This window comes from Stenotrophomonas mexicanensis, assembly GCF_032911605.1.
GTDB classification, from domain to species: Bacteria; Pseudomonadota; Gammaproteobacteria; order Xanthomonadales; family Xanthomonadaceae; genus Stenotrophomonas; species Stenotrophomonas maltophilia_A.
This window is the reverse complement of the sequence record NZ_JAWJTG010000012.1, coordinates 1-57,339: the sequence shown is the minus strand read 5'-3', so window position 1 is coordinate 57,339 and position 57,339 is coordinate 1. Positions and strand designations below refer to the sequence as shown.

General features: G+C 66.0%; 48 protein-coding genes, 4 tRNA genes and 1 other RNA gene (1 of these 53 only partly in view). 15 read left to right on the top strand and 38 right to left on the bottom strand.

Features of this window, described 5'->3' with window-relative positions:
* A protein-coding gene (locus tag R1L06_RS07510; RefSeq protein WP_317217321.1) for an MFS transporter crosses the window boundary here: on the top strand, positions 1–153 show its final stretch. It extends 981 nt beyond the left edge of the window; the window shows 153 of its 1,134 coding nt (coding positions 982–1,134); its start codon lies beyond the left edge, outside the window; it ends in the stop codon at positions 151–153.
* Between the two features lie 9 nt (positions 154–162).
* Here R1L06_RS07510 and R1L06_RS07505 read toward each other — a convergent pair whose 3' ends face one another.
* From R1L06_RS07505 to R1L06_RS07490, 4 genes are all read right to left on the bottom strand, one after another.
* Positions 163–1,668, bottom strand: coding sequence for a PepSY domain-containing protein (locus R1L06_RS07505; protein ID WP_317217320.1), 1,506 nt, complete (start codon positions 1,666–1,668; stop codon positions 163–165).
* A gap of 11 nt (positions 1,669–1,679) precedes the next feature.
* Complete coding sequence (locus R1L06_RS07500; protein ID WP_317217319.1) at positions 1,680–3,818, bottom strand: TonB-dependent receptor; 2,139 nt, start codon at positions 3,816–3,818, stop codon at positions 1,680–1,682.
* A 130-nt stretch (positions 3,819–3,948) separates the two neighbouring features.
* Positions 3,949–4,341 carry a DUF2946 family protein gene (locus R1L06_RS07495; RefSeq protein ID WP_317217335.1) on the bottom strand — a complete coding sequence of 131 codons (393 nt, stop codon included), beginning with the start codon at positions 4,339–4,341 and terminating at the stop codon, positions 3,949–3,951.
* A gap of 216 nt (positions 4,342–4,557) precedes the next feature.
* Complete coding sequence (locus R1L06_RS07490; protein ID WP_049400651.1) at positions 4,558–4,938, bottom strand: tautomerase family protein; 381 nt, start codon at positions 4,936–4,938, stop codon at positions 4,558–4,560.
* Between the two features lie 288 nt (positions 4,939–5,226).
* Here R1L06_RS07490 and R1L06_RS07485 point away from each other — a divergent pair, with 288 nt between their 5' ends.
* Positions 5,227–5,790 carry a hypothetical protein gene (locus R1L06_RS07485; protein WP_164079933.1) on the top strand — a complete coding sequence of 188 codons (564 nt, stop codon included), beginning with the start codon at positions 5,227–5,229 and terminating at the stop codon, positions 5,788–5,790.
* Between the two features lie 84 nt (positions 5,791–5,874).
* Here the strand turns inward: R1L06_RS07485 and R1L06_RS07480 are convergent.
* The 14 genes from R1L06_RS07480 to R1L06_RS07415 form a co-directional block, all read right to left on the bottom strand.
* Positions 5,875–5,949 (bottom strand) — tRNA-Val (locus tag R1L06_RS07480).
* A 132-nt stretch (positions 5,950–6,081) separates the two neighbouring features.
* Positions 6,082–6,435 carry a PilZ domain-containing protein gene (locus tag R1L06_RS07475; RefSeq protein WP_005412452.1) on the bottom strand — a complete coding sequence of 118 codons (354 nt, stop codon included), beginning with the start codon at positions 6,433–6,435 and terminating at the stop codon, positions 6,082–6,084.
* Entirely contained in the window at positions 6,432–7,388 is a 957-nt protein-coding gene (locus R1L06_RS07470; protein ID WP_164079917.1) for a DNA polymerase III subunit delta', read from the bottom strand. The genes R1L06_RS07475 and R1L06_RS07470 overlap by 4 nt, the downstream gene beginning before the upstream one ends.
* Positions 7,385–8,050 (bottom strand): dTMP kinase, encoded by a 666-nt coding sequence (gene tmk, locus R1L06_RS07465; protein WP_049400648.1) that lies wholly within the window; start codon positions 8,048–8,050, stop codon positions 7,385–7,387. Before tmk ends, R1L06_RS07470 begins: the two co-directional genes overlap by 4 nt.
* Positions 8,047–9,108: an endolytic transglycosylase MltG gene (gene mltG, locus R1L06_RS07460; RefSeq protein WP_317217318.1), complete on the bottom strand. Its 1,062-nt coding sequence runs from the start codon at positions 9,106–9,108 to the stop codon at positions 8,047–8,049. Before mltG ends, tmk begins: the two co-directional genes overlap by 4 nt.
* A gap of 211 nt (positions 9,109–9,319) precedes the next feature.
* Positions 9,320–10,684, bottom strand: a complete 1,365-nt coding sequence (locus R1L06_RS07455; RefSeq protein WP_317217334.1) for an aminodeoxychorismate synthase component I — start codon at positions 10,682–10,684, stop codon at positions 9,320–9,322.
* Between the two features lie 122 nt (positions 10,685–10,806).
* Complete coding sequence (fabF, locus tag R1L06_RS07450; RefSeq protein WP_049463472.1) at positions 10,807–12,069, bottom strand: beta-ketoacyl-ACP synthase II; 1,263 nt, start codon at positions 12,067–12,069, stop codon at positions 10,807–10,809.
* Between the two features lie 143 nt (positions 12,070–12,212).
* Positions 12,213–12,452 carry an acyl carrier protein gene (gene acpP / locus R1L06_RS07445; protein ID WP_005415509.1) on the bottom strand — a complete coding sequence of 80 codons (240 nt, stop codon included), beginning with the start codon at positions 12,450–12,452 and terminating at the stop codon, positions 12,213–12,215.
* Positions 12,453–12,604: 152 nt separating this feature from the next.
* A complete protein-coding gene (fabG, locus tag R1L06_RS07440) occupies positions 12,605–13,348 on the bottom strand; it encodes a 3-oxoacyl-ACP reductase FabG (RefSeq protein WP_004146899.1) in 744 nt (247 codons plus the stop codon).
* Between the two features lie 82 nt (positions 13,349–13,430).
* A complete protein-coding gene (gene fabD / locus R1L06_RS07435) occupies positions 13,431–14,375 on the bottom strand; it encodes an ACP S-malonyltransferase (RefSeq protein WP_032127764.1) in 945 nt (314 codons plus the stop codon).
* Positions 14,376–14,510: 135 nt separating this feature from the next.
* Positions 14,511–15,293, bottom strand: coding sequence for a BUD32 family EKC/KEOPS complex subunit (locus R1L06_RS07430; RefSeq protein ID WP_317217317.1), 783 nt, complete (start codon positions 15,291–15,293; stop codon positions 14,511–14,513).
* Between the two features lie 77 nt (positions 15,294–15,370).
* Positions 15,371–16,348, bottom strand: a complete 978-nt coding sequence (locus R1L06_RS07425; protein WP_032127766.1) for a beta-ketoacyl-ACP synthase III — start codon at positions 16,346–16,348, stop codon at positions 15,371–15,373.
* Positions 16,349–16,439: 91 nt separating this feature from the next.
* Positions 16,440–16,634 carry a 50S ribosomal protein L32 gene (gene rpmF, locus R1L06_RS07420; RefSeq protein WP_004154640.1) on the bottom strand — a complete coding sequence of 65 codons (195 nt, stop codon included), beginning with the start codon at positions 16,632–16,634 and terminating at the stop codon, positions 16,440–16,442.
* A gap of 107 nt (positions 16,635–16,741) precedes the next feature.
* Positions 16,742–17,251, bottom strand: a complete 510-nt coding sequence (locus R1L06_RS07415) for a YceD family protein (RefSeq protein WP_032127767.1) — start codon at positions 17,249–17,251, stop codon at positions 16,742–16,744.
* A 113-nt stretch (positions 17,252–17,364) separates the two neighbouring features.
* On the opposite strand from R1L06_RS07415, the gene R1L06_RS07410 reads away from it, so the two are divergent.
* A complete protein-coding gene (locus R1L06_RS07410; protein ID WP_049400644.1) occupies positions 17,365–17,934 on the top strand; it encodes a Maf family protein in 570 nt (189 codons plus the stop codon).
* Between the two features lie 98 nt (positions 17,935–18,032).
* Here R1L06_RS07410 and R1L06_RS07405 read toward each other — a convergent pair whose 3' ends face one another.
* Positions 18,033–19,868 (bottom strand): glycosyltransferase family 39 protein, encoded by a 1,836-nt coding sequence (locus tag R1L06_RS07405; protein ID WP_032127769.1) that lies wholly within the window; start codon positions 19,866–19,868, stop codon positions 18,033–18,035.
* A gap of 42 nt (positions 19,869–19,910) precedes the next feature.
* Here R1L06_RS07405 and R1L06_RS07400 point away from each other — a divergent pair, with 42 nt between their 5' ends.
* The 4 genes from R1L06_RS07400 to R1L06_RS07385 are packed head-to-tail and all read left to right on the top strand — an operon-like array spanning position 19,911 to position 24,277.
* The gene (locus R1L06_RS07400; protein ID WP_317217316.1) at positions 19,911–20,864 is read left to right on the top strand and encodes an AAA family ATPase; all 954 of its coding nucleotides are present in this window, start codon (positions 19,911–19,913) and stop codon (positions 20,862–20,864) included.
* 23 nt (positions 20,865–20,887) lie between these two features.
* A complete protein-coding gene (locus tag R1L06_RS07395; RefSeq protein ID WP_185749964.1) occupies positions 20,888–21,811 on the top strand; it encodes a DUF58 domain-containing protein in 924 nt (307 codons plus the stop codon).
* A complete protein-coding gene (locus tag R1L06_RS07390) occupies positions 21,804–23,753 on the top strand; it encodes a transglutaminase TgpA family protein (RefSeq protein WP_071228018.1) in 1,950 nt (649 codons plus the stop codon). Before R1L06_RS07395 ends, R1L06_RS07390 begins: the two co-directional genes overlap by 8 nt.
* Positions 23,750–24,277: a Slp family lipoprotein gene (locus R1L06_RS07385; RefSeq protein ID WP_032127773.1), complete on the top strand. Its 528-nt coding sequence runs from the start codon at positions 23,750–23,752 to the stop codon at positions 24,275–24,277. Before R1L06_RS07390 ends, R1L06_RS07385 begins: the two co-directional genes overlap by 4 nt.
* A 98-nt stretch (positions 24,278–24,375) precedes the next feature.
* On the opposite strand, the gene R1L06_RS07380 is transcribed toward R1L06_RS07385, so the two are convergent.
* The 4 genes from R1L06_RS07380 to dnaX form a co-directional block, all read right to left on the bottom strand.
* Positions 24,376–24,735, bottom strand: coding sequence for a histidine triad nucleotide-binding protein (locus R1L06_RS07380; RefSeq protein ID WP_014646179.1), 360 nt, complete (start codon positions 24,733–24,735; stop codon positions 24,376–24,378).
* A 66-nt stretch (positions 24,736–24,801) separates the two neighbouring features.
* Positions 24,802–25,401: a recombination mediator RecR gene (recR, locus tag R1L06_RS07375; protein ID WP_317217315.1), complete on the bottom strand. Its 600-nt coding sequence runs from the start codon at positions 25,399–25,401 to the stop codon at positions 24,802–24,804.
* A gap of 141 nt (positions 25,402–25,542) precedes the next feature.
* A complete protein-coding gene (locus R1L06_RS07370; RefSeq protein ID WP_004154630.1) occupies positions 25,543–25,863 on the bottom strand; it encodes a YbaB/EbfC family nucleoid-associated protein in 321 nt (106 codons plus the stop codon).
* A 6-nt stretch (positions 25,864–25,869) separates the two neighbouring features.
* Entirely contained in the window at positions 25,870–27,906 is a 2,037-nt protein-coding gene (gene dnaX / locus R1L06_RS07365; RefSeq protein WP_317217313.1) for a DNA polymerase III subunit gamma/tau, read from the bottom strand.
* Between the two features lie 162 nt (positions 27,907–28,068).
* On the opposite strand from dnaX, the gene R1L06_RS07360 reads away from it, so the two are divergent.
* A tRNA-Ser gene (locus R1L06_RS07360) sits at positions 28,069–28,161 on the top strand.
* A gap of 959 nt (positions 28,162–29,120) precedes the next feature.
* Here the strand turns inward: R1L06_RS07360 and R1L06_RS07355 are convergent.
* The 3 genes from R1L06_RS07355 to R1L06_RS07345 all read right to left on the bottom strand — a co-directional run bounded on the left by R1L06_RS07355 (position 29,121) and on the right by R1L06_RS07345 (position 31,541).
* A complete protein-coding gene (locus tag R1L06_RS07355) occupies positions 29,121–29,459 on the bottom strand; it encodes a hypothetical protein (RefSeq protein ID WP_152593484.1) in 339 nt (112 codons plus the stop codon).
* A gap of 365 nt (positions 29,460–29,824) precedes the next feature.
* Positions 29,825–30,517, bottom strand: a complete 693-nt coding sequence (locus R1L06_RS07350; protein ID WP_152593485.1) for a hypothetical protein — start codon at positions 30,515–30,517, stop codon at positions 29,825–29,827.
* 223 nt (positions 30,518–30,740) lie between these two features.
* On the bottom strand, positions 30,741–31,541 hold the full coding sequence (locus R1L06_RS07345; protein ID WP_317217312.1) for a Fic family protein: 801 nt from the start codon (positions 31,539–31,541) through the stop codon (positions 30,741–30,743).
* 960 nt (positions 31,542–32,501) lie between these two features.
* Between R1L06_RS07345 and R1L06_RS07340 the strand changes: the two genes are divergently transcribed.
* Both R1L06_RS07340 and R1L06_RS07335 read left to right on the top strand, forming a co-directional pair.
* Positions 32,502–33,608 carry a DUF3667 domain-containing protein gene (locus R1L06_RS07340; protein ID WP_182267334.1) on the top strand — a complete coding sequence of 369 codons (1,107 nt, stop codon included), beginning with the start codon at positions 32,502–32,504 and terminating at the stop codon, positions 33,606–33,608.
* Between the two features lie 75 nt (positions 33,609–33,683).
* Positions 33,684–34,127: a GNAT family N-acetyltransferase gene (locus R1L06_RS07335; RefSeq protein ID WP_182267333.1), complete on the top strand. Its 444-nt coding sequence runs from the start codon at positions 33,684–33,686 to the stop codon at positions 34,125–34,127.
* A gap of 57 nt (positions 34,128–34,184) precedes the next feature.
* Here R1L06_RS07335 and R1L06_RS07330 read toward each other — a convergent pair whose 3' ends face one another.
* Entirely contained in the window at positions 34,185–45,086 is a 10,902-nt protein-coding gene (locus R1L06_RS07330; protein WP_317217311.1) for an autotransporter-associated beta strand repeat-containing protein, read from the bottom strand.
* 357 nt (positions 45,087–45,443) lie between these two features.
* Positions 45,444–45,761, bottom strand: a complete 318-nt coding sequence (locus tag R1L06_RS07325; RefSeq protein WP_010483859.1) for a DMT family transporter — start codon at positions 45,759–45,761, stop codon at positions 45,444–45,446.
* A 300-nt stretch (positions 45,762–46,061) separates the two neighbouring features.
* Between R1L06_RS07325 and ffs the strand changes: the two genes are divergently transcribed.
* Positions 46,062–46,158: signal recognition particle sRNA small type (gene ffs / locus R1L06_RS07320), an RNA gene on the top strand.
* Between the two features lie 78 nt (positions 46,159–46,236).
* On the opposite strand, the gene R1L06_RS07315 is transcribed toward ffs, so the two are convergent.
* From R1L06_RS07315 to R1L06_RS07305, 3 genes are read right to left on the bottom strand one after another with little or no spacing between them, the layout of a single operon-like run.
* Positions 46,237–46,626, bottom strand: a complete 390-nt coding sequence (locus tag R1L06_RS07315) for a nuclear transport factor 2 family protein (protein ID WP_032127779.1) — start codon at positions 46,624–46,626, stop codon at positions 46,237–46,239.
* Complete coding sequence (locus R1L06_RS07310) at positions 46,623–47,390, bottom strand: MBL fold metallo-hydrolase (protein ID WP_032127780.1); 768 nt, start codon at positions 47,388–47,390, stop codon at positions 46,623–46,625. The genes R1L06_RS07315 and R1L06_RS07310 overlap by 4 nt, the downstream gene beginning before the upstream one ends.
* The gene (locus tag R1L06_RS07305) at positions 47,390–48,139 is read right to left on the bottom strand and encodes a 3-deoxy-D-manno-octulosonic acid kinase (RefSeq protein ID WP_049400634.1); all 750 of its coding nucleotides are present in this window, start codon (positions 48,137–48,139) and stop codon (positions 47,390–47,392) included. Before R1L06_RS07305 ends, R1L06_RS07310 begins: the two co-directional genes overlap by 1 nt.
* 20 nt (positions 48,140–48,159) lie before the next feature.
* Between R1L06_RS07305 and R1L06_RS07300 the strand changes: the two genes are divergently transcribed.
* The gene (locus tag R1L06_RS07300; RefSeq protein WP_317217310.1) at positions 48,160–49,206 is read left to right on the top strand and encodes a glycosyltransferase family 9 protein; all 1,047 of its coding nucleotides are present in this window, start codon (positions 48,160–48,162) and stop codon (positions 49,204–49,206) included.
* 18 nt (positions 49,207–49,224) lie between these two features.
* Here the strand turns inward: R1L06_RS07300 and R1L06_RS07295 are convergent, their stop codons facing one another.
* Complete coding sequence (locus R1L06_RS07295; protein ID WP_046982834.1) at positions 49,225–49,629, bottom strand: DUF6165 family protein; 405 nt, start codon at positions 49,627–49,629, stop codon at positions 49,225–49,227.
* 278 nt (positions 49,630–49,907) lie between these two features.
* Positions 49,908–49,998: transfer RNA gene (locus tag R1L06_RS07290), tRNA-Ser, on the bottom strand.
* 164 nt (positions 49,999–50,162) lie between these two features.
* Between R1L06_RS07290 and R1L06_RS07285 the strand changes: the two genes are divergently transcribed.
* On the top strand, positions 50,163–50,867 hold the full coding sequence (locus tag R1L06_RS07285) for a PP2C family protein-serine/threonine phosphatase (RefSeq protein WP_032129328.1): 705 nt from the start codon (positions 50,163–50,165) through the stop codon (positions 50,865–50,867).
* Between the two features lie 69 nt (positions 50,868–50,936).
* On the opposite strand, the gene dnaQ is transcribed toward R1L06_RS07285, so the two are convergent.
* Genes dnaQ through R1L06_RS07270 form a run of 3 tightly spaced genes read right to left on the bottom strand, consistent with a single transcriptional unit; the run spans position 50,937 to position 52,783 of the window.
* Positions 50,937–51,668: a DNA polymerase III subunit epsilon gene (gene dnaQ / locus R1L06_RS07280; RefSeq protein ID WP_032129327.1), complete on the bottom strand. Its 732-nt coding sequence runs from the start codon at positions 51,666–51,668 to the stop codon at positions 50,937–50,939.
* 4 nt (positions 51,669–51,672) lie between these two features.
* Entirely contained in the window at positions 51,673–52,125 is a 453-nt protein-coding gene (rnhA, locus tag R1L06_RS07275; protein ID WP_032129326.1) for a ribonuclease HI, read from the bottom strand.
* 13 nt (positions 52,126–52,138) lie between these two features.
* Positions 52,139–52,783 carry a methyltransferase domain-containing protein gene (locus R1L06_RS07270; protein WP_121504044.1) on the bottom strand — a complete coding sequence of 215 codons (645 nt, stop codon included), beginning with the start codon at positions 52,781–52,783 and terminating at the stop codon, positions 52,139–52,141.
* 11 nt (positions 52,784–52,794) lie between these two features.
* Between R1L06_RS07270 and gloB the strand changes: the two genes are divergently transcribed.
* Positions 52,795–53,559, top strand: coding sequence for a hydroxyacylglutathione hydrolase (gloB, locus tag R1L06_RS07265; RefSeq protein WP_032129324.1), 765 nt, complete (start codon positions 52,795–52,797; stop codon positions 53,557–53,559).
* Positions 53,556–54,755 carry a lytic transglycosylase domain-containing protein gene (locus tag R1L06_RS07260; protein WP_032129323.1) on the top strand — a complete coding sequence of 400 codons (1,200 nt, stop codon included), beginning with the start codon at positions 53,556–53,558 and terminating at the stop codon, positions 54,753–54,755. Before gloB ends, R1L06_RS07260 begins: the two co-directional genes overlap by 4 nt.
* Before the next feature lie 208 nt (positions 54,756–54,963).
* Here the strand turns inward: R1L06_RS07260 and R1L06_RS07255 are convergent, their stop codons facing one another.
* Both R1L06_RS07255 and R1L06_RS07250 read right to left on the bottom strand, forming a co-directional pair.
* The gene (locus tag R1L06_RS07255; RefSeq protein WP_032129322.1) at positions 54,964–56,919 is read right to left on the bottom strand and encodes a peptidyl-prolyl cis-trans isomerase; all 1,956 of its coding nucleotides are present in this window, start codon (positions 56,917–56,919) and stop codon (positions 54,964–54,966) included.
* 182 nt (positions 56,920–57,101) lie between these two features.
* Positions 57,102–57,178: transfer RNA gene (locus R1L06_RS07250), tRNA-Asp, on the bottom strand.
* Positions 57,179–57,339 lie beyond the last annotated feature (161 nt).

The window sequence follows — 57,339 nt, the reverse complement described above, 5'->3', positions numbered from 1 at the left end:
ACCGCCGTTTCCACGCTGGGCTTTGCCGGCATCCTTGCTGGCCCAGCACTGATCGGTTTTGCTGCCAACCACTTCGGCCTGATCGCTGCGTTCATCGGCGTGGCCACCGCCTTGTTGCTGGTGGCCGTGTCCACACGTTGGCTGCGGATGTAGCCCAGGGCCTCAGCGCCGCCTGTGCCGCAGCTTCATCCGCAATCGCCGATAGCCGATCACCGTCGCCGTGGCACACAGCGCGGTGCCAGCAGCGCTCAGCAGCAGCAACACCGCCAGCCGGGCACCTTCCTGGCGCAGCATCGCCGGTAGGTCCCAGCTGTGCAGGAAGTAGAACAGCCAGCGCCCCACGCGCTCACGGTGCCCCATTGTCAGCAACGGATCGCCGGTGGCCAGGTCGAGGTAGACCCGCGTGGCCTCGGCATCGCCGAAATCCGCCACCGCCACTGGGAAGCGCCGTACCGCCGCCCCGTTCATGGCTTCCGGTGCACGCGGATAGAAGTAGGCGTCCGCTGCACGCTGCACCACGAAGCCCTGCATCGGCGCAGCGGACAGCGCACGCACCTTCTGCTGCAGCCACGCGGCCGGCAGCAACCGCGCAACCTGCAGATGCCCATCGTTGCCGGACACGATGCGGGTATCGCCTTTCCCATCCAGCAGCACCGCGAACAGCTCGCCTCCGATGCGGCGCCACTGGATCTCGACTGGTTGGAAGCGCTCAGCACCGGCCACCGCCAGAAGCTTCGCCGGCTCACCCAACGCGCCATCCACCGTTACCGCGCTGCCACGATAGCGTTCAACATCGATCGCCTCGCGCGTGCTGCTGAAGACCCCCAATGGATTCATCGACATCAGCCCGCTGAAGATCCAGGTGAACACGAAGGCCGCAGCCATCAGTCCGATCAGATGGTGCCAGCGCATCCACGGTTCGACGTACGGCGTCTTCGCACCGGAGCGGTAGCGCCCGCGGAAACGCCAGCGCCACACACCCACCACGATGCCGCTGACCGCCGCCAACGTGCACAGTGCGGACAGCACGATCACCACCCACGTCCACACCGGATCCACCGACTGCATGCGCAGGAAGTACAGCCAGTGCAGCCACGCGCCCACATAGTTCCAGCGCTGCTGCACATGCGGGGCGTCCAGCACCACTTCACCGGTACGCGAGGACACATACAGGTCGCCCGGCTGCGCACCGCCCACCTCCACCCGATACAGCGGCCGATGCACATCCAGTGCACGCGAATGCGTCCAGCGGTCCTCGTCCACGCGCATCGCACCCACGAAGGCCTGGCCGCCGGCGAACTGTGCAGCGGACGCTTCGGCACGCTGCGCCGACACCGGCAGCAGCGCCTGGCCGGTCACGGCAGACCAGGCGCCCACGCTGCTGCCACTTCGCACCACATATGCCGGCTCGCCACGCAGCGTGGTCAACGCCACAGCCTCCGGCTCGGCCTGCACAGCCGCAGGCAGTATCGACAGCCCCTGCAGGTCGCGGGTCTCACCCAGCACCGGCAACGCCGCCAGACGTTCACCGGGCGTCAGCTTCGGGTAGCCGATGAACAACATCACCATGCCGCTGACGAACCACAACAGCATCAGCAGGCATCCGCCGATGCCGAGCCAACGGTGCACCAGGTAGGTCCAGCGCTTGGCAGTGGATCGCAGCGACATGGTGCGCGTCCTCAGAAGCGATGGTCGACGGTGAACTCGACGCGACGATCCGCGCCCAGCAGCCACTGCGTGCTGGTGTAGTACGCGGTGGCGTAGTACGCCTTGTCGAATACATTGAACAGGCGCGCTGACAATCGCGTGCGCGGTGCTGCCTGCCAGGTCAGCGCCAGATCGGTGGTGCTGTAGCTGGGCAACTCCAGCGTGTTGGCATTGTCGGCGTAGCGCTTGCCGACATAGCGAACGCCACCCGCCGCGCTCCAGTCCGGCGCGAACTGCCAGCTCAGCCACACATTGGCCAGGCGTTCGGCCACGTTCGGCGGCACGTTGCCATCGCGCGACACCAGCATCGGCGGCAACCCGGTGGTTTCCAGGAAGTCCTCGAACTCGGCCTTCAGCACCGTGGCGTTGGCATCCAACGTCCAGTGCGGCGCGACGTTCCAGTTCAACGACGCCTCGATACCACGCGAGGTCTGCGCGCCCACTTGCACGCGGCGGTCCGGCACCAGCGGATCGCGGCTGAGCAGCCCGGTCTTGCGGATGCGATACGCCGCCAGCGTCCACTCGCCGCCATCGAAGGCCTGCTTCAGGCCCAACTCGATCTGCCGCCCCTTGGCCAGGTCGAAGGCACCGTTTGCCGGGCTGATCATCAGCAGGCCACTGACCGGGTCCGCCGCCTGCGAGTACTGCGCATACAGGCTCAGCGTCGGCTGCAGCGCGAATACCGTGCCTGCACGCCAGCCGGTGCTGCTGTAGGTCTTCGAGAACGCATTCTGGCCGCTGATCAGATCGGTGCGATCAATGCGCGCGCGGTCGTGGCGCAGGCCACCCAGCACCGACCAGCGCTCGCTCAGCGCCAGCCGGCCCTCCACGAACAGCGCGTACTGCTCGGCACGATTGCGGTAGCGCGGCAGGTTCGGCGCGTCGCTGGTGAACTGGCCCGGCACCGGATCGAACGGATCGACCGGGCCCGAGCTGCCGGCATAGGTGTTGTTGGTGTGCTTGAAGTGCGCGCGGTTGGCGTCCAGGCCCACCGCGAAGCTGTTCTGCAGGCCACCCGCCGTTCCCTGCACACGCAGCGTCGAGGTCAGTCCGGTCTGGTCCTGGGTGTGGGTGATCTCGGTGTTGCCCGATCGATCGATCAAGCCGGTGGCGCGGTTGTAAACATAGGCCTCGGCATTGCGCCAATCGCGTTGGCTGTCGATCTGGTAGAGGCGCGTGCGCCATTCCACGTTCGCGGTCGGCGTCCACAGCGCATCGAGCTGGGTCCAGCGGTCACGGTAGCGGATCTCGCTGTCATCCACGTTGTAGTTGCGGTGGCGCAGCGCCTCCAGCTGGCGGCCCTCGACCAGCGGCGTGCCGAAGTAGCGCATCGGTTGCTGGTAGCCCTGCGCATGGGTGAGGGTCAACTGCAGGTCCGCGCGCGGCTGCCACAGCAACGCGCCGGAGAATGTCGCGTCACTGTTGCGCCCACGATCGACCCAACCACCGCTGTAGTTGCCACTCACGTCCAGCCGGTAGGCCAGCTCGGGCGTCAGCGCGCCACCGCTGCCGAAGCCCAGGCGCGCGGTGTCCTCGCTGCCCACGGTTACGCTGATCTCGTTCTCGATCGCACCACGCGTGGGCTTCTTCGGCACGATGTTGATCACGCCGCCGATCGCACCGTCGCCATGGATGACCGAGGCCGGGCCGCGCAGCACTTCGATGCGCTCGATCGACCAGGTATCGAACGGGAAGGTGATACCCACGCCACCGTACTGGCGCAGCCCGTCGTACAGGCGCATCACCGAAGCGCCATCGGTGAAGCCGCGGCTGGACAGCGCACTCAGGCCGTTGCCCGGGTGCGGCATCGCACTGATCGCACCTGCCCGGCTGATCGCATCGTTGAGGTTGCTGTCGCTACGCTGCTCCAGTTGTTCGCGCGAAATCACCGTCAGGCTGGCCGGTGTCTGCAGCACGCTCAGGCCCAGCGCGGAACCGGCGTTGGCGGTGGACGACAGCTCACCGCTGCGGGTATCGACCACCCGCACGGTGTCCAGCGTGGTCGGTGGTGCCGCATCGGCGGCAAGTACGGGGGCGGTGTGCAGGAGCAACGCGCACAGGACAGGCAGCGTCGCCCGGCGCAGGTGCGCGGAGTTGGGGTTCGTTTTCATTTTTTTCACGGCATGCAAGGCCACCCCGCAATGGCAGGGCAGCAATCAGAAAGGGACAAACACGCGCGTGCGGGCACCGGCCGTGGCCGGCAACCTCATGGAAAAATGTTCAATGCAACGCGCGTGCGGCTCAGGCAGCCATCAGTGCCGGCGGCCCACGCGCTCCCAATGTGCCGCTGATCCGTTGCGGCAACGCCCGCACCGCACCGCGCAGCGCGCGGCACACCGGTGCCATCGGCGCCAACAGCAGCACTGCCACCAGTAGAGTGATCAGCCGTGCAGCGATCAGGCAGTAATCGCAGTCCACGCCCATCTCATGATCGGCGTGTGGATCGGCAGGTGGCTTCTTTGCGGCCTCGCCGTGCGGCATCGCCATCGCGTGGTGGTCGTGATGGCCTTCCATCGCGTGCTGCGCATGCTCTGCGTGCATCGCGTGATCCATCGCCGCCGCCGGCACTGCAGCAGCCACGTGACCGTGCGCCAGCCAGCGGCTCACCAGCGGGGCGAGCAGCACCAGCAGCATGGCAAGCCATGCCAGGGCCTGGAACCGGCGGTGGAGAGCAGAACGGCGCACGCCGCCATTCTACGGGGCCCTGACCAACCTTGGACCATGTTCAGGGTTTGCCCCCTGCGACACGGTGACGCAGGGCTGTGCTGCCGGCCACAGCGATGGGCACGCCCTCCCTGCGCACGCCCACCACGCTGTGGATCCACGCCATGCGTGGATGCGCTTCGCGCATCAACTCACGTACTGCGCCTGCCCGTTCCCGAACGACCAGTTTTCCCGCTTCACTTCCACCAGGTTGATGAACACATCCTCTCGGCGGATACCCACCGCTGCGTGCAGGCCCTCGGCGATGCCGGCGTACAGCGCCTTCTTCTGCTCCAGCGTGCGCCCTTCGTTCCAGGTGATCTGGATGCAGATGAAATCGTCGGTGCGGTCCACGCCCAGGTAGCCGGGGTCATAGATCAACGTGCCCGGCTCATGTTGCTGGAAAATCTGGAAGCGATCGTTCTCCGGCACGCCCACCGCGCGCATGGCCTGGTAGATGGTTTCGCCGACGCGTTGCAGGTAGTCGGCGGATTTACCTTTGCGAAGATCAATGCGGGCGAGCGGCATGGTGGCACTCCAGAGTGGATGGGCACGGCGACGGGCTGAGACTACGCCTGCCCGGGGCGGCGGGACAGCGCAGGGATGGAACCCTCTGCTTCCATTCGTGGCACGGGCCCGCCCACGTGCGTAACGAAGGCGACCCGGACGAACAGTTGGGCGCCTTCCACACCGACGGGCTGATCGTGGCCGCGCGACAGCTGGTACGCGAGGCACATCATTGCCTCTCCGGCGACGACGCCTGACCGGCCCGGATATGCGCCCGCTACAATCGAGCAGGGAGCGCAGGAGGCCGCAATGGACGCCGAACACCTGGAGTACTTCAAGGCCGCACTGGAAGGCCGCGCAAGCGTGGGCTGGAACGTCTGGTTCACCGCCAACCAGCAGGCGCTGGCACAACACCTGAGCCGTCCTGCACTGCTGCGCTTGAAGTTCAGCAAACTGGATGAAGCCGAACGCCTGCTGGCCGAGGCCGGCATCGTGCCCTGCAGCACAGCGGGCAAGCGCTACGAAATGTACTGCGCGCAGTTCTCGGCGGACGTGGTGGACGCGAACGGTCGCCCACTACCGGCCATCTGGCGCGCGGCGCACGGCGGTGCCATCGGCCTGCTTGCCGATGGTGAGCAGGAGGCCGGCCAGGCGAAGCTGCTCGCGGAGTTCCGCCGCGTCCGCAAGCGCGGACTGCAGCAGGCCCAAGAATGGTTGGCCGATCTGTGCTTTGAAGGCGAGATGGAACTGAGCGGCGGCAATGCCGATGTGGGCCGTAGCCTGCTGGCGGTGGTGGTGCGGGCCGGCAGCGGTCACGACCTGCTGGATGCAACCGCGATGATCGCGCGCGAGCTGCTGGAGGACCTCGGCTGAAACGGTGATCGCTTCGGCGGGCACTACGGAATCACAGGCAACAAAAAAGCCCCCATTGCTGGAGGCTTCTTTTGTTCTGCAACATGGTGGGCGGTACAGGGATCGAACCTGTGACCCTTGCCGTGTGAAGGCAATGCTCTACCGCTGAGCTAACCGCCCGGTGTGTTGCTGAGCCGCTCATTATAGGGGCTTTTCAGAGGCCGTCAACAGTTTTTCACATTCGTGTTCACGGGTGTTTTCGAGGGCGGCAGTCGAGCATGGCTCGACTCTACAGAACAGCCCGGCGCAGCCTTACATCGTGTGCGTCGGCTTGTCCGAGCCGGTCAGGCCGGCCAGCAGGGTCTCGATCTTGTGGCGCACGCCCTCGCCTTCGGCACCGTCGGCCAGCTGCACGCCGATGCCAGCGGTGCGGTTGCCCTGCGCGCCGGCCGGGGTCACCCAGATCACCTTGCCGGCCACCGGCAGGCGCTCGCTGGAATCAGGCAGGGTCAGCAGCAGGAACACCTCGTCGCCCAGGAAGTAGCGCTTGGGCGTGGGCACGAAGATGCCGCCATTCTTCACGAACGGCATGTACGCGCTGTACAGCGCGGCTTTGTCCTTCACAGCCAGGGACAGGATGCCCTGGCGGGCGTTGCTGGCACTCATCGATTTCCCCTTGCGGCAGGCCGCTCGTTCACCTTGTTCCAGGCCAGCAGCAACTCGACCACGGCAAGGTCTGCACGCACCGTGGTGCGCAGCAGGTCGCGGGTGCGGTTGGCCGCATCGAACCAGGCTGCAAGCTTGTGCAATCGCTCCGGCGTGGTCAAGGCATCGGTGCTGGCCTGGGCCAGCGCCAGGTCGGCCGCAAAGCGCAGTCGCAGCGCCGCGTTGTCATCACCGCACCACTTCTGCGCCAGCTCCACCGCGCCGGTCTTGCCGGCGGCCAGCTGTTCCAGTTCGCGGCCCACTTCGCGGCGCAGGCTCAGGCCATCTTCGCGCAGCCAGTTGTCGGCCTGGCCGGGGTGGCCGCGCGCCGCGTCCAGCGCTTCGCGCGCCGATGCTTCGCTGTGGCCCTGCTGCTGCAGCCAGGCCAGCGCTTCGTGCTGCGGCGGCAACTTGAATTCCAGACGCTGGCAACGGCTGCGGATGGTCTGCGGCAGGCGCGCCGGGTCGCTGCTGATCAGCCACAGGTAGCGGCCGGGCTGCGGCTCTTCCAGCGTCTTCAGCAGCGCGTTGGCCGCCGAGCGGTTGATCGCATCGGCTGGGTCGACGATCACCACCTGCGCCACGCCGTACTGCGGGGTCAGCGCCAGCTTGTCGGTGATCTCGCGCACCTGCTCGATGACGATCTCGGTGCGCAGCTTGTCGCCGCTCTTGTTCGGAATGAAGCTGACCAGCTGCAGGTCAGGATGGGTGCCGGCGGCGATCAGCTGGCGCGTGCGCATGGCATGCGCGGCATCGCCGCGCGCCAGCACGTGGTCGGCCAGCGCCAGTGCCACCTCGCGTTTGCCCAGCCCGGCCGGGCCGCAGATCAGCAGGCCATGACCAAGGCGGTCGGCATCGAGCGCTGCCACGGTCTGGTCGAACGCGCGCTGCTGCCACGGCGAGAATGTGCTCATGCGCCCTCCCCGTCCTGCAGCCAGCGCTCGACCTGCGCGACCACATCGGCCGCTACACGCGCCTGCACCTGGCCGGCGTCGATCAGCGCGAAGCGCTGCGGGTCCTGCTGCGCGCGGCTGCGGAACACTTCGCGCACGCGCTGGAAGAAATCATCCTGTTCGCTTTCGATGCGGTCCGGCCACAGATCGCGCCCGTTGGCGCGTGCGCGGCCTACTGCCACGTCCACGTCCAGCAGCAGGGTCAGGCCCGGCAGCAGGCCCACCGCGCGTCGTTCCAGATCGGCAATCCACTGCGGGTCGAGGCCACGGCCACCGCCCTGGTAGGCGTAGCTGGAATCGGTGAAGCGATCGCTCAGCACATAGGCGCCGCGCTGCAGTGCCGGCTGGATCACCTGGCGCACATGCTGCGCGCGTGCAGCGAACACCAGCAGCAGCTCGGCTTCGGCGCTGAGCGGCTCGGCGGCGATCTCGGCATCGGGTTTCAGCACCAGGCCACGGATGCGCTCGGCCAGCGGCGTACCGCCCGGCTCGCGGGTCAGCACCACCTCGTGGCCGTGGCTGCGCAGGCAGTCACGGATGGCATTGATGGCGGTGGTCTTGCCTGCGCCCTCGCCGCCTTCCAGGCTGACGAAACGCGGGTGGCGAAGCAGCGCGGGACTCATTGCGCCGGGGTCTCCTTGGTACGTTGCTGGCGCAGCTGCTGCAGGTAGCGGGCCACTGCGGCGTTGTGCTGGTCCAGGCTGGGCGAGAACACGTGCGCGCCACTGCCATCGCCCACGGCGACGAAGTACAGCGCGTCGCCCGCTGCGGGTTGCGCGGCTGCCATCAGCGCATCGCGGCTGGGCATGGCGATCGGGGTCGGGGTCAGGCCGGCGCGGGTATAGGTGTTGTAGGGCGTATCGGTGGTCAGGTCGCGGCGGCGGATGTTGCCGTCATACGCAGCACCGATGCCGTAGATCACGGTCGGGTCGGTCTGCAGGCGCATGCCGATCTTCAGGCGGCGCATGAACACGCCGGCGATCTGCGGACGCTCGCTGGCCAGCGCGGTTTCCTTCTCGATGATCGAGGCCATCGTCAGCAGTTCGTAGGGCGTGTTGATCGGCAGGTCCGGCGCACGGCTTTCCCAGGCTTCATCCAGTGCGTCCTGCATTGCAGCGTGAGCACGCTTGAGCACATCAAGATCGCTGTCGCCACGCTGGTAGACGTAGGTCTCCGGCAGGAAGCGGCCTTCCGGATGCTGGCCACCGAAGCCGAGGCGCTGCATCAACGCGGCGTCATCGAGGTTGTCGGTGGTGTGCAGCAGCGGCTCGGCGCGCTTGAGCGCGGCACGCAACTGGCGGATGTTCCAGCCTTCAATGATCGTGACGCGGTGCTGCAGCACCTTGCCGGCGCGCATGCGCAGCAGCAGATCACGCGGGGTCAGGTCGTTGCTGAGCGCGTACTCACCCACCTTCAGTTTGCCGGCCGCATCGAGCTGGCGCGCCAGCAGCTGCCACTGCGCGTCCTGGCCCTCGTCCACGCCGGCGTCGCGCAGCTTGCGCAGCACCGTGTTCATGCCGTCGCCACTGGCGATGACCACGCTTTCGGCGGACGGGGTGATCGGAGCGTCGGCGAACCGGGTCTGCTGGTAGAAGAACCACGCGCCCGCGCCGGCCACGACGGCGGCCAGCACCACCACCAGCGTTACCACGAACAGACACCCGCGCTTGGCTCCCGCCATGGACTACCTCTGAACTCGATTCCGTCGTGCAGGATACCGTGCCGGTGGATTGGGGTCATGACCGGGGGCATGCGCCTGTGCCGACCGACGGTCGGCACCCACCCGAACAATGGCACCCACCGGTACCGGTAGTGCCGGCCTCTGGCCGGCAATCGCGCGGATCATGGGTGCATGAGGTTGCCGGCCAGCGGCCGGCACTACCGGAATACGCCTACCCCTGCTGGCCGAGCGCGCGCAGCAGGCCGCGGGCCTTGGCGCGGGTCTCGTCCAGTTCCTTGTCCGGGTCCGAGTCGACCACGATGCCGGCGCCGGTGCGGAAGCTCACCTCGTGGCCATCCACTTCGGCGGTGCGGATCAGGATGTTCAGGTCCAGGTCGCCATCGCGGTTCAGCCAGCCGAACGCGCCGGTGTAGGCACCACGCGGCACCTGCTCCAGCTCGCTGATGATCTGCATGCAGCGCACCTTCGGGCAGCCGGTGATGGTGCCGCCGGGGAAGGTGGCGGCGATCACCTCGCCGGGGGTGACCTCCGGGCGCAGATGGCCGCTGACGTTGCTGACGATGTGATGCACGTGCGCGTAGCTCTCCACGGTCATCAGCTCATCGACCACCACGGTACCGGGCAGGCAGATACGGCCCAGGTCGTTGCGTTCCAGGTCGATCAGCATCACGTGCTCGGCACGCTCCTTCGGGTGACCGACCAGCTCCTGGATGCGCGCAGCATCATCGTCCCCCTCGAAGCGCGGACGCGTGCCGGCAATCGGACGGGTCTGCGCGTGGCCGGCATGCACCGACACCAGCCGCTCCGGCGAGGAACTGACCACATGGCGGCCGTGCGCGCTGAACAGGCCGGCGAACGGTGCCGGGTTGGCACGGCGCAGCTGCGCGTACAGCGCCTGCGGGCTGACCGGTGCGGCAAACTGCGCGCTCCAGCGCCGCGACAGGTTCACCTGGAACACATCGCCGGCACGCAGGTATTCGATCACCCGGCGCACGCCGTCGGTGAAGCGCTGCGGCGCGTCCTCGCCGACCGACTGCGGTGGCTGCCAGCCCTGCCCGGCTTCGGGCAGCGTGGCCGAGGCCAGTGCCACCAGCGCATCCAGCAACGCCTGCTCGCCGGCTTCGGCGATGACGAAGCTGGCCTCGTGGTGGTGGTCGTGCAGCACCGCGGCCGGGCAGCGCAGCGCCAGCGCGGTCGGGCGGCCGTCCTCGCGCGCACGCGCCGGCAGCACCGGTTCGATCTGGCTGGCCACTTCGTAGTCCAGCATCAACGCCCAGCCGCCGCGGAACGGCAGGCTGTGGCTGCCGTCGTGCGGCAGGCGTTCGCGCTGCCAGGCACGGTCCAGCACCTGCAGGAAGCTGCCGGCCTGCACCGCGTCGTGCTGGTCGCGCACCTGGCCATCGGCATCCAGCCGCAGGCTATCGCCCTGCGCGGCCAGCAGCAGGCTCCAGCGGCCCTGGGCAGTGCCCGAGGCGGTGGATTCCATCAGCAGCGGGAAGCGCGACGGGTCGTGCTGCTGCAGGGCCAGCAGATCGATCAGGTGCGGCAGCGGGTGGATCAGCGGTGCGTGGGTCATGGCGGCCAGTTCGGGGTTCAGATGCACGGAAGCCGCCTTGCGGCGGCTTCTTCGTATGTAGAGTCGAGCAAGCTCGACTCTACCAATGCAAAGTCGAGCATGGCTCGACTCTACAACGTCGGTCAGACGCGCTTGAAGATCAGCGTGCCGTTGGTGCCGCCGAAGCCGAAGCCATTGGACATCACCACGTCGACCTTGGCCTGGCGTGCTTCATTGGGCACGTAGTCCAGGTCGCAGCCTTCGCCCGGCTGCTGCAGGTTGATGGTCGGCGGGATGACGTTGTCCTGCAGCGCCATCACCGAGAAGATCGCTTCCACGCCACCGGCAGCGCCGAGCAGGTGGCCGGTCATCGACTTGGTGGAGCTGACCATCATCTTGTAGGCGTGGTCGCCGAAGGCGGTCTTCATCGCCATGGTCTCGCCCAGGTCGCCCAGCGGCGTGGAGGTGCCGTGCGCGTTGAGGTAGCCCACCTGTTCCGGGGTCACGCCGGCATCCTTCATGGCCATGACCATGCAGCGGGCGGCGCCTTCGCCGTTCTCGCTCGGTGCGGTCATGTGGTACGCGTCGGAGCTGGCGCCGAAGCCGGCCAGTTCGCAGTAGATCTTCGCGCCACGTGCCTTGGCGTGCTCATACTCTTCCAGGATCAGGATGCCGGCGCCGTCGCCCAGCACGAAGCCGTCACGGTCTTTGTCCCACGGGCGCGAGGCCTGTTCCGGGGCGTCGTTGCGGGTGCTCATGGCCTTCATCGCGCAGAAGCCGCCCAGTGCGGTCGGCGACGAGCCACGCTCGGCACCACCGACCACCATCACGTCGGCATCGCCGTACTGGATCATGCGCATGGCGGTGCCGATCGAATGGTTCGAGGTCGCGCACGCCGACACCGCCGAGAACGACGGGCCCTTCAGGCCGGTGATGATGCTCAGCTGGCCCGGCAGCATGTTGATGATGGTCTTGGGCACGTAGAAGGGCGAGATCTTCTTGCCCTCATGGAACTCGATGGTCTGCTCTTCGATGCCGAGCAGGCCGCCGATGCCGGCGCCGACGATGGCGCCGATGCGCTCGGCATTGGCGTCGGTGATCTCAAGGCCCGAGTCGTGCAGGGCCATGAACGAGGCACCGAGGCCGTAATGGATGAACGGGTCCATCTTCTTGGCATCCTTGCCGCTGACCCGGAACTTGCCGAACAGTTCATTGTCGGCGGTGATGTCGAATCCCTTGACCTCACCTGCAATCTTGGTGGTGAACCGATCCAGATAGGCATCAGAAACGTTGGTCAGCGGACCGATGCCCGAACGACCCTGGGTGATGCCTTCCCAGCTGCTGGCCAGATCATTGCCCAACGGCGAGACGATACCCAGGCCGGTTACGACGACGCGACGCTTCATTGCTGATTCTCCTGGCCCGGATGATTTCAACGGGCAACTCGGTTTGCTTCGGTGTGATGCTCAAACACACGGGGCCGCAACAGCGGCCCCATGGGGTGCGGTGCGCGGCGAGCGTGAGCCCGCGCGCGCACTGCCGTCTGACATCAGGCCTTGACGTGGGCCTTGATGTAGTCGATGGCGGCCTGCACGGTGCTGATCTTCTCGGCTTCTTCGTCCGGGATCTCGCACTCGAATTCTTCTTCCAGGGCCATCACCAGCTCGACGGTGTCCAGCGAGTCAGCGCCCAGGTCATCGACGAACGATGCGCTGTTGGTGACTTCTTCTTCCTTGACGCCAAGCTGTTCGACGACGATTTTCTTGACGCGTTCTTCGATGGTGCTCATGGGATCTCGCTCCAGATGGAGTTGTGGTTCAAAAGTGGTCGCCATCAAAGGCGATGGCCGTGGGATAGTGTAGTGGAAACCGGCGCGGCCTTGCATCGCAGCAAAAACCTCAGCAGATCAACCACTTGCGGCGCAATCCCTGCGCCCCTTGCTTACGGCATGTACATGCCGCCGTTCACATGGAGGGTTTCGCCGGTGATGTAACCGGCAGCCGGGCCGGCCAGGAAGGCCACCGCATGAGCGATGTCTTCCGGCGAACCCAGGCGTTCGAGGGCGATGTCGTTGATCAGCGCGGTACGCGCTTCTTCCGGCAACGCCTTGGTCATGTCGGTGTCGATGAAGCCGGGTGCGACAACATTGACGGTGACACCGCGCGAACCGATTTCCTTGGCCAGCGACTTGCTGAAGCCGATGATGCCGGCCTTGGCGGCAGCGTAGTTGGCCTGGCCGGCATTGCCGGTCACGCCCACCACCGATGCGATGTTGATGATGCGGCCCTTGCGCGCCTTCATCATGCCGCGCATCACCGCCTTGCTGGTGCGGAACACGCTGGTCAGGTTGGTGTCGATGATCGACGCCCAGTCCTCGTCCTTCATGCGCATCAGCAGGTTGTCGCGGGTGATGCCGGCATTGTTGACCAGGATCGAGATCGGGCCGAATTCCTTGGCGATGCCATCGAGCACACTGTCCAGCGCAGCTGCGTCGGTGACGTTCAGCGCGCGGCCGTGGCCACCGTGGGCGGCCAGGCGCTCACCGATCGCGGCGGCGCCGGATTCAGTGGTGGCGGTGCCGATGACGGTGGCGCCCTGGGCGGCCAGCAGATCGGCGATGGCGGCACCAATGCCACGGCTGGCGCCGGTGACCAGTGCGATTTCACCCTGCAGGGGCTTGCTCATGATGTTTTCCTCAGGCTGGGACGGCCGCCGTACCCGTACCGCTTGCAGCGGCCACCGGTACGGTCGGCAGGAACAAGGGGGATCAGGCCGACCATGCCTCGCGGGCGGCTTCGAAGTCGCCTGGCGTGGCCAACGAACGGCCGTCGATGGCCTTGTCGATACGCTTGACCAGACCGGTCAGCACCTTGCCCGGGCCGCACTCGGCGATCCGGGTGACGCCACGGCCAGCCAGCGCCTGCACGCACCCGGTCCACTGCACCGGCTGGTACAGCTGCTGGACCAGCGCGGTACGGATCGCGTCAATGCCGTCATGCACCTTGGCGTCGACGTTCTGCACCACCGGCAGCTGCGGCGCCTGCCAGGCCAGGCCGGCCATCACTTCGGCCAGGCGGTTGGCCGCTTCGCGCATCAACGGGGTGTGCGAGGGCACGCTCACGGCCAGCTTGACCGCCTTGCGCACGCCCTTCTCGGCCAGCAGCGCCAGCGCACGGTCGACCGCGTCGGCGTCGCCACCGATCACGATCTGGCCCGGCGAATTGAAGTTGGCCGGCACCACCACCTGGCTGCCTGCGGCTTCGGCGCAGACGTCCAGCACCAGCTGGTCTTCGGCGCCGAGCACGGCGGCCATGGCACCGACGCCGGCCGGTGCGGCTTCCTGCATCAGCTGGCCGCGCAGGCGCACCAGGTGCGCACCGTCATGCAGGCTCAGCGCGCCAGCGGCAACCAGGGCGGTGTACTCGCCCAGGCTGTGACCGGCCAGCACCGACGGGCGCGGACCGCCCACGGCGTTCCAGGCGCGCCACACGCCGATGCTTGCGGCCAGCAGGGCCGGCTGGGTGTATTCGGTGCGGTTGAGCATTTCCTCCGGGCCGCCCTGGGACAGCGCCCACAGGTCGACGCCGGCACCATCGGATGCCTCGGTGAAGGCTTCACGCACCTGCGGGTGCAGTTCAGCCAGCTCGGCCACCATGCCCACAGACTGCGAGCCCTGGCCGGGGAAGACAAAAGCGAGGGTGGATACGGTCACGCGGTCATCCGCTTGTTGCAATCGAAGCGGGCCATGATAAGGGGGAACATGCCGTGTCGTCTGTACGTGCGCGTATGCACGCGTATGGTGGGCCAGCCGCGGAACGCCGCCGGGCATGGCCCGGCGGACGCACAGTCAGCAGAACAGCTGCAGGACGTCCAGATCGCCGTCGGCGAGGAAATCCACGCACAGGCCCACCAGCATCAGCACGCCAGCGGTGCTGGCGCCATGGGCGATGAAGATGGAGTGGGCCAGCGCGCGCGCCGAGCGGCCCAGCTTCATGCAGACCCGGGCCAGGCTGCGCAGGCGGCCAGTGACCGCGTGCACGTGCTCGCGCACCGGCGCCTGCACATCGCCCATCGCCTCGGCCATCATCGCCTGCAGGTGCTCGGGGCGGTCGGCGTAGTACTTGGCCACGCCATAGCCGAACATCAGCCAGTCGCGGGCCTGCGCTTCGGACAGATCCATCACTTCCAGCGGATCTTCCTCGAAGTCGATGAAACCGACCTTCTCGCCATCCCAGGTGAGATTGCGCGGCAACGGCTGGCCGAAATAGGCGCCGCGCGCATGCGCTGCGGCAATGGCCAGCATGGCCGCCATCACCAGGCGGTCGCGACCGGCCTCGTCGGCTTCGCGCAGGCAGGTATTGAACGAACTGCCGTTGTCGCCGATCACCAGCGCAGCATGGCCGGTGCCCAGCACATCGGGCACGTTCACGCCCTGCGCCTGCAGTTCTGCAAGGCGACGGGCTTCGGTTTCGCGCGCGGCGTCACCGCCACGGTGCGGCGGCGGGCGCAGGGCATCCAGATGAAAACGACGGGCAACAAAATTGAGCAGGCCAAGGGCCAGCGCGCGGCTTCCCTTGCCGTACTGCTTCAGCCAGGCACGTTGCCCTTCGATGACGATGGGCTCAACCATGACAGGTCCTCCTTAAACGCGTTACGGCCCCAGAGGGGCCGCAACGACAAAGCTTCACGTTGTCGTAACTTGCACTATCAATAGCGCAGCAGAGCCGAACCCCACGTGAAGCCGCCGCCGAAGGCTTCCAGCAGCAGCAGCTGGCCACGTTCGACCTTGCCCGAGCGCACGGCGGCGTCCAGCGCCAGCGGCACCGAGCCGGACGAGGTATTGCCGTGCTTGTCGACGGTGACCACGACCTGGTCCATCGACATGTCCAGGCGCTTGGCGGTGGCTTCGATGATGCGCAGGTTGGCCTGGTGCGGAATCAGCCAATCCAGGTCGGACTTGTCCAGGCCGTTGGCAGCCAGAGTCTCGTCCACGACCGAGTCCAGCGCCTTGACGGCGTACTTGAACACGTCGTTGCCCTTCATGTTGATGGTGCCGCCGCCATTGGCGCCGTCCTTGAAGCCGGTCGAAACGCCAACCGGGTTCCACAGCAGCTCCTTCTTGCTGCCATCGGCATGCAGGTGGGTGCTGAGGATGCCGGTGTCTTCGTCGGCCTTGAGCACGACAGCACCGGCGCCATCGCCGAACAGCACGCAGGTGGTGCGATCGTTCCAGTCGACCATGCGGGTCAGCGTTTCGGTGCCGATCACCAGCACGTGCCTGCAGTCGCCGGAGCGGATGAACTTGTCGGCCACGCCCAACGCGAACACGAAGCCCGAGCAGGCGGCGTTGACGTCGAAGGCGGGGCACCCGGCCACACCGAGCTTTGCCTGGATCAGGCACGCGGTGGACGGGAAAATGAGATCAGGGGTGGTCGTGCCGACCACGATCATGTCGAGCTGCGAGGCGTCGATGCCTGCGGCTTCAAGCGCGCGCAGGGCGGCGTTGTAGCCAAGGTCGCTGGTGGTTTCGCCTTCGGCCGCGATGTGCCGCTCACGAATGCCGGTGCGCGACTGGATCCACTCATCCGAGGTTTCGACCATTTTTTCCAGGTCGGCGTTGGTCAGGACTTTTTCCGGCAAATAGCTACCGGTGCCCGCGATCCTCGAGTAGATCCGCTTGCTCATCATGTTTCCTGTTGCGCGGGCCGCCGATCACCGGCACACCCGGGAAAGAAGGCAAAGGCCGCTGCCCGGGGGCAGCGGCCTTCCCGGCACATCAATCTTCTTCGACGGCCGAGGTCTTGGTCTGGATGACCTTCTTGCCGCGGTAGAAACCATCGGCAGTGATGTGGTGACGCAGGTGCACTTCGCCGGTGGTCGGGTCGGTCGACAGCTGCTTGGCGCTCAGGGCGTCATGCGCACGACGCATGCCGCGGCGGGACGGGGTGACACGGGATTTCTGCACAGCCATGGGATTGCTCCAAACTCGGTTCGTTTTGCTTCGTCGTATCGTCGCGCAGGACGCCAGCGCCCAGCACACTTTCGCTTTCGCCGCAGCCGCCGACGACAATCCGGCTGCTATTGTTTCTTCAGTGCCGCCAACGCCGCGAACGGGTTGGCCTGCTTTGTTTCTTCTTCGCTCGGCGCCCAGTCCTTGTCGACTGCTTCACCGTCGGGCGACAGCGGCACCACAGGCACCGCCAGCACCAGCTCGTCCTCGACCAGGTCCAGCGGACGCAGCTGGCCGTCTTCCGGCACCAGCAACGCCTCGTACTCCTCCGGCAGGGACGATTCCTCGTCCTCGTCGCGGATCAGGCCAAGCCTCTGGGTCATCTTCACCGGCAACAGGAATCGCTGCATGCTGCGCTGACAGGTCAGCGGCAACGCGGTGTCGATGGTCAATTCCACATAGGATACCCGCAAGACGTCGTCGCGACCGAATTCAAGCGAGTAATTGCACTCACCGTCGGTATCTGCGACCAACCCCTGCAGGCGGGTCAATTCAGCCAGGGACACCTGACCGTCGAAGCGCCTTCGCGCTACAACCATCCGCCAGGCATCCAGCGTTTCGGGCACGTTCGCGGACATAAGCCGCTGAATACTAAGGATCGGGGCGGCGGCTGTCAAATGCCCGCCATACAGGACTTGCCGCTGGCGCTGCGGACACGCCAGACTGCCGCGCCCTGCCCCGGTATTCTCGCATGTCACTGGTCCTGGCCTCCACCTCCCGCTACCGCCGCGAGCTGCTGCAGCGATTGGGCCTTGCCTTCGACTGCGCGCGCCCGGAGGTGGATGAAACCCCGTTGAATGGCGAAGCGCCGCGGGCTCTGGCCACGCGCCTGGCTGCGGCCAAGGCCGCCGAGGTGGCTGCCCGCCATCCGGGCGCCTGGGTAATCGGCTCGGACCAGGTCGCGGACCTGAACGGCCAGCCGCTGGGCAAACCCGGTACGGTCGAGGCCGCCTGTGCGCAGCTGGCAGCGATGTCCGGGCAGACCGTGCGCTTCCACACCGCCGTCTGTCTCAGCCGTGATGGAGAATCATTCACGGCCGTCGATCTGACCGAAGTCTGCTTCCGCGCACTGGAACCGGACGAGATCGCCCGCTACGTGACCACCGAGCAGCCACTGGACTGCGCCGGCAGCTTCAAATGCGAGGGCCTGGGCATCAGCCTGTTCGACGCCATCGACAACCGCGACCCGACCGCGCTGGTCGGCCTGCCGCTGATCGCGGTATGCGGATTGCTGCGCAGGGCCGGTTTCGCGGTGCCCTGAACTATAGCGTCGAGCCCTGCCCGACTGCTTCTGCTGTAGATGGCAGGCGGCCCGGAAAAAGCAGTCGAGCATGGCTCGACCCTACAAAAGCAGAAGCCTCAACGGACCTCGAACGGCTGCTCCTGCCATTGCTCCACGCTGCCATCGCGGCCATACAGGCGCAGGCCCAGCCAATGCCTGCCCGGCGCCAGCGTGGTGGTATCCAGCGATGCGTCGAAGCCCACCGCCGGGTGCTGCGGATCGGTGCTGTCCGGCCACACGGGGCGGACGTCGAACACACGCCCATAGCGGGCGTCACCGATGGAACGGCCATCGACCAGCACTTCGACGCGTGCCAGGCCGACGCCATCCTTGAACGCCCAGCCCTTGATCGCGAACGTGCCGGACACCTTCTCGCCATTGGACGGCGCATCCAGCCACGCCATCGCCGGCGTCACGCACGGCCCTTCCGCGCGCTGCACCGGCAGGCGGAACAACAGGAAGCGCTGGAACCCGTGATCACTGCTGACCACGCGTGGCGCAGGCATCGGCCCCACCTGATCGCAGATGGCGTGATAGCGCTCCAGCAGTTCGCGATAGCGCTGGTCACTGGGTGACAGCACCAGCAGCATCGGCGCCGTGCGCTCGCCCTCATGCAGCAGGCCCCACTGTGCCAGCTGCGCGGTGCGGCCATGCTTGTCATTGAGCGGATGCGGCAGCACCTCGATGTTGCCATTGCCCAGCTGGAAGCCCAGCTCGGCGCCAACCTTGAAGTTGCCGGCCAGCACGCGCGTCCCTTCCGGCATCTGCCGCAGCTCTTCATGGACCGCTACGGCCAGTGGTTGCCAGCCAGCGAAATTGCGCGGGTAGTACTTGCTGCCGGCCATCTGCTCGCGCAGTGCCGGCGTGGATGCCATCAGGTAGTAGCCGAACGCCAGCACCATGCCCGCGCCTGCCAGCCACCAGCCGGTGCGGCGCAGCCAGCGCGGCCAGCCGTTGAGCACTACCGGCACCGCCACCAGCAGTGCGAGATAACCCGGCAGCGGCCAATGGAAACTGATCCGCTCGACGTCAGTGAAGAAGCCAAGCACGAAAATGCCCAGCGTGGATACGCCGCCCACCAGGCCGAAATAGCGCCACTGCACGCGCGCACCGCCACCGCTCCGGGTTCCTGCCAGCGCCACCTTCCACATCGCCATGCACAGGATCGGCGTCACCAGCATCGGCTGGATCACCAGGAACCACAGCCCGCCCCATTCAAAGGCCCAGGGATGACGCTCGACCACCTGGAATTTCAGACCGGCATCGTGGTTGTCCGCATTCCACGCCAGCAGTGGCAGCCATGCCAGCACGCCCACCGCCAGTGCGACCCATACGCGCGGATCGGCCAGCATGCGCCGCCCCTGCGGCAATGCCAGCAGCGCGATGAAACCGACGCCGATGACACCGATGAAACGGTAGTGGCTGAGTGCACCGATCAGCAGGCCCAGCGCCAGCTTCATCGCCGAGGAGGCATCCACGTTGTGCAGCAGGCGCGCACCGGCGTGCAGGCAGATCACTGCCGCCAGCGCCATCGGCACGTCGGGTACCGCCAGCAGGCCCAGCGTCGCCGACAACGGCATCAACAGCGTGAGGCTGCCCGCCTGCCAACCAGCCACATTGCCGAACCAGCGCGTGGCCGTGCGCACCACCAGCAGCGGCAACAGGGCACCGATGGCCAGGAACGGCAGGCGCAGCGCAAGCACGTGATGACCGCCGAGCTCCACGCCCAGGCGGGCCAGCCAGGCGGTCAACCCGGGCAGATCCGAATAGGCCGCGGCCAGATGCTGGCCTTCCTGCCAATAGAACGCTTCGTCGACGAACAGCGGCAAGCGCGCGGCAACGATCAGCTTGGCCGCTGTGACCAGCGTCCATAACCAGAGAAATATCGTCCGTGCGCGCTGTTCGCCTTGCATTGCTCTATGGATAATCGAGTGGATTCCAGATCTGAGACGATCATGCCAGCTTCGCCCCCCAACCCCAGCATGCTAACCGATCAATTGCGTCAGGCCCTGCGGGAGGCACAGGATCAGGTGAACGCACTGGTACTGGGCAAGGTGCCGGAAGTCAGGCTGGCGTTCGTCGCATTGCTGTCCGGCGGTCACCTGCTGATCGAAGATCTGCCCGGCCTGGGCAAGACCACGCTGGCGCATGCGCTGGCCAGCAGCCTCGGCCTCAGCTTCCAGCGCGTGCAGTTCACCTCCGATCTGTTGCCCGCCGATGTGCTGGGCGTGTCGGTGTATGAAGCCGGCAGCCGTCAGTTCCAGTTCCACCCCGGCCCGGTGTTCACCCACGTACTGCTGGCCGACGAGATCAACCGCGCACCACCGCGCACGCAGAGCGCGTTGCTGGAAGCGATGGCCGAGCAACAGGTCACCCTGGATGGACAGACCCATGCCCTGCCCGATCCTTTCTTCGTGATCGCTACGCAGAACCCGGTGGATCTGTCCGGCACGTTCCCGCTGCCGGATTCGCAGCTGGACCGCTTCCTGCTGCGACTGGCGATGGGTTACCCCAGCGCGCAGGCCGAGCGCGAGCTGCTGCGCGGCAGCGATCGCCGCGACCTGATCGCGCGTGCCGTACCGAAACTGGATGACACCCAGGTGCGCGCGCTGCGCGACGCAGTGAACCAGGTGCATGCCAGCGACGCGCTGATCGACTATGTGCAGGCGCTGCTGACCCGCAGCCGCCAGCATGCCGGTGTGCGCGTGGGCCTGTCGCCACGTGCGGGCCTGGCGCTGCTGCGCGCGGCCAAGGCACATGCACTGCTGCTGGGGCGCGGCCATGTGGTGCCCGAAGACGTGCAGACCCTGTTCGTGGCGGTGGCCGGTCACCGACTGGTGGCGGAAGCCGAATCCAGTTCGGGTCCGGCACTGGCGCGCGCGATCCTGCAGACCGTCGCGGTGGACTGAGCGTGGCCACACGCTGGGCACGCATGCAGCTGCTGGCTCGGCCACGCAGGCCCGAAGCCTTGCCGAGGCGGCTGGACCGCCATCGCATCTATGTGCTGCCCACCCGCTTCGGCCTGTTCGTTGCCACCCTGCTGACGGCCATGCTGCTGGGCGCACTGAACTACAACAACAACCCGGCGCTGCTGCTGGCCCTGCTGCTCGCGGCAGCAGCAATCGCCAGTGCCATTGCCGCGCATCTCCAGTTGTCTGGCGTGCAGATCGATGCGATCTCCGCCGAGCCGGTAGCGGCCGGGCAACCATTGCGTCTGCGCGTGGACCTCTCACTGCGTGACCCGCGTGCGCGGCACGGCCTGCATCTGCAGCTGGGTGACAGCAACGCCTGGACCTCGCTGCCTGCGCACGGCCGTGGCGAAGTGGAACTGGACGTTCCCAGCGAACGCCGTGGCTGGCTGGAACTGCCGCGCATCCGACTGTCCACCACCCAGCCGCTGGGCCTGGTGCGGGCGTGGTCGTGGGTGTGGCCGGAACAGCCGCTGCTGGTCTACCCGCTGGCCGAAGCCGTGGCGCCTGCACTGCCGGAGAGCGGCAGCGATCCGCTGCACACCCGCGCCCATGCCAGCGGCGAGGAACTGCATCAGCTACGCCCCTACCGGGCCGGCGATGCGCCGCGCAGCATTTCCTGGAAGCACTCGGCACGCCGCGACAGCCTGCTGGTGCGCGAGTACGAAAAGCCGGTCGGCATCGAAGTGATCCTCGACTGGCGCTCGTTGGCGCCGTTGGGCCATGAAGCACGCATCGCTCGATTGGCGCGCTGGGTGGATGTGGCCGAGCGCGAGGGCCGCCGCTACACCCTGCTGCTGCCTGCACACCCGCCGTTCGGGCCCGGTCAGGGCGCCAGCCACCATCACCTGTGCCTGCGCGCGCTGGCGCTGATGCCGCATGACTGAGACCCCGGCCCTGCTCGACCGCAATGCCCGCAACTGGACCCTGGCCAGCGCGGCGCTGGCCTTGTTGCCGTTGCTGCTGCAGCTGCCGCCACTGCTGGCTGGTGTGATCGCGCTGGCGGCGATCATCACCGCCGCCCTGTCGTGGCGGACAGTGTTGCCGATGCCGGTACGCCTGCTGCTGGTGCTGGGCATGCTCGGCGCCATCGTCTGGCAGATGGGCATGGTGCGCCCCGGGCGCGATACCGGTTGCGCACTGCTGGCCGCGATGCTGGCGATCAAGTCCAGCGAGCTGCGCAGCCTGCGTGATGCCCGCAGCCTGCTCGGCTTCGCGCTGTTCTCGCCCTTTGCAGCATTCCTGCTCGACCAGGGGCCGCTGACAACCGCGCTGGCCGCGCTGGCCGGGGGCAGCGCACTGATCGCGCTGCAACGCCTGGCCCAGGATGAAGGTCATGCCGGCCGCCTGCCACTGCGCGGGCAGCTGCATGGTGTCGGCCGTCTGTTGGCGATCGGCCTGCCGCTGGCATTGGCCTGTTTCTGGCTGTTCCCGCGCCTGGCCACACCACTGTGGGGTGTTCCCGAGCGCGCCGTGGGTACACCGGGGTTGTCCGACAGCATGGAGCCCGGCCAGTGGTTGGACCTGATGGCCGACGACAGCCCGGCGCTGCGCGTGCAGTTCTTCGGCACTCCACCCGAGCCGGCGCAGCGTTACTGGCGCGGCCCTGTACTTACTGCCTTCGATGGACGGCGCTGGACACGCGACCGCGCCAGCGCGCGGCGGCCTGCTGCGGTGGTTGAAGCAAGTACACAGGGCTGGGATTACCAGATCGACTACGAGCCGACCGACCGCCGCCAGCTGGTGGCGCTGGACCTGCCCAGCCGCGCGCCTGCAGGCAGCATGCTGGATGCGGACATGAGCCTGAGCAGCGAACGCCCGCTGGCCTCGCTCAGCCGCTGGCGGTTGCATTCGGCCCCTCCCCTGCGTTTCGACAGCACGCTGTCGCCCTATCTGCGCCGCGCGACGCTGCAGCTGCCGACCGGCTTCAACCCGCGCACCGCCACGTTGGCGCAGCAATGGCGACAGGAGGCTGGCAGCGATGACGAGGCCATCGTGCGCCGCGCGCTGCAGTGGATCACCACCGACTTCTCGTACACGCTGGACACCCCTGCGGCGGGACGCGACCCGATCGACGAGTTCCTGTTCGGCTACAAGGCCGGCTTCTGTGAACACTTCAGCTCGGCCTTCGTGGTGCTGATGCGCAACGCCGGCGTCCCGGCGCGGGTGGTGACCGGTTTCGCCGGCGGCACCCGCAACCGCATCGGCGACTACTGGGTAGTGCGGCGAATGGATGCCCACGCCTGGGCCGAGGTGTGGCTGCCGCAGCGCGGCTGGGTCCGGGTCGACCCGACCGCAGCCGTGGCACCGGAACGCATCCTGGACACACTGGATGACCGCCTGCAGGCCGGCACGGACACGCCACTGCAGCAGCGTTGGCTGCAGCTGGGCCAGATGGGCGACTGGCTGCGCCGCGGCTGGAACGACCTGGTGCTGTCGTTCGATGCGCGCCGCCAGCAACAGCTGCTCAAGCCGTTCGGGCTGGACGATCTGGGCCCCGGGCAGCTGGTCGCTGGCTTCGTGGTGGCCGCACTGCTGGCGCTGGCGTGGATGGCCTGGCTGCTGGCCCGTGGCGAGCGCGAACGCGACCCGCTGCTGCGCGCCTGGCACCGGCTCGGACGGCGCTACGCCCGCCTCGGCCTGGCCCGTGAACCGCACGAAACCGCCCAGGACTGGGCACAGCGCGTACACCGGCAGCGTCCTGACCCGGCCCTGCTCGCGCTCAGCCAGCGTTTCGCTGATGCGCGTTACGCTGGAACTTGCACCGACCTCGCTTCATTATTGCGGGACCTGCGCAGGCATCGCCCGACTTCCGGAGCCTCCCCATGAACACCAAGTTCCTTCTCACCGCTGTGGCCACGCTGGCCCTGTCGGCCTGCGCCACGGCCCCCAAGCCGCTGCAGGGACAGTTCAGCCTGGTCTCCCCTCGCGATTCGGTCGCTACCCAGCAGGTCGGCACGCCGGTCCGTTGGGGCGGTCGCATCATCGAAACCAAGCCCGGCCAGGGCGAGACCTGCTTCCAGATCATCTCGCGCCCGCTCAATGGCAGTGGCCGCCCGAACACCACTTCGTCCGATGCCAGCGACGGTCGTTTCATCGCCTGCCGTGCCGGCTTCTACGACCCGGCGGTGTTCGAAGCCGGTCGTGACGTGACCTTCATCGGCAAGATCGACGGCTACCAGAACACCCGCATCGGCGAATACGACTACCGCCTGCCGAAGCTGTCGGCTGATGTGATCTACCTGTGGCCGGAACAGCGTCAGGTCGACGTGGTGCCCTACCCCTATGGCCCGTGGGGCCCGAGCCCGTATGGCCCGTACTGGGGCGGCTATGGTCGCTGGGGCTGGTGGTGATCGTCACCGCACAGGCATGACGGAAAAGGCCGCCCTCGGGCGGCCTTTTCCATCCACGCCGGGATACGGCAGATCCACGCCAGGCGTGGATAGGGGCTTCAACGCCCCGGGGTACCGAAGTGCCCCAGCGGCGCACCGGCCAGCAGGTGCATGTGGATATGGAACACGGTCTGCCCGGCATCCTCGCGGCAGTTCATCACGATGCGGTAGCCGTCCTGAGCAAAGCCCTCACGGCGCGCGTACTCGGCGGCAGCCAGCGCCAGCTTGCCGATCAGGTGCGCCTGCGACGGCTGCAGGTCATCCAGGGTCGGGATGATCTCGTTCTTCGGAATGAACAGCACGTGCACCGGCGCCTGCGGTGCGATGTCCTTGAAGCCCAGCACCTCGTCATCCTCGTAGACGATGGTGGCCGGGATCTCGCGACGGATGATCTTACTGAAGAGGGTTTCGTTGCTCATGGTCGGCCTCGGCGGGGATGTCTCCCGCATTGTAGGCCGCTCACGCCCGGCCATGCCGGCCGTTGCTCAATCGCGGAATTCGCTGCGCGTCCCGAACGCGTGCGACAGCGTGCCACGATCGACGTATTCCAGTTCACCGCCCAGCGGCAGGCCCTGCGCCAGGCGGCTGGGCTGCACCTTGCGTGCGCGCGCCAGCTGCGCCAGGTAATGCGCGGTGGCCTCCCCCTCCACAGTGGCGCTGGTGGCGATGATCAGCTCCTGCACCTCGCCTTCGGCCAGCCGCCGCTCCAACTGCTCCAGGCCCAGCTCGCGCGGGCCGATGCCATCGAGCGGCGACAGCCGCCCCTGCAGCACGAAGTAGACACCGCGGAAACCTGTGGCGTTTTCGATGGCCAGGCGGTCGGCCGGCGATTCGACCACGCACAGCTGGCTGCGTTCGCGGCTGCTGTTGGCACAGGTCGGGCACAACTCGGTTTCGCTGAAGTCGCGACATTGCGAGCAGTGGCCGATGCGCTCCACCGCCAGCGCCAGGGTTTCGGCCAGGCGCTGGCCACCTTCGCGCTCGCGCTCGAGCAGGTGGTAGGCCATGCGCTGCGCCGTCTTCTGGCCCACGCCAGGCAGCACCCGCAGTACGTCGATCAATTGTTCAAGCAGGGGTGCGGACACGGCGGCAGGCTTTCATTGCGTCGAGCAGGCTCGACGGCTGTTTGTAGAGTCGAGCCATGCTCGACTGAAGGTTGGAGCAGTCGAGCAAGCTCGACTCTACGGGATCCGTGGCACCCGGTTACACGGGTGCCACGCTGAAAATCAGAACGGCAGCTTCATGCCCGGCGGCAGCTGCATGCCGGCGGTGGCCGAACCCATCTTCGACTTCGACTCGGCATCGATCTTGTTCGAGGCATCGTTGAAGGCGGCGGCGATCAGGTCTTCCAGCATCTCCGGGTCGCTGGCCAGCGACGGGTCGATGCGCACCTTGCGGCATTCCTTGGCGCCGGTCAGGGTCACGCTGACCATGCCGCCACCGGCGCTGCCGGTCACTTCGATCTTGGCGATTTCTTCCTGGGCCTTCTGCAGGTTTTCCTGCATCTTCTGGGCCTGCTGCATCAGTTGGGCGATGTTGCCGCGCATAGTGTCTTACTCGTCAAAAGAACGGATGGAATCGGAAACAACCCGGGCGCCGTGCTGTTGGATCAGCACCTGCACTTCCGGATCGTCCATGAAAACAGCCTCTGCCACCTGCTGCCGCTCGCCACGCTGGCGATCGGCACGCTGGTGCAGGGTCTCGGCCGGAACGTGTTCGGTTTCCACGGTCTCGACCACGATCTTCGGCGCTTGGCCGAGGGCCTTCTCCAGCATCTCGCCCAGGGCGGCCAGCGCGCGCTCCGAGCGCAGATATTCAAATCCGGGCGAAAGACCCAGTTTCAAGGTCCCGTGCTGGCAACTGATGAAGGCGGCGTTGGCGGCCAACTGCCGCGACGGGCCGCTCAGGCCACTGTTGGCGACCAGATCCAGCCAATCCTCGGCGCTGGCCAGATCGCTGACACCTTCCTGCGGCACGGCATCACGTGCCGGGGCCGGCTCGGCCGGCGCGATGGCAATGCCTTCAGTGCGGAACGGGCGCTCGGGCGGCGCAGGCTCGCTGGGAGCCGCGACGGGAGCTGGCGGTTCATGCCAGGGCGCCACCATGGCGGCGTCCGGCCCAGCCATCTCGGCCGCCAGCGCCTCGTCACGCGCCCCGGCTTCGTCGGTGGCCCACGGCGGCAGGTCGTCGCCCGCTTCGGCTTCAACGGATGCCGGTGCCGCTGCTTCGGCCTTCACCGGCGGCGGTGACACGGGCTCTTCCACCGGAACCGGCTCGGGCTCCGGGGTCGGGTCCGGTTCGGGTCGTGGGGCCGGCTCAGGTTCGGGTTCAGGTTCGCGCGGCGCGGCCTGCGCCGGAGCGGCCACCTGCGCTACTACGGCCGGGCTTGCCGAAGTGGCGGCAGCAACCGGTGTCGCTTCGTGGGTACCCGTACCGCTGCCACCACCGGCAGCATTGCCACCCGGCGCATTGCCTGCACCGTCCACCGACTTCGGCACCGGCGGGACCGCCGCGGCCGGGCGGAACGCCAGCATGCGCAGCACAGCCATTTCAAAGCCCGCGCGCGGGCTAGGCGCCAGCGGCAGGTCACGACGGCCGTTCAAGGCCATCTGATACCAGAGCTGCACCACTTCCGGACGCAGGCGTTCGGCGAACACCGTCGCATCCAGGCCTTCGGCAGTCGCTGCGGCACCCGGTACCAGCTGCTGCACCTGGATGCGATGCAGGCCTTCGGCCAGCGCTTCCAGTACGCCGCTCCAGTCCGGCGAGAACTCCGCCAGCGCAGCCACCACCTGCAACAGGCGCGGACCATCGCCTTCGGCCAGCGCATCGAGCATCGCTGCCACCTGGGTGCGGTCGACCGTGCCCAGCATGGTGCGCACTACGTCCTCGCGCAGCGCGCCGCCGGCGTAGGCGATCGCCTGGTCCAGCAGCGACAGGCCGTCACGCAGGCTGCCGTCGGCGGCCTTGGCCAGCTGCACGATGGCGCTGCCGTCGGCCTCGATTTCCTCAGCCGCCAGGATGCGGGTCATCTGGCCCTGGATCTGATCCTCGTCCAGGCGCTTGAGGTTGAACTGCAGGCAGCGGCTGAGCACGGTGACCGGCAGCTTCTGCGGGTCGGTGGTGGCCAGCAGGAACTTCACGTGCTCCGGCGGCTCTTCCAGCGTCTTCAGCAGCGCGTTGAACGCCGCCTTGGACAGCATGTGCACTTCGTCGATCAGGTAGACCTTGTACTTGCCACGCGAGGGCATGTACTGCGCGTTCTCGATCACCTCGCGCACGTCATCCACACCGGTGTTGGACGCGGCGTCGATTTCCAGCAGGTCGATGTAGCGGCCGGCGTCGATGTCCAGGCAGGCCGCGCACTGGCCGCACGGGTCGGCGCTGGTGCCCTGCTCGCAGTTCAGCGACTTGGCGAAGATGCGCGCGATGGTGGTCTTGCCCACGCCGCGGGTACCGGTGAACAGGAACGCATGGTGGACCCGGCCGCTGTCCAGCGCGTTGCTGAGCGCACGGACCACGTGTTCCTGGCCCACCAGCTCGGCAAAACGCTTCGGACGCCACTTGCGGGCAAGGACGAGATAGGACATCAGGCCACCGTTTTCCATCGGATGTTCCATTGTGCCATGCCTGTCCAGCCCCCTCGCCTCCGGCACGTCCTTCGCAGGTTCCTGACCGGGGTGCTTGTGAAGTGCCGCGCGGCCCGCTAGAATCTGCGCCCCTGCTGAGGCGTTTGCCGATGGCAGGGATCCGGAGAGGTGTCCGAGTGGTTGAAGGAGCACGCCTGGAAAGTGTGTAAGCGTCTAAACCGCGCTTCGGGGGTTCGAATCCCCCTCTCTCCGCCAGACAAACGCAAAAGGGCCGCCCACAGGGTGGCCCTTTTGCGTTTGTCTGGCGGATGGGATGGGTGGTGAGAAGCCACGCCGGGGTTCGACGGTTCTGCAGGAGCAGAACCGGACCGCCGCAGGCGGGTCCCGAGGCGCAACGCGCATCGGGATCGGGTGCATGGATGCACACGACAATCCCCCTCTCTCCGCAAGATTACGCAAGCCTCTGTTTACGCAGGGGTTTTTGCTTTTCTGGGGTAACCTTCGGCGGGACACGAATCGGGACACATCTGACGATGCACATCCCACACCATCTTGTTCGCGCGCCCTCTGGGCTCTGATCGTTCCGGCAACGGGTCCCGCCGATCTCCAGGCCATCGCGTCTTCAAACGCCGACTGCGCAAGACCGAGCTGGCCGTGGCCCAGCTGCGCCCTGCAACTGACGGCGCGCTATGCTCGGGCTTTCGAGGCGCTGAGAGAGCAACGCATGGGAATCAAGGAAGAGGACATCGGCGCGCTTCCAAGCACCTGACCGATGGCGACCCGCTACAGCAGTTGATCTTGAACCGGACCAAGGCGGCAGACGGGACGGTGACCGAGCACTAGCAAATCGACTGGCCTCGCTGCCGCTCGGCCCCCTCTCGGCAAAACGGTAATGGCGGCGCTCCTGCGCCGCCGGGCTTGCGCAACGGCGAAAACTCGTTATGCACTAGGGGTGGGCAAACGTCCTAGCAGCGGCACGCGCCGCCGACAAACTCCTGAAAGCCGCTGGTTACGACACGAGCGGCGAAGCTTGCGCCGAACCATGAAGAAAAAGCGAAAAGCAGCCAATGCCGCCAAGCAAGGGAAGAAGAAGGGAACAATGCGGAGAGCTCTGGCGCGCTGGTCGATGGCTTACATCGACCAGCACTGCATTATTGCCCATGCCTGCGAAGTCAGGGTGCCCTTAAGAGGGCACCCTGCTGCACCATATACGACTACCCTTGTGGGCGCGGATCAGGCACCTGGTCTCCTGCGAATCCCTTGTAGAGCAAAGACGCTCTCCTGTCGGCAGCCGCCAGCTCCGCAGAGCTGAGACCCATCTTCGCAATCTCGGTCGCTGCTTTGTGGTCGCCCATGATGTAAGCCAGACGGAGATATGCTGCACCATCTACCGCGTTTGGCACTTTCGATTCGCGATACGACTCTGAGATCGCGTAAAGCGCATAGAAGTTGCCCGATAGCACCTGATTTCGGAGCATGACTTGGCCGTCCATGAAGTTCTTCTCCAAGGCAATCCGTTTTCCCAGCACCGCGGCTGCGGTGGAGTCGCCCACTGACGCCTTTTGCTGCAATACATCCAGCGACTCTGATCGAAGCCGCTCGAGTTCAGCCTGCGAAGGATATTGATGCCGAATTAGCCATTCAGCCTCTTCTTGCGATCTTGCTTGCAGAGGGCCGGCGTCACGGCAGTCTCCAGTGCACAAGCGCTGCGCAACCACGGCCGCGTCAAAGCTATGGGATTCACCACCCGTCGAGTGCTGGGACGTGGTAGCGCGTGGTGTCTGTCCCGGAACAGAGTGGGACGACTCGGCGCCTTCTGCCGCCGGTGCCACTGCGCCCTTGTCTGGGGCGGGTTGTTCTGAACAAGCCGTGGCGATGACTGCCAAAATGGCCGTAAACAGAATCGATCTCGCGTGCATTACTTTACCCCGCACATGTTTTTCTGGACCTGTGTCCACCATTTTGAGCAGGATGCGTCTTCCGTCACTGCACGCCATTTCTCGCCGATAGAGTTTCGCGTGTCAACGAGCTCGACGATCCCATACGGAACGTAGTTTTCGAGGGGTACGCCAACCTTTCGTTGATGTTCAATGAACCAAATCATGAAATTCTGATTGTCGTTGGCCTCAGCATCGAATGCTTTCAGCATCTCGATACAATACTGTTCCGGCTTGGTCAGCGTTCCCCCGACGCGATACTGACTCGACGCATCGAGCTGAATGTCACATGTCAAACCAAGCTGAATCCGCATGCGAGCATTGGTCTCCACAAGGCTGGCGCCTGAGGCGAAACTGTTGACCTGTTCCTGCAAAGCTACTTGAAGGAACCAGATGGCTAGGGAATCCATCTGGATCGGCGTTCCTTCCCAATAGGCCTTGCCATTGACGAACGAATGAGCCATCCGCATGGAAGAGCGTTGTCCCGCGGGTATTCGATCATCCCCAAACAGCGGATCCGTTGGCATGGGAATAGGATTAGGGCATGCGGCGGGACGAGTGGCAAGCAGGAATTCACAAGATTGTTGCTGGTCACTACCAGCCCCGCCACCGCCCCCACCACTTGAATCGCCGGGATCATATCCTAGGTCAGGCGGGCGAGCCGGCGGTTCCATCGGAGGAGTGTATGGAGGAACGTAGGGAGGAGGGGTTGCGTCCACCGGAGGAAGATTGGTAGTGCCCCTGTCCGTCGAGGTGTCTGCGAAGCCGGGCTGAACGGCAAAGAAGCATCCTGCAACTACCAAGGTCAATCTGATGCTATGCCGTATTGCGGCACTCAGATCCGAGCCCCGAGTTGTCGAGTTTTTTGAGCGGTGCACGTGTCGCATTTTTCTCAATTCATCCTTGTGCATTTATCGATTGAGGAGGGCAATTTTCTCCCGAAGCACTGTCCTTGCAGATCTTCCGGAGAAGGGTGCGAAGCGTTTCGCTATAGAACTTGATGTGGCGACAGTCCTCGTGTTTGGAAACTATTTTTGCGGAAAGCCCATGATTTACCGTGCTGTTGAGTGCACAGATGCCGGCTGGGGAAATCTGTCCGAAGGCTGCTAGACAATCCAGAACGCGGGTATCGCACCCTGCCGCTTCTGCATCGAGATAGGCTTTCCCGATGTTAGAGCTGGTATGACGCCATTGGATGTAGTGGTTCACATCGAATAAGGTTCCACCGTCCATGGATCGCTCCCGCCATGATCTAGTTAGGCCAATTTTGTCGAACATGAGCCGCCACGCAATGTAAAGCGGATACAAGCTACGTTTCCTGGAGGCCATTTTGATCAAGAGGGTTCGGGCCACTCTGCCGTTGCCGTCATGCAACGGATGGATCGTCAAGAACTGAAATGCCGCGGCTTCGTCAATCTCCTCATTGGGGTTGTCGAGATGATCTGCGAGGAATGACACTAGATCCGCCATCTGTTGCGGCACTCTTGCCATTGCGGGGCAAACAAGACTTGCCTCTAAGGGCGATGCTGCCCCGACCCAGGAGCGATCTGAGCGAAGTTGGAACGGTGCAATTCCGGAGCACTGAGCCATCTGCTCCAGAAAACTCCTCCAATCCTGAACATCGCTAGTTGCCAGCGGTCGGATGCTTTGAATGATTCCGTCCTTGGCACTGGGTGAAAGTGAATAGCTCTCAGCCACGTGGACTCTGTGGACACGATTGAATCGGGCTGTAATCAGCAGCAGTGCCCGAGCCGCTTTCATGTCCATCCGCCAGTCAGTGTGCGTCACTGAGGAAAATGAGTGTCCTGACAGTGGCTGGGGACTGGAGACAACGACTCCATGGTCTTCCCATATGCGGGGATCGGCCGCTTCCTTGATCAACGGCAGCGGTGTGAATAGGCAGCCCGGATGGATTTCAACAGCCGACGGCATTCTTCATGTCCCCGATAGCGAATTGAGAGCTTGGGCGGCGCTTATGAGTCGTCCCGATACGTACTAACGTAGAAGTGGCATGATCACCCCCGGTGATTGGGAGAAGATCCTCTCCCCTCGCCGGGTGCCCGTTGTTCGCAGTGAAGTGGTTAGCCACTAGGAGGCCCTGAGATGGCTCATTGAGCAGTCGGGTCCAGCGGGTAGGACCAATTGGAGTAGCTATCCCGCGACCAGCCCTCGGCGATCCAGGCGGCATTCTCTAAAGGCACACGGAGGAGCCCCGGAGCTATCCGTGCATGCTTGGATAGTCCTACAATGCGCCGGGCACAAAACAGGGCACTCCCGGTTTGTGAATGCCAAGCGGTTCAAGGGGTTGGATCCGACTCAACTGGATCCCCCCTCTCCGCCAGATAACTGAAAAAGGCTGCCTCAAGGGGTGGCCTTTTTCAGTTATCTGGCGCGGGACGCGAAGTGCGCTGCGCGCGCTTCGCCCCAAACGTTGCTGTGCAACCATTGGGCCCCTCCCTTCGCCTGCCTCTCCCCGCCCCTGTCGGGGCAGCCCCTCAACAGAGGGACTTGTTCCTCCAGATCCATCAGTAGATCCACGCCACGCGTGGATGCTTTTGATCGCCTTACGCACGCTCGTTGGCACTCCAAAACAAAGCTGAACGAAACCTGAAAATTCGCTATCGTAGACGCCTTCATCCGACGCTTGGCCCATTGCCCATGAGTTCGACCGACAGCGCTCACGCCGACTGCGAGAACTGCAACACCGCCCTGCAGGGCCACTACTGCCATCGCTGCGGGCAATCGGCGCACAACCCGCTCAAGCACGTGGGCCATGCCATCGAAGAAGTGTTCGAATCCTTCTGGCACCTGGACGGGCGCATCTTCCGCACGCTGCGCGATCTCTGGGTTCCCGGCCGCATCACGCAGAACTACCTCAAGGGCCGCCGGGTCGGATACGTGCAGCCTTTGCGGCTGTTCGTCATCCTCACCCTGTTTACGTTCTTCATCGGCAAACTGTTCGTGCACGTCGACGACATCCGCATGGGCGGAGGCGATTCGCTGTATGCCAAGTCCATCACCGTTGAACAGGTCGAGGCCGCACGCGCGAAACAGCTGACGATGATCGATCAACAGCAGGCCAGCTCACCTGCTACCGGCAACGCCGGCTTCGCCATGGCCAGAGCGGCGGTGAATGCGGCAGCCGCACAGCGTAAAGCCGAGCTCACCGGCACCAGCAAGGAGGTCGCCACGACCGAGCCCGGCACCTTCTTCAACCACACCGTCAACGGCAAACCGTGGGACGCTGACACCAACCCCATCGTGGTGGCCGGCTGGCCCCGGTTCGCCAACAACTGGCTCAACAAGCGCCTGCACAACGGCAACGCCAACATCCAGCGCATGGGGGGCAAGACCGATCTGTACATGCAGGCGATCCTGACCGCATTGCCCGGTGCCCTGTTCTTCCTGATGCCGGTGTTCGCGCTGGTACTGCGCATCGCCTACGTGCCACGGCAGATGGGGTATCTGGAACATCTGGTGGTGGCGCTGTACAGCCACTGCTGGCTGATGATGGTGCTGCTGGCAACCTTCCTCATCGCCGGCATCAGCAGCGCGCTCGCATCCCCCGCCTTCGCCGCCGCCAGCCAATGGCTGTATGCCCTGCTGTGGCTGGCGGTCCCGGTCTATCTGCTGTGGATGCAGCAACGCGTGTATGGCGGCAACAAGGCGCTGACCGTGTTGCGCTACCTTGCCATCGGCGGCGTCTACCTGTTCCTGGTGAGCTTCGTGGTGATGTATGCGGTGCTGGCGGGAATCTCGGCCTGAGGGATACACGCACGGCATCCGGCCCATGAATCCACGTGTAGCGTGGATCTACTGACGATCGTCTATCGTGGGCCCATGAACCTCCGCCTCTACCGACCCGCAGATGCCAGCGCCTGCCTGTCGATTTTCGACAGCAACGTGCCCACCTACTTCGCGCCCGAAGAGCGCAGCGACTTTGAACGCTTCCTGCGTGAGCAGGCCATGGACTGCGCCTTCCAGGTGATCGAGCGCGACCACCGCATCGTGGCCTGTGGCGGCCTGTCGCGACGCGGTGATGGCAGTGCCGGTTTCTGCTGGGGCATGGTGCAGCACGCGCTGCACCGGCATGGATTGGGACGCGAACTGGCGCTGGCGCGCCTGCGCCAGGCCGAAGCGGATCCCTCGATCAATCGCGTCACGCTCAGCACCAGCCAGCACACCCAGGGCTTCTACGCCGGCCTGGGCTTCCAGGTGACACGTGTGGTGCCCGATGGCCACGGCGCCGGGATCGACGCTGTGGAAATGGAGCGGGAGCTCTAGCGCTCCCGCCCCGGTCCCATCCACGCCCGCCGTGGTTCTACCGCTGGCCCGCTCGCCTCAGAAGCCCACGCGCAGGTTGATCTGCCCGCCGACATCGCGGCGACCGTCGCCGTGCTGGCCCTGCACGAACATCGACAGCTGGCTGTTGCGGCCGAGCCCAACCGCCACGCCGACCTGACTGACCAACGCATTGCGTGCCATCACCGCGCTGTACACATCGAACGCATTGCCGCCGACCGCGAAGCGGTTGCGGCTGGCCACGTCGGTGTCACCCGAAGCATGCTGCCAGCCGAGGCCGACCGTCAGCTGTGCCGGGAATCGCTCGCCGCTGCCCACGTCCCAGCGGCCCCGCACGCCCACGGTGCTGACATTGAGCGTGTCCTTGCCGCCTTCCAGCTCCAGCGCAGCAGTGCCGCCCTGCTCCACCGCGCGATCACTGTCGACCCAGTGCTTGGTGAACTGCACGTACGGCTGCAGCTGGGTCCTGCCGTGGGTCCAGGTCCAACTGCCCTCCACCTGCGCGATGGTCACATCCGAGTCCTGGCGGCTGTACAGGGTCTGGCCCAGCAGCGGCACTTCACGCGTCGTACGCGTGCGGTAGTCGCCGCGCGACACGCTGCCACCGACCGCAAAGCCGTTGTTCCACTGGCCCTGCGCATACAGGCCGAAGGTGTTGCCACGCAGGCGGGCGCGCGAGCTGCGATCGTACAGGCGCGTATCCAGCCGTTCGTTGCCGGCCGCTGCACCCAGCACCACGTGCTCGCCCAGCTGCCAGTCCACGCCGGCCATCAGCGCATTGCGGTTGGAGCGGATGTCGTCGCCGTTGCCATCACCATCCTGCCTGAACACCTTGCCGCTGCCGGCCAGCCAGGCCGACGCGCGCTCGCCACGCACCGTCGGCAGCTCGCTGCCCAGGCGCTGGCGGATGCCTTCTTCCAGATAGTTGTCATACAGCAGCACAGCGCGACTGGCGGCATGCACTTCACCGGACAGCTGGTCGAATGCGCTGCGCGCGGTGGCGGCGTCATAGATCAACACCGTGTTGTACAGCCCCAGTGCCGAGCCACTCTGCGGCAGGCTGTCCAGCGCCGCAGCGGTGTTGTACTGGTTGCGCGTCTTCGCCGCCGTGGTGAAGGCTGCGGTCTGCGCCACATCGATCTGCAGATTGGCCGTGTTCGCCGTGTAGACCGGGGTGATGGTCAGGAAGGCCGACGGCGTCTTCGCCGAAGCGAACTGCCCGCTCACGCCACCGCCCGCATTGACCACGGTGTACTGCTGGCCCTGCTGGTAGCTGGTGCTCGGCGAGATGGTATTCACCTGCACGCTGCTGCCACCCACGTTGGCACTGCCACCCACCTGCACCGTGTCGCTGCCGGTGGCACCCAGATCGATGCCCAGCGTGCTGCCCGGCGACAAGGTCAGGTTGCCACCCACCGTGATCGTGCCGGTGCCATTGCCCGCAGCGCTGCCATTGCCTGGGCCATTACCCGGCGACAGCACGCCGCCACTGGATACCGTCACGCCACCACCGGTACCCCCGATGGTGCCGGTGCCGGACAGCGTGGTGCCGCTGCCGATGGTCCACTGGCCGCCGATGTTGCCGGTGACATTCAGGCCACCGCCGGTGACCTGGCCGGTGCCGCTGAAACCACCACTGTTGCCGCCGAGATTCAACCCACCCGGGCCGGCCTGCACGATGCTGCCACCTCCGCTGATGCTGCCGCCCAGCGTGGTGCTGCCACCGGTGTTGATGATCAGCCCACCGTTGTTGGTGATGTTGCCGGTGATCGAGCCACTGGCGCCGCCATTGCCAACCTGCACGGTGCCACCGGCGTTGATGGTGGTGCCGCCGGTGTAGGTGTTGTTGCCGGTCAGGGTGATGGTGCCAGCACCGGCCTGGGTCAGGCCACCGCTGCCGCTGATGGTGCCACCGACGGTGGTGTTGCCACCGACGTTGAACACCAGGCTGCCGTTGTTGCTGACGTTGCCGGCAATCGATCCGCTCGCGCCGCCGTTGCCGACCTGCAGCGTGCCGCCGGTGTTGATGGTGGTGTCGCCGGTATAGGTGTTGTTGCCGCCCAGGATCAGCGTGCCGCTGCCGGCCTGGGTCAGGCCACCGCTGCCGCTGATGGCGCCGCCGACGGTGGTGTTGCCACCCACGTTGAAGATCAGGCTGCCGTTGTTGGTGACGCTGCCGCCAATCGCACCGGTCGCGCCGCCATCGCCCACCTGCAGGGTTCCACCGGCAGTGATGGTGGTCGGGCCGGTGTAGGTGTTGTTGCCGGTCACGGTCAGCGTGCCACTGCCGGCCTGGGTCAGGCCACCGCTGCCGCTGATGGTGCCGCCCAGCGTGGTGTTGCCCGCGACGTTGGACGCAAGCGTGCCGTTGTTGGTGATGTCGCCGACGATCGAGCCGGTCGCACCACCGTTGCCCAGCTGCAGCGTGCCGCCGGCATTGATGGTGGTACCGCCGGTGTAGGTGTTGGTACCGGTCAGCACCAGCGAGCCACTGCCCGCCTGGGTCAGGCCACCCGCACCACTGATGGTGCCTCCCAGCAGGGTGTTGCCAGCGACGTTGGAGATCAGCGAACCATTGTTGGTGATGTCGCCAGCGATCGAACCGGTCGCTCCACCATTGCCCACCTGCAGCGTGCCACCGGTATTGATGATGGTACCGCCGGTATAGGTGTTGTTGCCGACCAGCGTCAGCACGCCGGCACCGACCTGGGTCAGGCCACCACTGCCACTGATCGCGCCACCGACCGTGGTATTGCCCGCCACGTCGAACACCAGGCTGCCGTTGTTGGCGACGTTGCCGGTGATCGCACCGGTCGCACCGCCATTGCCGACCTGCAGCGTGCCACCGGCATTGATGGTGGTACCGCCGGTGTAGGTGTTGTTGCCGGTCAGCACCAGTGTGCCAGCGCCGGCCTGGGTCAGGCCACCACTGCCGCTGATGGTGCCGCCCAGCGTGGTGTTGCCCGCCACGTTGGACACCAGCGCGCCGTTGTTGGTGATGTCGCCGACGATCGCGCCGGTCGCACCGCCATTGCCGACCTGCAGCGTGCCGCCTGCATTGATGGTGGTACCGCCGGTGTAGGTGTTGTTGCCGGTCAGCACCAGCGTTCCGCTGCCAGCCTGGGTCAGGCCACCGCTACCGCTGACCACACCGCCTACGGTTGCGATGGTGCCCAGGTTGTAGACCAGGCTGCCGTTGTTGGTGATGTCGCCCAGCACCGAACCGGAGCTGCCGCCGTTGCCGATCTGCAGCGAGCTGCCACCATTGATGGTGGTACCGCCGGTATAGACATTGTCACCGCTCAGGGTCAGCGTGCCGGTGCCGCTCTGCACCAGGCCGCCGGTGCCACTGAGCACACCGCCGAAGGTGGTGCTGCCGTTGTTGCCGCCGGTGGTCAGGGTCGCACCACCCAGCACCACGCTGGATCCGGCTACACCGGCTAGGCCACCAATGCTCTGGTTGCCACCGGCACTGATGTCCAGCGTACCGGCACCGGTCAGATTGACCGTGCTCGCACCCGACAGGGTGCCACCGGCCGCCACCGCCAGCGTGCCGCTGTTGATGGTGGTGTTACCGGTGTAGGTGCTGGCACCGCCTAGGGTGACCGTTGCTGCGCCATCCTTGAGCAGACCGCCAGCGCCGCTGATCGGGCCGTTCAAGGTCAGCGCGTTGCTGCCGGCAAGGGTCAGCGTGCCGCCGGCCAGCTGCACGGTATTGGCCAGCGTCAGCGCGCTGGTGCCGTCCAGGCTGGCATTGCCGCCCACGGTCAGCGTGCCGGTTCCCAGTGCATTGTTGTTACCCAAGGCAAGGCCACCGGCGTTGAGTGCCACGCCACCGCTGAAGGTATTGCTGCCGGTCAGGCCCTGGATGCCTGCACCATTCTTCACCAGGCCACCGGTACCGGTAATGTCACCAGCGAAGGTCGTGTTTCCCACGCCATTGAGGGTCAGCGTGCTGCCGCCGAGCGCGACCGTACTGCCGGTAACACCGGCCAGTGATCCGATGCTCTGCGCACCACCGGCAGAAATATCGAACGCTGTTCCGGCGTTGGCCAGTGTCACCGCGCCATTCGCTGCCAGGCTTCCTCCGGCGCCAATCGCCAGCGTGCCCGCATTGATGGTGGTGCCACCAGTGAAGGTATTGGCACCGGTCAGGGTCTGGGTGCCGGTGCCTTCCTTGATCAGCCCACCGGTACCCCCCACCGAACCACTGAACGTGCCATTGACGGGACCACCAATGGTCAAGGTGTTGCCGCCCAGGTTCACCGTGCCGTTGCCGATCAGGGTACCGAACTGCTGCGTGCCGCTGCCCGCCGACAGATCGAAGGTCGCACCACTGGCCAGGTTGACGATGCCACTGGCATTCAAGCTCGCGCCGGCACCCAATGCCAACGTACCGGCATTGATGAAGGTGCCACCGGTATAGGTATTGACACCGTTCAAGGTCAGCGTTGCCGCACCCTCCTTGGTCAGCGAGCCGGTGCCACTCAGGCTGCCGTTGAGGGTGAGGTTGTTGCTGCCGAGTACGGTCAGCCCGGCGTTGAGGACGAAGTTGTTGGCCAACGTCACCGCAGTGTTCGAATCGAGCGTACCGTTGCCCCCCACCGTTACCGCCCCGGTGCCCAGCGCAGCATTGTTGCCGACCACCAGGCCACCGGCATTGAGCGTTACACCGCCACTGAAGGTGCTGGCGCCGTTGAGGGTCTGCACGCCTGCGCCGTTCTTGACGAGGCCACCATTGCCGGTGATCGCACCGTTGAACGTGCTGTCTACCGTGCCACCCAGGGTCAGCGCGCTGCCACCGAGTGCCACCGTGCTGCCGGCCACGCCGGCCAGCGAACCGATGCTCTGGTTGCCCGCAGAGATATCGAGGGTACCGGTACCTGCCAGGTTCACCGCGCCGGTCGACGCCAGGCTGCCGCCGGCGCCGATCGCCAGCGTGCCGCTGTTGATGGTGGTGCCTCCGGTGTAGGTGTTCGCACCGGTCAGGGTCACGGTGGCCGCACCATTCTTGATCAGCCCACCGGTACCGGAAACCATGCCGCCCAGGGTCAGTGCATTGCTGCCCAGCAGGTTGAGGTTGGCACCTGATGCCAGCGTGATGTTGTTGGCCAGGTTGGCCGCGGTCGAAGCATCCAGCGTAGCGCTGGCCCCCACCGTCAGCGCACCGCTGCCGAGCGCGGCGCTGTTGCCGACCACCAGGCCACCGCCGTTGAGCGCCAGGCCGCCGTTGAACAGGTTGGCGCCGCCCAGCGTGAGGATGCCGGTGCCGTTCTTGACCAGGCCACCGGTGCCGGAAATCGCGCCGTCGAACACGCTGTTGCCGTTGCCGCCGAGGATCAGCGACTGCGCGCCCAGAGTGACCGTGGAGCCGGTCACCCCGGCCAACGAACCAATGGTCTGGCTGGCACCGGACGTCGAGATGTCGAAGCCGGTTCCCGCTGCGGTAAGTGTCACTGCACCGGTGGCCGCCAGGCTGCCGCCCGGACCGATCGCCAGTGTGCCGGCATTGATGAAGGTGCCGCCGGTGTAGGTGTTGGCACCGGTCAACGTCTCGATGCCCGCACCGACCTTGGTCAGGCTACCCGTACCTGCGATCGAGCCACTGAAGGTGCCATTGGTCGCCCCGCCGACTTCGATCGAATTGGCGCCCAGGTTGACCGTACCGTTGCCGACCAGGGTGCCGAACACCTGCGTGCCACTGCCGGCCGACAGATCCAGCGTCGCGCCGGTGGCGAGGTTCACGGTCCCGCTCGCCGCCAGGCTTGCACCGGCACCCAGCGCCAGTGTGCCGGCGTTGATGTTGGTACCACCGGTATAGGAGTTGATACCGTTCAAGGTCAGCGTTGCGCCACCATCCTTGGTCAGGCTGCCGGTACCGGAAATCACCCCGTTGAGCGTCAGCGCATTGGTGCCCAGTACGGTCAGGCCTGCGTTGAGCGCGATGTTGTTGGTCAGTGCTGCCAGGCCGGTGGTGTCCAGCGTGGCGGCACCACCGACGGTCAACCCACCGGTGCCCAGCGCCGCGTCATTGCCGAGCACCAGCCCGCCTGCGTTGAGCGTCACGCCGCCGCCAAACGTGTTGGCACCGGACAACGTCTGCACGCCTGCACCCACTTTCACCAGGCCGCCGCCGCCACTGATCACGCCATCGAACGCAGCGTTGCTGGCGGTTCCGAACGTCAATGAGTTTCCGCCCAGCGCCAGCGTGCTTCCGCCCGCACCGTTGAGCGCGCCGATGGTCTGGCTGCTGCCGGCACCGGAGATATCGAAGCCAGCGCCTGCGCCCAGCGTGACATCACCCGCCGCGGCAAGGCTGCCACCTGTTCCCAGTGCCAGCGTACCGGCGTTGATGGTGGTACCGCCGGTATAGGTGTTGGCACCGGACAGCGTCAGCGTGGTGGCACCGTTCTTGATCAGGCTGCCGTTGCCATCGATCACACCCGACAGCGTCAGCGCATTGCTGCCCGGCAATGTCAGTGCGACACCCGAGCCCAGCGTGACCGCATTGCCGAGCGTCGCTGCAGCACCCGCATCCAGCGTGGTGCTGGCATTCACCGCCAGCGTGCCGGAACCGAGTGCGCCGTTCGCGCCGACCACCAGGCCACCACCGTTCAAGGTCAGGCCGCCACCGAAGGTATTGGTGTTGTTGAGCGCCAGCAGGCCTGCACCGTTCTTGATCAGGCTGCCGCTGCCGGCCACCACGCCTGCAAGGGTGAGATCGCTGCTGCCGCCCAGCGTCAGCTGCGTACCCCCACCGAAGTTCACGGCGTTGGCCAGATTCAGTGCCGTCGTTCCGTCCAGGCTGACGTTGCCGCCGATGCCCAGCGTGCCCGTGCCCAGCGCCCCCGAATTCCCGAGGATCAGGCCACCGGCATCAAGCGCGACACCGCCACTGAAGGTATTGGCACCGGACAGCGTCTGCACGCCAGCACCGACCTTGATCAGCCCACCGCTGCCATCGATGACACCGGCAAAGCTGCCATTGCTGGCGCCACCGAAAGTAAGGGTCTGCGTGCCCAATGCCACATGGCCGCCTGCCACGCCGTTCAACGCGCCAATGGTCTGCCCGGCACCCGCTGCGGAGATGTCCAGCGTCGCGCCGGCACCGGCGAGGTCCACCGCACCGATGGCGGCAAGACTGCCACCCGCGCCGAGTGCCAGCGTACCTGCGTTGACCGTGGCGCCACCGAGGAAGGTATTGGCACCGGACAAGGTCAGCGTCGAGGCGCCGTCCTTGATCAGGCCACCGGCACCACTCACCACACCGCTCAGAGTGAGATTGCTGCTGCCCGGCAGGGTCAGCGTATTGGCGCCCAGGTTCACTGCATTGACCAGCGAAACCGGGGCGCTCGCATCCAGAGAAACATTGCCGCCGATGTTCAGTGCACCGGTACCCAACGCACCGTTGGCGCCGACCGACAGACCGCCCGCATTCAGCGTCAGACCACCACTGAAGGTGTTGCTGTTGTTCAACGACAGCACGCCAGTGCCGGTCTTGATCAGGCCACCGGTGCCGGTAATCAGTCCGCCCAGAGCAACATTCTCATTGCTGGTCAGGCTCAGCTGCGCACCGGCATCGAGATCGATGGCATTGCCCAGGTTCAATGCCACCGTACTGCCCAGGGTCGCGTTCGCGCCCACGGCAAGCAGCCCGGTTCCCAGTGCGCCAGCGTTGCCCAGCATCAGGCCACCGCCGTTGAGCGTCAGCCCACCGGCGAAGTTGTTGGCGCCGTTGAGCGTGAGCGTGCTGGCGCCGTTCTTGATCAGGCCACCGGCTCCGGAAACCACCCCGCCAAGCGTGATCGCCTGCGAACCCGGCAGCGACAGCGCAGCCCCACTACCCAGAGTGACATTGTTGACCAGGTTCAACGCCGTGCTGCCATCGAGCGATGCATTGCCACCCACGCTCAATGCGCCCGTCCCGAGTGCACCGCTGTTGCCCAGCAGCAGGCTGCCGGCATTGAGGTTCAGGCCGCCGCTGAATGCATTGGTACCGTTCAAGGTCAGCAGCGAGGCACCGTTCTTGGTCAGGCTGCCGGTGCCGGTGATGTTGCCGCCCAGGGTGAGGTTCTGGCTGCCCGGCAGGGTCAGCACCGCGCCAAGGTTGATGGCATTGCCCAGATTCAGTGCTGCGGTTGCGTCGAGCAAGCCATTGCCGCTGACCGTCAATGCGCCGGTACCGAGTGCACTGCCGTTGCCCAGCAACAGGCCACCGGCCGCCAGGTTCAGGCCACCACTGAAGGTATTGGCGCCGCTGAGCGTCTGCGTGCCCGTTCCCTGCTTGACCAGGCCACCGGTACCGCCGATCACGCCGCCGAATGTCTGGTTGGTGGCATCACCGAAGGTGAGCGTGCTGCCGCCCAGCGAGAGGATGCTGCCTGCCGCACCGGACAGCGCACCGATGGTCTGGTTGCCGCCGAGCGAGATGTCCAGTTCGGCGCCGGCCCCCGCCAGGCTCACCGCCCCGGTGGCCGCCAGACTGCCGCCACTGGCCAGTGCCACCTTTCCTGCGTTCACGTTCAGACCGCCGGTGAATGCGTTGGCCCCACCCAGCGTAAGCGTGGAGGCGCCGTTCTTGACCAGGCTGCCGGTACCACCGATCACGCCGCCCAGCGTCAGCGCGTTGGAGCCCAGCACGTTGAGCGAACCACCCACCCCCAGGTTGATGCCGTTGCCCACGGTCAGTGCCGAGCTGGCATCAAGCGTCACCGCGCCACCGACATTCAATGCGCCGGTTCCCAGCGCACCGCCGTTGCCGAGCACCAGTCCTCCAGCCGTGAGCGACAGCCCTCCACCAAACGTGTTGGCGTTGTTGAGGGTCAGGGTGGCCGCGCCGTTCTTGACCAGGCTGCCGGAGCCACCGATCACGCCGTTGAAGGTCAATGCCTGGTTCCCGGACAGATTGAGGATGCTGCCCGCGCCCAGATTGACCGCGTTGGTGAGAGCGAGCGCCCCGGTGCCATCGAGAGACACGTTGCCGCCAACACTAAGTGTTCCAGTACCCAGCGCGCCTGCATTGCCCAGCAGCAGGCCACCGCCGTTGAGCGTGACGCCACCTGTGAAGGTATTGGCGCCCGACAGGGTCTGGGTACCCGTGCCGACCTTGACCAGCGCGCCGCCGACACCGCCGATGACGCCGGAGAAGCTGGTGCTGGTGTTCAAGCCACCCAACGTGAGGCTGCGCGCGCCAAGGTTGAGCGCACCGGATCCGGCGAGTGAGCCGATGGTCTGGCTGGCCGCAACCGAGAGATCGAGGTTGGTACCTGCGCTCAGCGAGATCGCACTTGTCGGCGACAGACTGCCACCGGCGCCCAATGCCAGCGCACCACCGGTGACCGCGAAGGAGCCCGTAAGCAGGTTGGCACCATTCAAGGTGAGGGTACCCGGACCCGCCTTGACCAGGTCGCCAGCGCCGGAGATCGAACCATTCAGGCCCAGCGCGTTGCTGCCCAGCAGGTTGAGCGTGCCGCCACCGTTGATGACGAGGTTGTTGCCCAGATTGAAGTTGGCCGAGGTATCCAGCGAAGCGTTGCCACCGACGGTCAGACTGCCGCTGCCGAGTGCGCCGGCATTGCCGAGCACCAAGCCGCCGGCATTGAGGTTGACGCCACCGCTGAACAGGTTCGCACCGCCCAGGGTGACGATGCCGGTGTTGTTGACCGTCAGCCCACCAGCGCCTGAAAGCACTCCGCCCAGACCGAATGCATTGGTTCCGGACAGAGACAGATTGCCACCGAGGCTGAATGCGTTGGCCAGGTTCAGACCGGCCGTGGAGGAGGCGATGGCACCGCCGCTGGCGGTGAACAGCCCTGTGCCGAAGGAACCGGCATTGTTGAAATTGATCAGACCATCATTGAGCGTGGTCGTACCTGCGCCAGCCCACGCACCCTGCAGGTTCCAGGTACCGCTGTTGACGGTGAGCCTCTGGAAGTTGATGTACTGGTTCCAGCCCAGCGTGGTCACCGCCCCACCGGTACCGCTGCCCGGGCCGGTTGGGCTGTTCTGCAGCACCAGGCTGTTGTTGGACGCCGAACCACCGTCGACGATGCCGGCCGCGGCCAGATTCACCGCAAGCACGCCGACCTGTCCAGCGACGCCGATACCGGCGGTATTGACGCTGGAACCAGACACGGCGGTGAAGGTGTTGCCGGTGACCGAACTACCCAGGTTCACGCTGCCGTTGATGGTTCCCGCATTGAGGAAGGTATTGCCGGCCCCCGCCGTGGCCGAGCCTTGGAACCCTATGCGGCCGGTAATGGTGCCGGTGTTGTTGAGATTGGTCTGCGCACCACCGTAGCTGACGATCGATGCCGCATCGGCCGTGGTCAACAGGCCTGCGCCAAGGATCGACATGTCCACATTGCCGGCGTTGATGATGTTGCTGACACCGCCGGAAGCGTTCTGCATCACCAGCGCCTGTCCACCGAAACCGAGAATGGAGCCGATATTGACCAGGCCTTTGATCGCCCCGCCCGCCTGGTTGTTGACGTTGATGGTGTTTCCACCGACGGTGTTGTTACCCAGCACCATGCCCGACGCCGCCAGGCTCAGGCCACCGTTGAGGGTGGGATCGATCGTGCCCTGGTTGTTCACGGTGATGCCGTTACCGCTCAAATTCACGGCACTTCCGCCAACGATCGGCGGCACGCTGAGCACAGCGCCGGTCTGGATATCCAGCGTCACGCCATTGATGCTGTTGGCCAGCGAATTGGTATTGGAGCCAGTCGCGCAGGTCACCGTGGTGCCTGCGGTAGTGCACGCCGCGAATACCGAACCACTGGCCAGCGTGGCAGCCAATGCCACCGCCAACTGGTGCGCCCTCAATCGCGGCACCCGCCCTGCGCAGACCGCGCTTCCCCCGGGATTCTGGGCGACCTCCGAAGCAACCTGCATTACGCCGAGGGCACGATTGAAAACCAGACGGTAAATGCGGTTCATCGGTAAATCTCCATGAAAAGACCGGATGGCACTGCAGGCAGGTTTTTTGAAGACAATGCGGCCCACCCCGGCTCCCGACACGGGAACAAGGCCTGGCGTCATTAACTTCTGAAAATCTTCACATCTTCACGCGACCGCACCTGGGACAGGCAGGCCAACGTGTCCGCCAAGGCGAAAACTCCCCGATTTCGCATGACGAATGGCGGCACTGTGCGGCCGATGGCGCCAGCGGCATGTGAATCACGCTCGTTATTTTCATGACGCACGTCAAATAAAACGGGCGGACAAAATGGTTTTGCCGAAAATGCATATACCTGCAGCAGACGGAGATTCCTTTCTCCGCCCAACTAAATGCATTCAGCTGCTCGAGAGTTTCATCAGCACCAGGCCGGAAACGATCAGCACCGCCGCACCGATCCGCATCGGGCTGACCTGCTCACCGAGGAAGACGATGCCGACCACGAACGCGCCGACCGCGCCGATGCCGGTCCAGATCGTGTAGGCGGTGCCCAGCGGCAGGCTGCGCATGGCCACCGCCAGCAGCCAGAAGCTGGCGATCATGCCGATGATGGTGACCACGGTAGGGGTGAGCTTGGTGAAGCCTTCGGACTGCTTCATGGACACGGCCCAGACGATTTCCAGCAGGCCGGCGAACAACAGATAGATCCAGGCCATGACAGCCCTCCTCTTGGTAGGGCCAGGCCGTCCTGGTCATTGATTCCCGATGTGGGGGAGGTCGTTCCTCCTGGCCGGCATTCTAGCAACGCCGGTCGGCGCGGGGCGTTGCCGGCAGACGCGGGTTACAGCCGATTCAGTGCACGAAGCTGGCGTCGATGTACCTGCCTGCGCTATAGTTGCCGTCTGCCATCGGCCAGCCGATGTGCAGTCCGGCTGTGGTCTCCGGCGCATCGCGCGCTGCTTCCCCTGATCCGTGAACCGGCCGCCCACTGGGCGGCCAACGTCTCTATGGTGGCCCCGTCGGCCCCTCGCGACGCTAGGTCGAAAATCCCGCCAGGGCCGGAAGGCAGCAACGGTATCGATCGACGCGGGCGCCGAGGTCAGCCGGCGGGGCCATCGCCTTTTCGGGCGTGGCCCCACTTCTGGTAGCTGCCAATCTTGGTTGGCGCTTTTCGCCGGGCATGGCCCGGCGCTACCGCGCCTCAGGCGTGCCCTGGTGAAACACCACCCTCCATTCCTGCGCATGCCGTCGCCACAGCGAACTGCGCAACACCCAGCCCTGGGCCTGGCCATCAACGTGATAGCGGCTGCGGTAGCGCACCTGGGCCAGATCCTCGGCCAACAGCCACACCGCGTACCGTTCCGATTCGATCAGCCCCTGCGCGCGCTCCAGCGGGATCTCCTGCAACGCCGCATCACGGCCGTAGCATCGCCCGGAACTGCCGATCTCGCTGAAATCCTCGTCCAGAAGTGCCGCCAGTTGCTCGCGATCGGCGCGCACCTGCGGCGCATGCAGCGCGCGTTCCAGCGCCTCCAGCTCGGCAGCCAGCGCCGCGTCGGCGGGCTGGCCAGCACCGCTCACGGCGGATCCTGCACCAGCACGTGCGGTGCAGTGGGGTTGGCCAGCGGCACGCACTGCCCCGGCTGCGCCACACGGTGCCCCCGCGCGGCCAGCGCCTGGCCGTCGGCCGCGCTCGCATAGTGGTAGAGCATCATCCGCGCCTGCAGTTCGACGCTGTACTCGCGCTCCAGGTCGTCCACGCCGGTGTGCGACGGGTTGCCGTGCAGGCCGCAGTCGTGCGCGATCAGTTCATTGTCGTTGGCGAAGCGGGCCAGCATCTCCGGAATCGGCCGGGTATCGCCGCTCCAGGTCAGCGCGCCCTGCAGGCGCAGGCCATAGGCCGTCTCCGGCCAGTGGTGGCGCACCGGGAACACTTCCAGGCGCACGCCCTCGTGCCAGAACGCCTCGCCCACCACGACCAGCTGGAACGCATCCCAGAAGTTGGCACCGCCCTCGGCCAGCACGTTCGGGTAGTCCCCGATGCGCTTGTGCAGCAGCGGCACCACGGTGGCAGGCACATACAGGCGCACCTTGCCGCGCCGGTGCGCGTTGAAGAAGGTATCGACGAACAGGCGCTCGAAGCCCGCTACGTGGTCCAGGTGCACATGGGTGACGAACAACGCCTGCGGCATGTGGCCGTAGTGCGCCTTGAACGCGGTCAGGCCTTCGCCGCCACAGTCGATGGTCAACCACGGCCGACCGTCCCGTTCGATCACCGACATCGGCGACCCCAGCTCGACCGCCGACGCATTGCCGACGCCGAGGAAACGCAACGACCAGTCCATCAGGTGCCCCGGTTCCAGGCCATGTCATAGGCGCGGCGCAGCCGCGCGTAATCCTTCTGCACGTCTTCCATGCTGCGCTCGCCGCGCAGCTTGATCAGCGAGCGCAGCAGGCGCTTGAGATTGCGTTCGCGCCAGGCGGTCGCCGGGATGCGGATCACCCCGCGGTCGAAGTCGATCAACCAGCCGTGGCCGTTGCCGTCGAACAGGATGTTGTGCGCATTGAGGTCGGCATGGTCCAGGCCGGCACGATGGAAGCGGGCGATCAGCCGCCCGGTCTCCTCCCACGGTGCGCCCCGGCCCGCGACCAGCGCGCGGTCGGCCAGCGAACGGACACCCTCGATCCGCTCCATCAGGATTGCAGCCCGGTAGCGCAGGCCCTCGCGCATGTAGAACGCCGCCAGTGGCCGGGGCACCGGCAGCTTTTTCTCGCGCAGCGCGCGCATCAGCCGGAATTCGGCGAAGCTGCGCGTCCGGTCCGCGCCGCGCCAGAGGTACTGGTCATGGCTGATCTTCGCCGCCAGGCCACCGCGCAGGTAGTGGCGCAGCACGCTGGCGCCGAACGGCGCATCGACGAACCAGGCGCTGCCACGACCGCCCTCGCCCACCGGCCGAGCCCTGCTGCCCCAGTGCTGGGGCGAGAACAGGCCGATCTCGGCTTGCCGCAGCCGCTCGCGGTCGAACAGAATGGCCCCGATGCCGCGACCCTCGCGGCATGGCGTCAGCGCTTCATTGGCGTCGAATGCGACCATTTCATTGAGTCTAACAACACATGGCATCAGCGTCCTCCTCCTTGTGCCTCCTGCGCCTGTCCGCACTTGGCGATGTCACCCACGTGGTGCCCCTGGTGCGCACCCTGCAGGCTGCGCGCCCGGATACGCCGATCCACTGGATCATCGACAAGGCCGGCCACAAGCTGCTCGACGGCCTGCCCGGTGTCACCTTCCATGCCTACGACAAGAAGAGCGGCATGGCCGGGGTCAAGGAACTGCGCAGGCAGCTGCCGCCGGGGCGCTTCGAAGCGCTGTTGCAGATGCAGGTGGCGTTCCGCGCCAACCTGCTGTCGTCCTTCATTCCCGCAGAGCGTCGCATCGGCTATGACCGCAGCCGCTCGAAGGACCTGCATGGTCTCTTCATCAACGAACGCATCCCCGACCGCCCCGGCATCCATGTGCTGGATGCCATCGGCAGTTTCTGTGAACCCCTTGGCCTGCGCCAGACCGAGGTCAGCTGGGACCTGGCGGTGCCGCAGTCCGCATATGAGTGGGCCGCCGCGCAATGGCAGGACGATGGCCGCCCGGTGTTGATGATCTCGCCCTGTTCCAGTCACGTGCGCCGCAACTGGTATGCAGACCGCTACGCCGCCGTGGCCAACCACGCCGCACAGCGCGGTTGGCAGGTGGTGCTGTGCGGAGGCCGCAGCGAACTGGAGCGCAGCATGGCCGATGCCATCCAGGCACAGCTGCACACACCGGCGCTGGACCTGGTCGGCAAGGACACCTTGAAGCAGCTGCCGGCGCTGCTGGCCCGCGCCAATCTGGTGATGACCCCGGACTCGGGCCCGATGCACATCGCCAACGCGATGGGCGCCAAGGTATTGGGCCTGCATGCAGCCAGCAACCCGAACCGCAGCGGTCCCTATTCCGACCGCCGCTACTGCGTGGACCGCTACGACGATGCCGCGCGCAAGTACCTGGCCAAGCAGGCCTCGGATCTGAAGTGGGGCACCAAGATCGAGTTCGACGATGTGATGGAACTGATCACCGTGGAAGATGGTATCGCTGCGTTCGAACGCTACGTCGCCGACCACGCGGGGTGAGCGGCGGGCTGCCCCGGATTACGCGCGCTGTGCGTAATCCTGGTAAGACTTCTCTTCCACGTACGCCGAACCCAGCGCCAGGTTGATCGCCTTCTTGATGCGCGCGCGTTCGTCATTGCGCAGGTAGACGCTGCGCGCCAGATCGATGAAACCCTGGTCGAACGCCTGCGCCTTCTCTTTCAGGCGGATGTCGTCCTCGATGTCCCACAGCTGCTCGTTGACCGCCTTCAGCTCGGCACGCAGCTTGGCGATGTCCTTCACCGCCGCCGGGTGTGCCATCCAGGTCTGCTCCAGCGCCGACAGTTCTTTGCGCACATTGGCCAGCTTGCCCTCGTCACTGATGCGCTCGGACTTGATCTGCAGGATCGAGATCTTGTCCAGCAGCTCGCCGAAAGAAACGGGAACGAGGATTTCAGCGGTCATGGGGAAAACTCCAACAGGTGATGCAGGCAGTTTAACCCGCAGCTCGCGATGGAATGGGCAGATCCACGCCATGCGTGGATGAGCCTGCCAGCAGGAACAGCATCCACGCATGGCGTGGATCTACTGATGCACCTGCCCCGACAGGGGCGGGGAGAGGCCGGCAAAGGGAGGGGCCCACAGGTTGCGCTGCAACGTGTGGGGCGACGCGCAGAGCGCGGCGCGTCCCGCGCCAGATTAAAGAAAAAGGGCTGCCTTTCGGCAGCCCTTTTTCTTTAATCTGGCGGAGAGGGGGGGATTCGAACCCCCGAGGCGCTATAAACGCCTGCCTGATTTCGAGTCAGGTACATTCAACCACTCTGCCACCTCTCCGGGTGGTCCCCGGCGGACCGGGGACGCGCATCATACGAGGAAGTGAGGCCGACGACAAGTCATTCCGGCCAACGAAGTGAAAATTTCCTGAGCGCACGCCTTGCCGGATGCGCGCAGCCACCCGATGATGCCTGTCTCCCCAGCAACACCCCGCCCCAGCGCCCATGATCGAATTCGGACACCTCACCCACCCCGGCATGCGCCGCGAGCTCAACGAGGACACCTACTACGGTGACAGCGAGCTGGCCCTGTGGCTGGTGGCCGATGGCATGGGCGGGCACGCCTGCGGTGAAGTGGCCAGCGCGCTGGCGCGCGAGACCATCGTGCGCGAGATCCGCCGCGGCGCACCGCTGGCGCAGGCCATCCGCACCGCCGACGAAGAGATCATCCGTGCCTCGCGCCGGCGCAACGACACGTTGCCGATGGGCACCACCGTGGTCGCCGCACGGGTACAGGGCAACCGCTATGAAGTGGCGTGGGTCGGCGACAGCCGTGCCTACCTGTGGCGCGACGGACAGCTGGCCCAGCTCAGCCAGGACCACAGCGTGGTGCAGGAGCTGGTCGCGCAGGGCAACCTGACCGCCGAACAGGCGCGTGCGCATCCGCACCGCAACGTGGTCACCCAGGCGCTGGGCGTGACCGATCCGGCGCATCTGAACGTGGCCACCACCAGCGGCGAACTGCGTCCGGGCATGCAGCTGCTGCTGTGCAGTGACGGCCTGACCGAAGAAGTGGACGACCGCAGCATTGCCCGCACCCTCGCCTTCGAGGATGCCAGCGCACAGGAATGCGTGGACACGCTGGTTGCCGCCGCGCTCGACGGCGGCGGCCGCGACAACATCAGCGTGATCCTGGTGCGCTGCCACTAACCGGTAGATCCACGCCATGCGTGGATGCGGCGCTGCCGGCCAGCGGCCGGCACTACCCCACTCCAGGCATTACGCGCTGGCGGGCTCTTCCACCTTCGGGCCATCCCACAGCGCGTGGCCAGCCTTCTTGCGCAGCCGCTCCAGTCGCGCCGCATGCGCTTCCAGCTCCGACGGCGTGGCCACCACGCGCGGGCGCGGCAGCAGCTTGCTGGTGTCGAAGGCCTGCAGCGCCGCACCGGCAGCACCGCCATCGTCATCGCCCAGACCAAAGCCAATTTCTTCCTGGCCCGAAGTCAACGCGATATAGACGTCGCCCAGGATCTGCGCATCGAGCAGGCCGCCATGCAGCGCACGGTGCGAGTTGTCCACGCCCAGCCGCTTGCACAGCGCATCCAGCGAATTGCGCTGGCCCGGGAAGCGCTCGCGCGCCATCACTAGGGTATCGATCACCGTGCAGCGGTCGGTGATCTTCCCGTACTGCGGCCCCAGCAGCGACAACTCGTTGTCGAGGAAGCCGAGGTCGAACGCCGCGTTGTGGATGATCAGCTCGGCGCCATCGATGAAGGCCAGGAACTCGTCGGCGATCTGCGCGAAGTCCGGCTTGTCATCGAGGAACTCCAGGGTCAGGCCGGTGACTTCCTGCGCGCCCTGTTCGAACTCGCAGTCCGGCTTGATGTACTGGTGATAGTTGTTGCCGGTCGGGCGGCGCTTGAACAGCTCCACGCAGCCGATTTCGACGATGCGGTTGCCCTTCTTCCACTCCAGGCCGGTGGTTTCGGTATCGAGGATGATCTGACGCATGGGCTCAGTTTACCGGGCTGGCGTCGCGGATCTGGATCGCCGCGTTGCGGGCCAGCGTATCCACCCGCTCATTGTCCGGGTCGCCGGAGTGACCCTTCACCCAGCGCCAGTCGATCTGATGCCGCAGCGTGGCCGCCTGCAGGCGCTCCCACAGCTCGCGGTTCTTTACCGGATCGCCGCCAGCCGTCTTCCAGTTCTTGCGGATCCAGCCCGGCATCCACTGGGTCAGACCCTGCCGCACATACTGCGAATCGGTATAGAGCACGATGTTGCACGGCTCGGTCAGCGACTCCAGCCCGGAAATGGCCGCCATCAGCTCCATCCGGTTGTTGGTGGTGTGCGCCTCGCCACCGCTCAGTTCGCGCTCGTGGCCCTTGTAGCGCAGCAGCGCAGCCCAGCCGCCGGGGCCGGGATTGCCAAGGCAGGAACCGTCGGTGTGGATTTCGATGGTTTTCAATACAACTCCAGAATCAGGTAGCTACGGTGCCGTGCCAGCGCACCGGCAGCGGTTTCGGCCCAGGCAGGGCCAGCGTACGTTTTTCCGCATGGAACAGGCAGGCCGCGCGCAGCGGTGCCCAACCTCCGGGACGACGGCTGCCCGCACCGCGCCAGAGCGGGCCCAGGTAACGCATATCGTCGCATTCCAGCCCATGACGGCCGAGCAGCAGGCGGATCCGCTGCGGCGTGCGCACCACCAGCCCATGCTGGCGCCAGCGCGTGCGATACGGACTGAACGGATTGAGGCTGCTCAGCCACAGATGGCCGCCCGGCATCAGTACGCGCTCGCACTCGTCGAGCAGCCGGTCGGCATCGGCCGCGGTGACATGCTGCAGCACGATCGCATTTACGCTTTCATTGGCCAGCGGCAGCGGCAGCGCACAACGGGTGTCGCCGGCATAGCCCTGCCCCTGCCGATACAGGCGCAGACCGCGTCCGCCCAGCTGTGCATCGTCCAGCCAGGCCGCACTTGGTGCGATCCACAGCCAGGGCTGCGCCGGCAGCACCGACAGCTGCGGCAGCAGCAATTGCCGCTCCAGCACACGCAAGGCCTCCGCCGGTTCGCTGTCGAACCACGGGGTCTGGCTCGCTTGACGGGTGCTCTGCAGCGCGGGCATGGTCCAATTCTATGCGACTGACTGCCCTGCCCGCATTTGCGGATAACTACATCTGGACGCTGATCGACAACGAGGGCGCTGCCGTGGTCGTCGACCCCGGCGATGCCGCGCCAGTGCTCGCACTGGCCGATCAGGGCCTGCGCGTGGACACGATCCTGCTCACCCATCACCACGACGACCACATCGGTGGCGTGCCGGCATTGCAGGCGCGTTTCCCCGGCGTACGGGTCATCGCGCCGGTCGAGGAACGCATTCCCACGGCCACCGAGCGGGTCGGCGAAGGTGAACGCGTTCAGGCACTGGGCCGGACGTTCCACGTACTATCCGTGCCCGGGCATACCCGCAGCCACATCGCGTTTCACACTGCTGAACATCTTTTCAGCGGAGATTCGTTGTTCAGCCTGGGCTGTGGACGCCTGTTCGAAGGTACGCCGTCCCAGCTGCTGGCGTCGATGCGCAAGCTGGGTGCCCTGCCCGCGCAACTGCTGCTTTGTTGCGCTCATGAGTACACCGTGTCAAATGCCGTCTTCGCGCGGCATGTCGACCCCGCCAACGCTGCCTTGTGGCAGCGCCAAGAGGAGGCTTTGGCCATGCGCCGCGATGACCGTTCCACCCTGCCGGTAACCCTGGCCAACGAATTCGACTGCAATCCCTTCCTGCGTGTGCACGCTGCACCGATCCGTGCGTCGGTGTCGGCACACCTGGGCCGTGACGTCGTGGACGACGTCGACGTGATGGCCGGTCTCCGGCACTGGAAAGACGGCTTCCGCGCATGATGCGCCGAAGTCTGCCGCTGGCCCTGGGCCTTGCCCTGGGGCTGGCCGGAACCGCGGGCGCACAGTCGCTGGGCGCCGGCATCAGCCAGAACCTGACCGCCGCTGCGGCGCTGCCGCTGGATCCGTCCGCGCTGCCTGCGCCCTCGGTGCGCAATGGCCAGGAGATCTTCACCAGCTTCCGCGACGGCCTGGCCGAGCCCAGCTGCGATGCCGAGGCTACCAGCCCGCGCTGGCAGAAGCAGTTCGCCCACGCCCCCTCGCGCCTGGCCAACCAGGATGACGATGCGCTGGTGCTGTTCGGCTATGTGGTCGAAGAGCTGCGCAAGGCGAACCTGCCCACCGAATTCGCGCTGATCCCATTCGTGGAAAGCGGCTATCGGCCCAATGCCCGCAACGGCAGCGGCCCGACCGGCCTGTGGCAGTTCATCGCCACCACGGCGCGCAACCACCGCGTGCCCATGGCCAACGGCTACGACGGCCGCCTGTCGGCGGTTGATTCCACCCAGGCCGCGGTGCGCTACCTGAAAACCCTGCACGGCATGTTCGGCGGCGACTGGCGACTGGCCACCATGGCCTACAACGCCGGCGAGTACCGGGTGCTGCAGTCCATGCGCAAGGCCGGCATGAACGCGCAGAATGCCAAGCCGGCAGCCCTGCCGGGGCTGTCGCCGGTTACCCATGCCTATGTCGAGAAGCTGCATGCCCTGGCCTGCGTGCTGGAAGACGTGGAGGACCAGCCTCGCGTGATGGCCTCGCTGGACCGCACCGTGCCGGTGTTGAAGGACCACACCCTGCCGGCCGGCACCAGCGTCCAGCAGTGGGCCGCACAGCGCGCCCTGGACCCCGCCAGGATCGCCCGCCTCAACCCGGCCCTGGCCGCCGGCAACCGCGCTTCGGGAACCACCCGGGTCCTGGCCCCGGTCTCGGCCGCCAATGCGACGGTGACGGAAGCCGCGACCACGCTGGTGGCCAGCACCGCACCGGTTGCCACGACCACGCCGACGCCGCAGGTGGCCAAGACCGTGGCCGCGATCGCCGACCGCCCGCGCAGCCGCCGCCACACCGTGCGTGATGGCGAGTCGGCCTGGACCATCGCCCGCCGCTACGGCATGCCGGTAAAGGCCCTGCTGTCGCTGAACGGCCTGAGTGGCAGCAGCGTGCTGAAGCCTGGCGCAGTGCTGCGCGTGGAAGACTGACGCGCCAGCCAGGCCTTCCCTGCGGTAGAGCCGAGCCCATGCTCGGCTTTTTCTTGCGCGGTGCGGCTGCTTCGACATGCTTCTCGTAGAGTCGAGCTTGCTCGACTGCCTCCACATGTGCAGTCGAGCAAGCTCGACTCTACGCGCCCACACCCACAAAAAAGGCCCGGCAATGCCGGGCCTTCTTCTATCCTGCTCGCCGCGAGGCTTACAGGTTCTCCTCGGTGGTCTGGATCACGAACTTCCTGCGCATCGCCTCGACGTAGGCTTTGGCTGCGGCCATGCCGTCGATCTGGCTCAGCTGATCCTTGAGCTGCTTCTGCTGCTCGGCGGTCACTTCCTTGATGTCGCCCGGGTTGACCTTGTTCACGGCGAACAGCAGCGCGTGGCCGTTGACGTCGACCTTGCCGTAGCTCGGCTTGCCTTCCGCCGGCACCGGCGCACTGAAGATCGCGCGGTTGATTTCCGGGGTCGGCACCGGCTGGCTGCGCGGCAGGCCCGGCATCGGGCTCAGCTGCAGCTTCTCGCTGGCGGCCAGCGACTGCAGGGTGGCGCCCGCCTTCAGCTTGGCCAGCACGGCGTCGGCGGCCTTGTCGCTGGCCTGGCGCTGGCGGTCGGCACGGATCGCGGCGATCACCTGCTCACGCGCCTTGTCCAGCGGCATCGCCTGCTCCGGGGTATGCGCGGCCACGCGGATGACCACGCTGTGGTTGGTGGCACCGCCCAGGGCGATCGGGTCGCTGGCAGTACCATCCTGCACCAGCACTTCGGAGAAGGCCGCACGCAGCACAGCCGGATCGGTGGCGATGCCACTGGCGGTTGCGCGGGTGATCGGGCCCAGGGTCTGCAGCGGCAGGTTTACTTCCTTGGCCGCAGCAGCCAGATCACTCGGGCTCTTGTTGATGGCATCGACCAGGTGGCCGGCCAGCTCGTTGAAGCCGCGCTCGCCGTCGGCCTTCAGCTGCTCGGCGGCCAGCGTGTCACGCACTTCCTCGAACGACTTGCCTTCGCCGCCACGCACCGCGGCGACCTTGATGATGTGGTAGCCGAAGTCGGTCTTGACCGGGCCGATCACGTCACCCGCCTTGGCGGCGAACAGGGCGTCTTCGAATGGCTTGACCATCGCGCCACGCTCGACCCAGCCCAGATCACCGCCCTGGTCCTTCGAACCCGGGTCTTCCGAATTGGCCTTGGCCAGTGCAGCGAAGTCGGCACCCGCCGCCTTGGCTTCGGTGGCGATCTTGTTCGCCTTGGCTTCGGCACCGTCACCGGTGATCAGGATGTGCGCGGCCTGGCGCTGTTCCGGCGAAGTGAACTTCGCCTTCTCGTCCTCATAGCGCTTGCGCAGGGTCGCTTCGTCGGCCGCGGTCGGTGCCGGCAGGTTGGCGCCATTGATCTCGACGTATTCCAGCGACACGCTTTCGGCCTGGCGGAAATCCTTGCCGTGGCTGTCGTACCACTGCTTGATCTGCTCATCGGTGACCGGCGCGGTATCGGCCGGAACCTCCGGCAGCGCGGCCAGTTCGACGTCGCGGGTCTCACCCAGCAGCTTCAGCAGGCGCTCGGTCTCGGCCTGGGTGACGAAGCCCGAATTCTGCAGGCCCGACGGGATCACCGACTGCTGCAGGCTCTCGCGCACCAGCTCCTGGAACTGCGTGGGGGTACGCGGCGGATTGCCACCGGCCAGAGCCAGGCGGTAGTTGTTCTCGTTGAACTTGCCGTTCGAATCGAGGAAGGCCGGGATGGTGGCGATGTACTCGCGCACCGCGCCATCGCCGATCACAACACCGGCCTGCTCGCCCACCAGGCGCACGACCTGCTCGTCGATCAGCTGATCGAGCACGGCCATCTTGTTTTCAGTGCTTTCGAACGCGCGCGGGTCGAAGTTCTCGCCCTGCTGCTGGCGCTCACGCATGCGCTCCTGCTCGAAGCGGGTGCGGAAATCCTGCGCGCTGATCTCGTGGTGCTGCCACAGCATGCGCACCGGCCACCACGACGGTGCCGAACGCCACCAGGTCGGAGGCGCGGAAACCTTGGCCACGTTCTGTGCGCCAACGCCACCCAGGTAGCTGTTGTCGATCACGAACAGGAACGGAATCATCAGCAGCCCCAGGATCACGGTGACGATCCAGCCTGAGGTCTTGTCGCGGAGTTTCTGCAGCATGGTGAGGAATCACAAGGCCTGATTGGCGAGCCCGGCAGTGTAACCCGCTTCGTCGCAGGGACCAAAAGCAGCGCCGGCGTGGCCTGCGCCGATCTCCGCGGACCTGTGCCGTCAGCACCTCGACAGGCCTGCCGCAGGGCACAAAGAAAAAGCCCCCGGCTTGCGCCGAGGGCTTTTAAAGTTGGCGGAGCGGACGGGACTCGAACCCGCGACCTCCGGCGTGACAGGCCAGCATTCTAACCAGCTGAACTACCGCTCCGCGCTGAAACTTTGCAGGCGCCCAGTATATCCGAAGACTCCCTGGAAACCCAGCCCGATGAACACTTTTTTCAAAGTTTTTTCACAGGGACTTAAGAATTCTGCAATGGCGGAGCGGACGGGACTCGAACCCGCGACCTCCGGCGTGACAGGCCAGCATTC

Bases quoted from the DNA above. Each gene is read 5' to 3' on its own strand.
- R1L06_RS07475 (WP_005412452.1), bottom strand. From the start codon at position 6,435: ATGAGTGCCAGCAACGCCCGCCAGGGCATCCTGTCCCTGGCTGTGAAG.
- R1L06_RS07300 (WP_317217310.1), top strand. From the start codon at position 48,160: ATGGCATCAGCGTCCTCCTCCTTGTGCCTCCTGCGCCTGTCCGCACTT.
- R1L06_RS07500 (WP_317217319.1), bottom strand. From the start codon at position 3,818: ATGAAAACGAACCCCAACTCCGCGCACCTGCGCCGGGCGACGCTGCCT.
- R1L06_RS07295 (WP_046982834.1), bottom strand. From the start codon at position 49,629: ATGACCGCTGAAATCCTCGTTCCCGTTTCTTTCGGCGAGCTGCTGGAC.
- R1L06_RS07340 (WP_182267334.1), top strand. From the start codon at position 32,502: ATGAGTTCGACCGACAGCGCTCACGCCGACTGCGAGAACTGCAACACC.
- mltG (WP_317217318.1), bottom strand. From the start codon at position 9,108: ATGGCGGGAGCCAAGCGCGGGTGTCTGTTCGTGGTAACGCTGGTGGTG.
- R1L06_RS07505 (WP_317217320.1), bottom strand. From the start codon at position 1,668: ATGTCGCTGCGATCCACTGCCAAGCGCTGGACCTACCTGGTGCACCGT.
- R1L06_RS07400 (WP_317217316.1), top strand. From the start codon at position 19,911: ATGCCAGCTTCGCCCCCCAACCCCAGCATGCTAACCGATCAATTGCGT.
- dnaX (WP_317217313.1), bottom strand. From the start codon at position 27,906: ATGTCCTATCTCGTCCTTGCCCGCAAGTGGCGTCCGAAGCGTTTTGCC.
- R1L06_RS07310 (WP_032127780.1), bottom strand. From the start codon at position 47,390: ATGGACTGGTCGTTGCGTTTCCTCGGCGTCGGCAATGCGTCGGCGGTC.
- acpP (WP_005415509.1), bottom strand. From the start codon at position 12,452: ATGAGCACCATCGAAGAACGCGTCAAGAAAATCGTCGTCGAACAGCTT.
- R1L06_RS07330 (WP_317217311.1), bottom strand. From the start codon at position 45,086: ATGAACCGCATTTACCGTCTGGTTTTCAATCGTGCCCTCGGCGTAATG.
- R1L06_RS07430 (WP_317217317.1), bottom strand. From the start codon at position 15,293: ATGGTTGAGCCCATCGTCATCGAAGGGCAACGTGCCTGGCTGAAGCAG.
- R1L06_RS07390 (WP_071228018.1), top strand. From the start codon at position 21,804: ATGACTGAGACCCCGGCCCTGCTCGACCGCAATGCCCGCAACTGGACC.
- R1L06_RS07255 (WP_032129322.1), bottom strand. From the start codon at position 56,919: ATGCTGCAGAAACTCCGCGACAAGACCTCAGGCTGGATCGTCACCGTG.
- R1L06_RS07370 (WP_004154630.1), bottom strand. From the start codon at position 25,863: ATGCGCGGCAACATCGCCCAACTGATGCAGCAGGCCCAGAAGATGCAG.
- R1L06_RS07495 (WP_317217335.1), bottom strand. From the start codon at position 4,341: ATGCTGCTGGTGCTGCTCGCCCCGCTGGTGAGCCGCTGGCTGGCGCAC.
- R1L06_RS07415 (WP_032127767.1), bottom strand. From the start codon at position 17,251: ATGTCCGCGAACGTGCCCGAAACGCTGGATGCCTGGCGGATGGTTGTA.
- R1L06_RS07425 (WP_032127766.1), bottom strand. From the start codon at position 16,348: ATGAGCAAGCGGATCTACTCGAGGATCGCGGGCACCGGTAGCTATTTG.
- R1L06_RS07485 (WP_164079933.1), top strand. From the start codon at position 5,227: ATGGACGCCGAACACCTGGAGTACTTCAAGGCCGCACTGGAAGGCCGC.
- R1L06_RS07490 (WP_049400651.1), bottom strand. From the start codon at position 4,938: ATGCCGCTCGCCCGCATTGATCTTCGCAAAGGTAAATCCGCCGACTAC.
- R1L06_RS07455 (WP_317217334.1), bottom strand. From the start codon at position 10,684: ATGACCCACGCACCGCTGATCCACCCGCTGCCGCACCTGATCGATCTG.
- R1L06_RS07410 (WP_049400644.1), top strand. From the start codon at position 17,365: ATGTCACTGGTCCTGGCCTCCACCTCCCGCTACCGCCGCGAGCTGCTG.
- R1L06_RS07405 (WP_032127769.1), bottom strand. From the start codon at position 19,868: ATGCAAGGCGAACAGCGCGCACGGACGATATTTCTCTGGTTATGGACG.
- R1L06_RS07335 (WP_182267333.1), top strand. From the start codon at position 33,684: ATGAACCTCCGCCTCTACCGACCCGCAGATGCCAGCGCCTGCCTGTCG.
- R1L06_RS07385 (WP_032127773.1), top strand. From the start codon at position 23,750: ATGAACACCAAGTTCCTTCTCACCGCTGTGGCCACGCTGGCCCTGTCG.
- gloB (WP_032129324.1), top strand. From the start codon at position 52,795: ATGCGACTGACTGCCCTGCCCGCATTTGCGGATAACTACATCTGGACG.
- fabF (WP_049463472.1), bottom strand. From the start codon at position 12,069: ATGAAGCGTCGCGTCGTCGTAACCGGCCTGGGTATCGTCTCGCCGTTG.
- R1L06_RS07350 (WP_152593485.1), bottom strand. From the start codon at position 30,517: ATGGAACCGCCGGCTCGCCCGCCTGACCTAGGATATGATCCCGGCGAT.
- R1L06_RS07395 (WP_185749964.1), top strand. From the start codon at position 20,888: ATGCAGCTGCTGGCTCGGCCACGCAGGCCCGAAGCCTTGCCGAGGCGG.
- R1L06_RS07270 (WP_121504044.1), bottom strand. From the start codon at position 52,783: ATGCCCGCGCTGCAGAGCACCCGTCAAGCGAGCCAGACCCCGTGGTTC.
- rpmF (WP_004154640.1), bottom strand. From the start codon at position 16,634: ATGGCTGTGCAGAAATCCCGTGTCACCCCGTCCCGCCGCGGCATGCGT.
- R1L06_RS07380 (WP_014646179.1), bottom strand. From the start codon at position 24,735: ATGAGCAACGAAACCCTCTTCAGTAAGATCATCCGTCGCGAGATCCCG.
- R1L06_RS07285 (WP_032129328.1), top strand. From the start codon at position 50,163: ATGATCGAATTCGGACACCTCACCCACCCCGGCATGCGCCGCGAGCTC.
- R1L06_RS07325 (WP_010483859.1), bottom strand. From the start codon at position 45,761: ATGGCCTGGATCTATCTGTTGTTCGCCGGCCTGCTGGAAATCGTCTGG.
- dnaQ (WP_032129327.1), bottom strand. From the start codon at position 51,668: ATGCGTCAGATCATCCTCGATACCGAAACCACCGGCCTGGAGTGGAAG.
- R1L06_RS07470 (WP_164079917.1), bottom strand. From the start codon at position 7,388: ATGAGCACATTCTCGCCGTGGCAGCAGCGCGCGTTCGACCAGACCGTG.
- tmk (WP_049400648.1), bottom strand. From the start codon at position 8,050: ATGAGTCCCGCGCTGCTTCGCCACCCGCGTTTCGTCAGCCTGGAAGGC.
- R1L06_RS07260 (WP_032129323.1), top strand. From the start codon at position 53,556: ATGATGCGCCGAAGTCTGCCGCTGGCCCTGGGCCTTGCCCTGGGGCTG.
- fabG (WP_004146899.1), bottom strand. From the start codon at position 13,348: ATGAGCAAGCCCCTGCAGGGTGAAATCGCACTGGTCACCGGCGCCAGC.
- R1L06_RS07305 (WP_049400634.1), bottom strand. From the start codon at position 48,139: ATGGTCGCATTCGACGCCAATGAAGCGCTGACGCCATGCCGCGAGGGT.